Source organism: Serratia sp. ASV30, assembly GCF_016428815.1.
GTDB lineage: Bacteria > Pseudomonadota > Gammaproteobacteria > Enterobacterales > Enterobacteriaceae > Chania > Chania fonticola_C.
Map to the genome: position 1 here is coordinate 1 of NZ_JAELTL010000050.1, position 42126 is coordinate 42126.

Annotated in this window: 37 protein-coding genes and 1 pseudogene; 28 read left to right on the top strand and 10 right to left on the bottom strand. The window is 56.1% G+C overall.

Annotated elements, in window-relative coordinates; genetic code table 11:
- The coding region (panB, locus tag JHD74_RS19385; RefSeq protein WP_199063328.1) for a 3-methyl-2-oxobutanoate hydroxymethyltransferase at positions 1–463 on the bottom strand (463 nt) is incomplete at its 3' end.
- Positions 464–625: 162 nt separating this feature from the next.
- On the opposite strand from panB, the gene qseB reads away from it, so the two are divergent.
- Both qseB and qseC read left to right on the top strand, forming a co-directional pair.
- The gene (qseB, locus tag JHD74_RS19390) at positions 626–1288 is read left to right on the top strand and encodes a quorum sensing response regulator transcription factor QseB (RefSeq protein WP_199063329.1); all 663 of its coding nucleotides are present in this window, start codon (positions 626–628) and stop codon (positions 1286–1288) included.
- Complete coding sequence (gene qseC / locus JHD74_RS19395; RefSeq protein ID WP_199063330.1) at positions 1285–2670, top strand: quorum sensing histidine kinase QseC; 1386 nt, start codon at positions 1285–1287, stop codon at positions 2668–2670. The genes qseB and qseC overlap by 4 nt, the downstream gene beginning before the upstream one ends.
- On the opposite strand, the gene folK is transcribed toward qseC, so the two are convergent.
- The 6 genes from folK to thpR form a co-directional block, all read right to left on the bottom strand.
- Positions 2655–3149: a 2-amino-4-hydroxy-6-hydroxymethyldihydropteridine diphosphokinase gene (gene folK / locus JHD74_RS19400; protein WP_024528318.1), complete on the bottom strand. Its 495-nt coding sequence runs from the start codon at positions 3147–3149 to the stop codon at positions 2655–2657. The genes qseC and folK overlap by 16 nt on opposite strands.
- Positions 3149–4465: a polynucleotide adenylyltransferase PcnB gene (gene pcnB, locus JHD74_RS19405; RefSeq protein ID WP_233169600.1), complete on the bottom strand. Its 1317-nt coding sequence runs from the start codon at positions 4463–4465 to the stop codon at positions 3149–3151. The genes folK and pcnB overlap by 1 nt, the downstream gene beginning before the upstream one ends.
- Before the next feature lie 293 nt (positions 4466–4758).
- Positions 4759–5670: a tRNA glutamyl-Q(34) synthetase GluQRS gene (gene gluQRS, locus JHD74_RS19410; protein ID WP_199063331.1), complete on the bottom strand. Its 912-nt coding sequence runs from the start codon at positions 5668–5670 to the stop codon at positions 4759–4761.
- Positions 5671–5743: 73 nt separating this feature from the next.
- A complete protein-coding gene (gene dksA / locus JHD74_RS19415) occupies positions 5744–6199 on the bottom strand; it encodes an RNA polymerase-binding protein DksA (protein ID WP_021179742.1) in 456 nt (151 codons plus the stop codon).
- 207 nt (positions 6200–6406) lie between these two features.
- Complete coding sequence (gene sfsA, locus JHD74_RS19420) at positions 6407–7114, bottom strand: DNA/RNA nuclease SfsA (protein WP_021806247.1); 708 nt, start codon at positions 7112–7114, stop codon at positions 6407–6409.
- The gene (gene thpR / locus JHD74_RS19425) at positions 7111–7653 is read right to left on the bottom strand and encodes an RNA 2',3'-cyclic phosphodiesterase (protein ID WP_199063332.1); all 543 of its coding nucleotides are present in this window, start codon (positions 7651–7653) and stop codon (positions 7111–7113) included. Before thpR ends, sfsA begins: the two co-directional genes overlap by 4 nt.
- 34 nt (positions 7654–7687) lie before the next feature.
- Between thpR and hrpB the strand changes: the two genes are divergently transcribed.
- From hrpB to JHD74_RS19460, 7 genes are all read left to right on the top strand, one after another.
- Positions 7688–10171, top strand: a complete 2484-nt coding sequence (gene hrpB / locus JHD74_RS19430; RefSeq protein WP_199063333.1) for an ATP-dependent helicase HrpB — start codon at positions 7688–7690, stop codon at positions 10169–10171.
- Between the two features lie 220 nt (positions 10172–10391).
- Complete coding sequence (mrcB, locus tag JHD74_RS19435; protein ID WP_024528312.1) at positions 10392–12893, top strand: bifunctional glycosyl transferase/transpeptidase; 2502 nt, start codon at positions 10392–10394, stop codon at positions 12891–12893.
- Between the two features lie 256 nt (positions 12894–13149).
- A complete protein-coding gene (gene fhuA / locus JHD74_RS19440) occupies positions 13150–15351 on the top strand; it encodes a ferrichrome porin FhuA (protein ID WP_024528311.1) in 2202 nt (733 codons plus the stop codon).
- A gap of 47 nt (positions 15352–15398) precedes the next feature.
- The gene (gene fhuC, locus JHD74_RS19445) at positions 15399–16196 is read left to right on the top strand and encodes a Fe3+-hydroxamate ABC transporter ATP-binding protein FhuC (RefSeq protein ID WP_024484359.1); all 798 of its coding nucleotides are present in this window, start codon (positions 15399–15401) and stop codon (positions 16194–16196) included.
- Entirely contained in the window at positions 16196–17101 is a 906-nt protein-coding gene (gene fhuD, locus JHD74_RS19450; protein ID WP_199063334.1) for a Fe(3+)-hydroxamate ABC transporter substrate-binding protein FhuD, read from the top strand. Before fhuC ends, fhuD begins: the two co-directional genes overlap by 1 nt.
- The gene (gene fhuB / locus JHD74_RS19455; RefSeq protein ID WP_199063335.1) at positions 17098–19086 is read left to right on the top strand and encodes a Fe(3+)-hydroxamate ABC transporter permease FhuB; all 1989 of its coding nucleotides are present in this window, start codon (positions 17098–17100) and stop codon (positions 19084–19086) included. The genes fhuD and fhuB overlap by 4 nt, the downstream gene beginning before the upstream one ends.
- A 302-nt stretch (positions 19087–19388) precedes the next feature.
- Positions 19389–19544 carry a Hok/Gef family protein gene (locus JHD74_RS19460; protein ID WP_080673338.1) on the top strand — a complete coding sequence of 52 codons (156 nt, stop codon included), beginning with the start codon at positions 19389–19391 and terminating at the stop codon, positions 19542–19544.
- A gap of 120 nt (positions 19545–19664) precedes the next feature.
- Here the strand turns inward: JHD74_RS19460 and JHD74_RS19465 are convergent, their stop codons facing one another.
- The 3 genes from JHD74_RS19465 to metK all read right to left on the bottom strand — a co-directional run bounded on the left by JHD74_RS19465 (position 19665) and on the right by metK (position 22286).
- Complete coding sequence (locus JHD74_RS19465; RefSeq protein ID WP_065684517.1) at positions 19665–19862, bottom strand: 4-oxalocrotonate tautomerase family protein; 198 nt, start codon at positions 19860–19862, stop codon at positions 19665–19667.
- 122 nt (positions 19863–19984) lie between these two features.
- Entirely contained in the window at positions 19985–20905 is a 921-nt protein-coding gene (locus JHD74_RS19470) for a LysR family transcriptional regulator (RefSeq protein ID WP_074029661.1), read from the bottom strand.
- 226 nt (positions 20906–21131) lie between these two features.
- Complete coding sequence (gene metK / locus JHD74_RS19475; RefSeq protein WP_199063336.1) at positions 21132–22286, bottom strand: methionine adenosyltransferase; 1155 nt, start codon at positions 22284–22286, stop codon at positions 21132–21134.
- An 895-nt stretch (positions 22287–23181) separates the two neighbouring features.
- On the opposite strand from metK, the gene speA reads away from it, so the two are divergent.
- The 19 genes and pseudogenes from speA to JHD74_RS19570 all read left to right on the top strand — a co-directional run.
- Positions 23182–25158 carry a biosynthetic arginine decarboxylase gene (speA, locus tag JHD74_RS19480; RefSeq protein WP_199063337.1) on the top strand — a complete coding sequence of 659 codons (1977 nt, stop codon included), beginning with the start codon at positions 23182–23184 and terminating at the stop codon, positions 25156–25158.
- A 227-nt stretch (positions 25159–25385) separates the two neighbouring features.
- Positions 25386–25886: a peptide-methionine (R)-S-oxide reductase MsrB gene (msrB, locus tag JHD74_RS19485; protein ID WP_226906451.1), complete on the top strand. Its 501-nt coding sequence runs from the start codon at positions 25386–25388 to the stop codon at positions 25884–25886.
- Positions 25887–25906: 20 nt separating this feature from the next.
- Positions 25907–26629, top strand: a complete 723-nt coding sequence (msrA, locus tag JHD74_RS19490; protein WP_186530193.1) for a peptide-methionine (S)-S-oxide reductase MsrA — start codon at positions 25907–25909, stop codon at positions 26627–26629.
- A gap of 357 nt (positions 26630–26986) precedes the next feature.
- A complete protein-coding gene (locus JHD74_RS19495) occupies positions 26987–28243 on the top strand; it encodes an HlyD family secretion protein (protein ID WP_370592676.1) in 1257 nt (418 codons plus the stop codon).
- A 2-nt stretch (positions 28244–28245) separates the two neighbouring features.
- Positions 28246–30408 carry a peptidase domain-containing ABC transporter gene (locus tag JHD74_RS19500; RefSeq protein ID WP_199063338.1) on the top strand — a complete coding sequence of 721 codons (2163 nt, stop codon included), beginning with the start codon at positions 28246–28248 and terminating at the stop codon, positions 30406–30408.
- A 142-nt stretch (positions 30409–30550) separates the two neighbouring features.
- Positions 30551–31471 carry an agmatinase gene (gene speB, locus JHD74_RS19505; RefSeq protein ID WP_199063339.1) on the top strand — a complete coding sequence of 307 codons (921 nt, stop codon included), beginning with the start codon at positions 30551–30553 and terminating at the stop codon, positions 31469–31471.
- 147 nt (positions 31472–31618) lie between these two features.
- Positions 31619–32491, top strand: coding sequence for a 23S rRNA pseudouridine(2604) synthase RluF (gene rluF, locus JHD74_RS19510; protein ID WP_065684511.1), 873 nt, complete (start codon positions 31619–31621; stop codon positions 32489–32491).
- Positions 32492–32727: 236 nt separating this feature from the next.
- On the top strand, positions 32728–33045 hold the full coding sequence (locus JHD74_RS19515) for a non-heme iron oxygenase ferredoxin subunit (RefSeq protein ID WP_021179759.1): 318 nt from the start codon (positions 32728–32730) through the stop codon (positions 33043–33045).
- A gap of 2 nt (positions 33046–33047) precedes the next feature.
- Positions 33048–33356, top strand: a complete 309-nt coding sequence (locus JHD74_RS19520; RefSeq protein ID WP_024484370.1) for a recombinase-like helix-turn-helix domain-containing protein — start codon at positions 33048–33050, stop codon at positions 33354–33356.
- Positions 33357–33376: 20 nt separating this feature from the next.
- Positions 33377–34420, top strand: a complete 1044-nt coding sequence (locus JHD74_RS19525; RefSeq protein ID WP_024484371.1) for an aromatic ring-hydroxylating dioxygenase subunit alpha — start codon at positions 33377–33379, stop codon at positions 34418–34420.
- The gene (locus tag JHD74_RS19530) at positions 34417–35172 is read left to right on the top strand and encodes an SDR family oxidoreductase (RefSeq protein ID WP_059201723.1); all 756 of its coding nucleotides are present in this window, start codon (positions 34417–34419) and stop codon (positions 35170–35172) included. The genes JHD74_RS19525 and JHD74_RS19530 overlap by 4 nt, the downstream gene beginning before the upstream one ends.
- 37 nt (positions 35173–35209) lie before the next feature.
- Positions 35210–36004, top strand: a complete 795-nt coding sequence (locus JHD74_RS19535; protein ID WP_024528299.1) for an IclR family transcriptional regulator — start codon at positions 35210–35212, stop codon at positions 36002–36004.
- Positions 36005–36142: 138 nt separating this feature from the next.
- Positions 36143–37084 (top strand): VOC family protein, encoded by a 942-nt coding sequence (locus JHD74_RS19540; protein ID WP_021806231.1) that lies wholly within the window; start codon positions 36143–36145, stop codon positions 37082–37084.
- Positions 37081–38292 (top strand): NAD(P)/FAD-dependent oxidoreductase, encoded by a 1212-nt coding sequence (locus JHD74_RS19545; RefSeq protein ID WP_199063340.1) that lies wholly within the window; start codon positions 37081–37083, stop codon positions 38290–38292. The genes JHD74_RS19540 and JHD74_RS19545 overlap by 4 nt, the downstream gene beginning before the upstream one ends.
- Before the next feature lie 24 nt (positions 38293–38316).
- Entirely contained in the window at positions 38317–39579 is a 1263-nt protein-coding gene (locus JHD74_RS19550; protein ID WP_021806229.1) for an MFS transporter, read from the top strand.
- A gap of 20 nt (positions 39580–39599) precedes the next feature.
- Positions 39600–40124: a cupin domain-containing protein gene (locus JHD74_RS19555; RefSeq protein ID WP_021179767.1), complete on the top strand. Its 525-nt coding sequence runs from the start codon at positions 39600–39602 to the stop codon at positions 40122–40124.
- Entirely contained in the window at positions 40124–40942 is an 819-nt protein-coding gene (locus JHD74_RS19560) for an alpha/beta fold hydrolase (RefSeq protein ID WP_199063341.1), read from the top strand. The genes JHD74_RS19555 and JHD74_RS19560 overlap by 1 nt, the downstream gene beginning before the upstream one ends.
- Complete coding sequence (locus JHD74_RS19565; RefSeq protein WP_199063342.1) at positions 40939–41733, top strand: SDR family oxidoreductase; 795 nt, start codon at positions 40939–40941, stop codon at positions 41731–41733. Before JHD74_RS19560 ends, JHD74_RS19565 begins: the two co-directional genes overlap by 4 nt.
- 13 nt (positions 41734–41746) lie before the next feature.
- A pseudogene (locus tag JHD74_RS19570) lies at positions 41747–42126 on the top strand (aspartate dehydrogenase); the annotation flags it as partial.

Genomic DNA, 42126 nt, shown 5'->3' on the forward strand with positions numbered 1-42126 from the left:
GCCCCTGCACCTTGTAGCCGCCAAACACGTTGACGGATTGTGGCGTGAGGCCCAGATGGCCGCAGACGGGGACGGCGCGCTCCGTGAGCATTTTCACCGTTTCGCAGAGCCAACTGCCGCCTTCTATTTTGACCATGTTGGCCCCAGCGCGCATCACCTCGGCCGCGCTTTGGCAGGCTTGCTCTGGCGTGGCGTAACTCATGAAAGGCAGGTCGGCCAACAGCAGGCTGGCTGGTGCCCCACGGCGTACCGCGCGGGTATGGTAAGCCACGTCGGCCACGGTTACCGGCAGCGTTGAGTCATGCCCTTGCAGCGTCATTCCCAGCGAGTCGCCGACCAGCAATACTTTAATACCTTGTTCTTCAAACAGCTGGGCAAAGCTGGCATCGTAGGCGGTAATAGTCGCAAACTTGCGCTGCTCCTGCTTCCACTGGCGTAAATGGCTCAGGGTGGTAGGTTTCATCACAACGTCTCCTGCAGTAACCGCGCGGCCTGGATTTGTAGCACGGTGGTAAAAAGTGCTGTCATTCTACTGTAACCCTTCAGGGGTGGGTAGCTCCGATGCTGATGGTTAAGATGTTCTTAAGAAGCTTATGATGTAATGGTCTGTCCAAAGGGAGAGCGCATGAGAATTCTGTTGATTGAAGACGACAAACTGATCGGTGATGGCATCAAGGCGGGCTTGACCAAGCTGGGGTTTAACCTCGACTGGTTCACCGATGGCATCATCGGAAAGAACGCTCTGGATAGCGCTCCTTATGATGCGGTGATCCTCGATCTCAGCTTGCCGGGGTTGGACGGGTTGGATTTGCTGCGCCAGTGGCGTCAGGCCGGACAGGATGTGCCGGTGCTGATCCTGACAGCGCGTGACGCACTGGAACAGCGTGTCAGCGGCTTGCAAAGCGGAGCCGACGATTACCTGTGCAAGCCTTTTGCCCTGACGGAGGTTGCCGCGCGTTTACAGGCGTTGATCCGTCGCCGCCATGGGCAACTGACGCCCCAACTGGTCCATGGCAACCTGGTGTTTGATGCCGCATCGCGCAGCGTGAGCTGCAACGGTGAACCCGTAACGCTGACCCCACGCGAACTGGCGGTGCTGGAATTGTTTCTGCACAACAAGGGGCGCGTGCTGGCACGGCCGCTGATCCAGGAAAAACTGTATAACTGGGATGATGACGTGAGCAGTAACGCGGTTGAAGTCCATATCCATCATCTGCGGCGCAAGCTGGGTAACGGCTTTATCCGCACCGTACATGGCGTGGGCTACACGCTGGGGGATGAGCCGTGAAGTCATTGAGTTTGCGGTTGCGGCTGATCCTGATCTTCAGCCTGCTGGCATTGCTGACCTGGTGCTCTGCCAGCGTGGTGGCGTGGATGATGACGCGCCACAATATCAACGAAGTGTTCGACACCCAACAGATGTTGTTTGCCAAACGGCTGGCGACTGCCGATCTGGGGGATTTACTGGCTAATCAGCAAGTGCGCAGTCTGCCGAAAACCAAGAAGATGCTGAACCACGGTAAACGCGGAGAGCAGGACGATGATGCGTTGGCGTTCGCCATCTTTTCCCACGATGGACGCATGCTGCTCAATGACGGTGAGAACGGTGAGGATTTTCAGTTTGACGGCGAGCGGCAAGGGTTTGTTGATGGTCTCCGTAAAGGAGATAGCGACAGCTGGCGATTGCTATGGCTCACCAGCCCGGATGGCCGTTACCGTATTGTGGTCGGCCAGGAATGGGATTATCGGCATGATATGGCGTTGGGGTTGGTGATGGGGCAGTTGCTGCCCTGGCTGGTGACGTTGCCGATCCTGATGTTGTTGATTGCCCTGATGGTAGGCCGCGAGCTAAGACCGCTGCGTGAGGTGGCCGCCAGCCTGCGTAAACGAGCCCCAGACGACGCTACGCCGCTGAATGTACACCAGGTACCTAGCGAGGTGCGTCCGCTGGTCGAGGCGCTCAATACGTTGTTTACGCGCATTAATAGCCTGCTGGTGCGTGAGCGTCGGTTTACTTCGGATGCTGCCCATGAGTTGCGTAGCCCGTTGGCCGCATTGAGGGTGCAGACTGAGGTGGTGCAACTGGCGGGAGACGATGTGCCCATGCGTGAACATGCGGTGAACAACCTGACGGTGGGTATCGATCGAGCCACGCGCCTGGTGGAGCAACTGCTCACCTTGTCCCGGCTGGACTCGTTCGCCGATTTGCAGGATCTGGCCTTGGTCGACTGGTGCCAATGGGTACCGATGACCCTGGCGGAGCTGGATCGACAGGCGCATACCTCCGGGATCACACTGCGTTACCAGCAGCAGGGCGAACCCCCTGCATTATCGGGCCAGCCGCTGCTGTTATCGCTGTTGGTACGCAATCTGGTGGACAATGCGGTACGTTACACTCCGGCCGGTGGCACGGTTACGGTCACGCTTAGCCAGCGGCAACTGACGGTGGAGGACGATGGTCCTGGCGTCACGGCTGAGCATCTGGAAAGACTGGGGGAGCGCTTTTATCGCCCACCGGGGCAAGAACAGACGGGAAGCGGGCTGGGCTTGTCTATTGTGCAGCGGATTGCCAGCCTGCATGGGCTACGTGTTAGCTTTGCCAATCGGCAGGAGGGTGGGTTTATCGCAACGATAACCTTGTCTGGGAGCGGTATTCAAGCCTTGGGCTGATGCCACAGCGTCATGCCGTTTTTTGGCACACGTTGCAGGCACTCTGCCAGCGTTTCACCATCTGGGAAGACCAGATCCGGAGCGATATCCGCCAGCGGGTAGAGCATAAATTCACGTTGTTTCAGGCCATAATGGGGCACCGTGAGACGATCGGTGTCGATCACCAGATCGCCGTACAGCATCATATCCAGATCCAGCGTGCGAGGGCCCCAGCGTTCATCTTTGCGCACTCGGCCCTGATTACGTTCTATCGCCTGGGTGTGATCGAGCAGTTGTTCCGGTGGCAACTGGGTATCCAGTGCCACCACCGCGTTGAGATAATCCGGCTGGTTCTGTGGCCCCAGCGGTTTGGTGCGGTACAGCGGCGAACAAGCGATCAGACGGGTGCGTGGAATATGCTCCAACGCCTCCAGCGCGGTATTCACCTGTTGCAAAGGTTGCGCCAGATTGCTACCCAGCGCGATATAAACGCGGATCATTATGCTCCTTCGTTATTTGGAGACCTGCGGCGTGGGCGGCGTTGACGAGCCCGACGCGGTGCCGGATCTTCGCCTAGCGTGCTCAACATGTTTTTCTGGCGGGCCGCGGTGGCCACCTGGAACTCATCCCACCATTCGGCAAGACGCAGCATCTCCGGGTTGTTTTCCACTTCGGCACGCAGTGCCAGCAAATCATACGCCGCACGGAATTTAGGGTGTTCCATCAGCTTGTGCGCACGCTTGCCCTGACGACGGGACAGGCGTAACTGCAGTTGCCAGATGTCACGTACCAGTGTAGTGATTCGTTTGGGGATTGCCAGTGAACGGCACTCTTCGTCCAGCACGTCGTTCATGGCCAGCGCAAAGGCGTCGTAATAGGCCAGGCCGCTTTCCTGCGCCAGTTTCTGTGCGTGCTCCAGCAGTGGGTACCACAGCATGGCGGCAAACAGGAACGCCGGGTTGACGCGCTTGTCGTTTTGCAGGCGGTGATCGGTATTTTTCAATACCTGCTCCAGAATGCGCTCCATCGGCGTGTCGTGATTCGGCGTGAAGTTGCGCGCGATCAATGGGAACAGCGGCTGGAACAGCTGATATTCACACAGCTTCAGGTAGGTCTGGTAACCGTAACCCGTTTGCAGCAGCTTCAGCGCTTCTTCAAACAGACGTGCAGGTGGGATTTCGTGCAGCAGCGAGGCCAGGCGTGGAATAGGCTCGGCGGTTTCTTCGCTGATGGTCATGTCCAACTTGGCGGCAAAGCGCACTGCGCGCAGCATACGCACCGGATCTTCACGGTAGCGGGTTTCCGGATCGCCGATCAGGCGGATCACGCCCTGTTGCAGATCGCGCATGCCACCGACGTAATCACGCAGGGCAAAGTCGGCTACGCCGTAATACAGGCTGTTGATGGTGAAATCGCGGCGCTGGGCATCGTCTTCGATGGTACCGAAGATGTTATCGCGCAGCAGCATGCCGTTCTGGGCCTGCTGGGAGGAGTTCTTGTCAGATTCCTGACTCTGTTCGTGGTGGCCACGGAAGGTGGCGACTTCGATGATTTCCGGCCCGAACATCACGTGCGCCAGCCTGAAACGGCGGCCGACCAGGCGGCAGTTGCGGAACAGTTTACGCACCTGCTCTGGGGTGGCGTTGGTAGTAATGTCGAAATCTTTCGGCTTTCTGCCGAGCAACAGATCGCGTACACCGCCGCCGACCAGATAGGCTTCGTAACCGGACTTATTCAGGCGATACAGCACTTTCAGCGCGTTTTCGCTGATATCTTTGCGCGAGATCGCATGTTGATCGCGGGGGATAACGGTCATTGAGCGCGTTCCCTCTGCGGCTACAAATGGCGGGCGTTTACGCGGCGCTGGACGGCGGGCAGGTGTCTCTCTGCCGCTCTCGGTTGAGCGCGGTGGCGTTGTTGCTAACGGTTCTGCAGGCGCGCTTTCTTCGCGGACTTGGTTTTTATCGCTGGCCGGCGCATCTTCGCGGGTCAACTTGTCATCGCGGATTAGTACCTTACGGCAGAAATTGGCTACTCGGGTAAAAATGGTACACCTCGATAGTGACGGATAAAAATGGCGCTAACAAAAAAATAGCGGCTAATCATAGCTTACCCCAGCTGTTTTGAGAATGCCGTTGTGTTTTCACACTGCGGGATCGCTTGCTGACGTGGCACATTTGCCAACCGCCAATGCTCAACCGCCCAGCTCAATAATAACGGCAGATCAAGATCTTGCCAGTTTTCCGGCAGCGGTTGGTGCAGAAACTTCAGGGCAGCAACCAGTACTGGCCGTGGATCGCCAGTGGGCAGCGCAGGGGCGTGATTTTGCTTTGACAGTTTAATGCCGTTGTTCCCCAGCGCCAGTGGCAAATGCACATAGGCGGGAACCGGTGCCTGTAGTTGCTGATACAGCGCAATCTGGCGCACTGTGGGTTCGATCAGGTCGGCACCGCGGACGATTTCGGTCACGCCTTGAAAATGATCGTCGATCACCACCGCCAGATTGTAGGCAAACAGGCCATCGCGGCGGCGGATGATGAAATCTTCCTGTGCCAGCGCTGGATCGGCCCGAAGCTCGCCCTGCAACCGATCGTGGAAGGCATATACCGGGTTTGATTGACGTAAGCGGATCGCGGCACCCTGCGGGCCAAGCCGTAACTGGCGGCAATGGCCATCATACAAACCGCCGATCTGCTGGATGCGGCTGCGGGTACAGGTGCAGTAATAGCTGAGATCCTGGCGTTTTAGCCAATCAAGGGTCGCACGGTAAGCTTCAGAGCGTTGGGATTGATAGATGACCTGGCCGTCCCAGTGGAGACCATAGTGTTCGAGTGCGGATAAGATACGCCCGGCAGCTCCGGCGACTTCGCGCGGAGGGTCGATATCTTCAATACGTACCAGCCATTGCCCGCGTTGAGCACGAGCCTGGAGGTAGCTTCCCAGAGCGGCAATCAGCGAACCGAAATGCAGATCCCCGGAAGGCGATGGGGCAAAGCGCCCCACATAGTGACTTGCTAGCATATCTGAAGGGATTACTTCCCTTAACTCTGTGCGGCGCGCGTTATTGGCACGCGCCGCAGGAGGTAACAACTGCTTAGCCGGCCATCTGCTTTTCGCGGATTTCGGCCAACGTCTTGCAGTCGATGCACAAATCGGCAGTCGGACGCGCTTCAAGACGACGAATGCCAATCTCCACGCCGCAAGACTCGCAGAAGCCGAAATCATCGTCTTCAACTTTCTTCAGCGTTTTCTCGATCTTTTTGATCAGTTTGCGCTCGCGGTCACGGTTACGCAGTTCGAGGCTGAACTCTTCTTCCTGAGTGGCACGGTCTGCCGGATCGGGGAAGTTAGCTGCCTCTTCTTGCATATGCGACACGGTACGATCGACTTCGTCCCTGAGTTGGTTGCGCCATGCTTCAAGGATGCGCCTGAAATGCGTCAACTGGGCGTCGTTCATGTACTCTTCGCCCGGTTTCTCTTGATACGGCTCCACCCCAGCGATGGCGAGAATGCTCAAGGACGAGGTTTTACGGGTTTGCCCTTCTTGCATATTGCTTCTCCTACATACACACGCACTATACCCTTTAATGCTAGTAGGGTATGTCGAATCCCCAATACGGGGGAAAAACAGGCCGCTATAAATAACAGAAGGGAAGAGGGATGGCAATTATTCCTGTCGCCTGCTTGACAATGGTGTGAAGGAAGGCGTATTTGGCAACGCAATATCCGGTTGTCGATTTATTTGTGCCCGGCACCGCTAGCCAATAAAAAACGGTAACTTAGCGCTTAGCGAGATACCGTCAGGTGATAATTTTGCCCCGTAACAAACAACTTCCACTCCCAACTGCTGAACCTGCGCTAGTAGCACCGCATAATGCTCATCTATATGATTTGCTGGGGTGACCCGATCGATGCCGCTGTGTAACACGGCAAAGAACAGCACCGCCCGCTGCCCTTGTTCAACCACGTTTTGCAACTCACGCAGATGCTTCTGCCCTCTCAGCGTTACGGCATCAGGGAAGTAGCCCTGTTGATGTTGCAATAGTGTGACTGACTTAACTTCAATATAGCAGTCAACCCGGTTTTCTGCCTGTAATAACAAATCGATACGGCTGTTTTCGCCGCCATATTTCACTTCGCCGGTGATTTTACTGTAACCGGATAATTCACTGATTATATTCTGCTCAATGGCTTCACGAACCAGAGTGTTGGCCCGTAGGGTGTTGACGCAGATCCAGTCGCCTGCCTGGGTATGCGTCAGCTCCCAACTGTGGGCATATTTGCGTTTGGCGTTATCCGAAGTAGAGTACCACACGGTATCCCCCGGCGTAGCACAGCCGGTCATGGCGCCGGTGTTGGCGCAGTGCAGGGTAAAGGTTTCGCCTTCAGGGGTGATCACATCGGCCAGAAAACGTTTGTAGCGCTTGATGAGCGTGGCCGGTTTTAGCGGTGGGTCAAAGATCATGATTTATCCTGTGGGCCGAGTGGCCACTGCTCTAATTCGTGATAGCGGGTGCGGCCCTGTTCAAACGACGATTGGTAGAGAGAGAAATGGCTGGCGTTGAACGGCCAACCCGGCGTGCCTGGAGGAATAGCGACCGGTTGGGTTGCTGCCCGCAATAACGTGATATGGGGATGAAATGGCAACGGGCTTTGATAACAGCCGCTGCGGGCCGCTTGCGAACGCAACAACTCCGCCAACTGCAACAGCGCGCGTGGGGGGCGTTTGCTGCCCAACCACACCACTCCGGGGCGCGGCCAGTGGCCAAGATCGTCCAGATTGAGGCTGAAACCCGCTTGTGCGATACGCCCTGCCTGCGTTTTTAGTGCCTGTTCTTTCTGTGCGCTGACCTCGCCGAGAAAGGCCAGCGTCAGATGCAGATTGGCGGCGGCTACCGGGCGGCCATCTTCGGGTTTAAATGCCTCGGCACGCCAGCGGATCACCTGCTGCTGCAAGGCATCGGGTAGCGACAAGGCAAAGAACAGGCGGCGCGAACTGGACATGGAACCCCGGAATATCAATGAAACACGGGGCGTAATGCTACAATGTGCGCCGTCCATTAACTACCCCAGGGAGAGTTTTGTGTCCTCATTGCCCGTCAGCGCGGTTCTTGATGAGCTGCTTGCCGCACTGCAATCTGCCCCGCAGGTGTTGTTGCATGCCCCCACCGGTGCCGGGAAATCCACCTGGCTGCCGTTGCAGATCCTGGCAAAAGCTGGGCTGCCGGGGCGTATCATCATGCTGGAGCCACGGCGGCTGGCGGCAAAAAACGTCGCGTATCGCTTGGCGCAACAGCTGGGTGAAGAACCGGGCCAGACCGTGGGCTATCGCATGCGTGCCGAGAGCAAAAGCGGGCCGCAGACGCGGCTGGAGGTGGTGACCGAAGGCATTCTCACCCGCATGTTGCAGCAGGACGCTGAACTGCAGGGCGTCTCGTTGATTATTCTTGATGAATTCCACGAGCGAAGTTTACAGGGCGATCTGGCTTTAGCCTTGCTGCTGGATGTGCAACAGGGCCTGCGTGACGATCTGAAACTGCTGATTATGTCGGCGACGCTGGATAATGCGCGCTTGTCACAACTGCTGCCGCAAGCGCCGGTGGTGGTGTCAGAAGGACGAAGCTACCCGGTTGAACGGCAGTACCAGCCATTACCTAGTCACCAGCGGTTGGAGGATGGCGTTGCCTCGGCGGTAAAGCGCCTATTGGCTGAGCAATCAGGTTCGCTGTTGTTATTTCTGCCTGGCGTGGCGGAGATTAACCGCGTGCAGGAACGGCTCATTGGCGAGGTGCCAGCGGATACCGATCTCTGTCCGCTGTATGGCGCATTGCCGCTGACACAGCAGCAAAAGGCGATCCAACCGGCGCAGCACGGGCGGCGTAAAGTGGTGTTGGCGACCAATATTGCCGAAACCAGCTTGACCATTGAAGGCATCCGCCTGGTCGTCGACAGCGGGCTGGAGCGAGTAGCGCGTTATGACGTCCGTAATGGCCTGACGCGATTGGTCACCCAGCGCATCAGCCAGGCTTCGATGATCCAGCGCGCCGGGCGTGCCGGGCGCTTGGAACCCGGAATTTGCTGGCATTTGTTTGCCAAAGAGCAGGCGGAGCGCGCTGCGGAACATGCGGAACCGGAGATCCTGCAAAGCGATCTGGCCAGCTTCTGGCTAGAGCTGCTGCAATGGGGCTGTGTGGATGTGGATCAACTTACCTGGCTCGATCGACCACCGTTGGCGGCATTAGCTGCTGCTCGCCGTTTATTACATACCCTGGCAGCTATCGATGACGGCGAGAAGCTCACAGCCATTGGTCGCCAAATGGCCGGGTTGGGGTGCGAACCCAGACTGGCGGCCATGCTGTGTGCCGGTGCCAAGATGGGAGCCGATGGAGTAGCCACGGCGGCGATGTTGGCTGCCCTGCTGGAGGAACCGCCACGCAGCGGGCAGATGGATATCGGCTATTGGCTGAGCCGCCCACAGCCGCATTGGCAGCGCCGGGCAAACCAATTAAGTAAGCGCTTACCGCAAAAAAGCGGACAGATTGACGTTGGTCTGGCCGCCCCTTTGCTGGCGCAGGCATTTGCCGATCGTATCGCCCAACGGCGTGGACAGGATGGCCGCTATCTGTTGGCCAATGGCCTGGGCGCGGCGATGGATCAGGACGAAGCGCTCTCCAGGGCTCCCTGGTTGATTATTCCCAGCCTGCTGCAAGGCCATAACAGCCCGGATGCCCGTATCCTGCTGGCGTTACCGATCGAAATTGATGCGCTGGTGGCTCGGTTGCCTGAGATTGTCAGCAGCCAGACCGCCGTCGAGTGGGATGAAGAAAAGGGCACCCTGCGGGCCTGGAAGCGCCAACAGATAGGCCGCTTAACGCTGCGGGCTCAACCGCTGGCCAAACCGGCGGAAGAGGAACTGCAACAGGCACTGATAAACTGGGTCCGCGCCCAGGGATTGGCCGTGCTTGATTGGGATACCGCTGCCGAACAGTTGCGCCTGCGTTTACACTGTGCCCAGCGTTGGTTGCCAGAGGCCGAGTGGCCGCCAGTGGATGACGAGACGTTGCTCGACTCTCTGGAAAGCTGGTTGCTGCCGTCATTGAGCGGCGTACGCGATCTGCGCGGATTAAAGCAGGTCAATATCGCTGAAGCCTTGGCCCGCCGGTTGAACTGGCAGCAAAAGCAACGGCTGGATAATGCCCTGCCAACTCATTATGCTGTGCCGACCGGCAGTCGTTTACCAATCCGCTACGATGCCGATAAACCGCCGGTATTGGCGGTGCGTTTACAGGAGATGTTTGGTGAACAGCATAGCCCAACGTTGGCTGAGGGTCGCATCCCGGTGGTGCTTGAGTTACTCTCTCCGGCGCATCGGCCATTGCAGATCACCGGCGATCTGGCCGCTTTCTGGCAAGGGGCGTACCGCGAGGTGCAAAAGGAAATGAAGGGGCGCTATCCCAAGCACGTATGGCCAGACGACCCGGCCAATACCGCCCCCACCCGGCGCACCAAGAAATACCAGTAACGAATTCAGATGTTTCTTCTGTTCAGCCAGATGGCTTAGGGACAGATTAAGCGACAAAATAACGGACCCGTCGTCTTTCAAGCTGCAGCGTTGTTACCTGCGCTATCACACCCCAGTCACTTACCCAAAAGTAAGCTCCTGGGGATGCGATAGCTTGTCGCCTGGCTACAGCTTGAAATCCATAGGGTATAGAGTGCTGCAAGCGTGGAGAAGAACCGCAATGGCTGGGGATGACCGCGAGCCCATCGGGCGCAAAGGCAAACAACCAAAACGTAATGTGCCGCGTAAACCGGCGCGTCGTCAGCGTGACGACGATTATGAAGAAGACGAGTATCAGGATGAGTATGACGATGATGAGTACGATGACGACGAAGAGGAACAACGCATGCCGCCCAAGGTAAAAGCGAAGTCGCCGCGTAAAAAGCGCCGTTGGCTCGGCCTGCTGATAAAACTGTTCCTGGTGATTGCGGTGCTGCTGGCGATCTACGGAGTTTATCTGGATTCCCAGATCCGTAGCCGCATCGATGGCAAAGTCTGGCAGCTACCGGCGGCGGTGTATGGCCGCATGGTCAACCTTGAGCCGGGTATGCCTTACAGCAAGAAAGAAATGGTTGCCCTGCTGGAAGGGATGCAATATCGCCAGGTCAGCCGCATGACCCGGCCTGGAGAGTTTACCGTGCAGGCCAACAGCATCGAGATGCTGCGCCGCCCGTTTGATTTCCCGGATGGCAAAGAAGGCCAGATCCACGCTCGCCTCGATTTCCAAAACAATGGCCTGGCGAAAATCGTCAACATGGAAAATCAGCGTAACTTTGGCTTCTTCCGCCTCGATCCGCGCCTGATCACCATGCTGCAATCGCCGAATGGCGAGCAACGCCTGTTTGTGCCGCGCTCTGGTTTCCCTGATCTGCTGGTCGACACGCTAATCGCTACCGAAGACCGCCATTTCTACGAGCATGATGGTATCAGCTTTTACTCCATTGGCCGTGCCGTGGTGGCCAACCTGACAGCCGGGCGTGCGGTGCAGGGTGGCAGTACCTTGACTCAGCAACTGGTAAAAAACCTGTTCCTGACCAACGAACGTTCGCTGTGGCGTAAGGTCAACGAAGCCTACATGGCTTTGCTGGTGGATTACCGTTATAGCAAAGACCGTATTCTGGAGCTTTATCTGAACGAGGTGTATCTCGGCCAGAGCGGTAGCGATCAGATCCGTGGCTTCCCGTTGGCCAGCCTGTACTACTTTGGTCGCCCGGTCGATGAACTGAGTCTGGATCAGCAGGCGCTGCTGGTGGGCATGGTGAAAGGGGCCTCGCTGTATAACCCTTGGCGTAACCCAACGCTGGCGCTGGAGCGTCGTAACCTGGTGCTCAAGCTGTTACAGAACCAGGGGGTGATCGACGCTGAGCTGTACAACATGCTGAGTGCTCGCCCGCTGGGTGTACAACCGAAAGGTGGGGTGATTTCACCGCAGCCTGCGTTTATGCAACTGGTGCGTCAGGAGTTGCAGGCCAAGCTGGGTGACAAGGTTAACGATCTTTCCGGGGTGAAGATCTTCACTACGCTGGATCCGGTTTCACAGGATGCGGCCGAGAAGGCGGTGGAAGACGGTATCCCGGCGCTGCGTGCTGCGCGTCACCTGAACGATCTGGAAGCGGCGATGGTGATTGTCGATCGCTTTACCGGAGAGGTTCGTGCCATGGTGGGCGGTGCCGATCCTCAGTTTGCCGGCTTTAACCGTGCGCTGCAGGCGCGCCGTCTGGTAGGGTCACTGGCCAAGCCACCAACCTATCTGACCGCGCTGTCGGAACCGGATAAGTATCGGCTCAATACCTGGCTGGCCGATCAGCCGCTGTCGATCAAACTGTCTAATGGCAGTTCGTGGCAGCCGAATAACTACGATCGTCAGTTCCGTGGCCGAGTGATGCTGGTGGATGCGTTGGCCAACTCGCTCAACGTGCCAACGGTCAACCTGGGGATGTCGGTGGGGCTGGATCAGATCAGCGCTACCCTGCAAAAACTGGGTATTCCTAAATCGGCGATTACTCCAATGCCTTCCATGTTGCTGGGGGCCATTGGCCTGACGCCGATGGAAGTGGCACAGGAATACCAGACCATCGCCAGCGGGGGTAACCGCGCGCCACTGTCTGCCGTGCGTTCGGTGATTGCGGAAGACGGTACAGTGTTGTATCAGAGCTTCCCGCAGGCGGAACGTATGGTGCCAGCACAGGCGGCTTACCTGACGCTGTACGCTATGCAGCAGGGTGTGGCACGCGGGACGTCCCGTTCGCTGTCGGTCAAGTTCCCTAATTACAACCTGGCCGCTAAAACCGGTACCACTAACGATCTGCGTGACAGCTGGTTTGCCGGTATCGACGGTAAGGAAGTGGCGATTGCCTGGGTAGGGCGTGACAATAACGGCCCGGCCAAGCTGACCGGTGCCAACGGCGCCTTGACGCTGTATCGACGCTATCTGGAAAACCAGACGCCGCTGGTGCTGAAGCTGCAACAACCGGAAGGCATTAGCCAAATGGGTATTGATTCTGCCGGTAACTTTATCTGTAGTGGCAGCAGTTGGCGCACCATCCCGGTTTGGACTGAAAACCCGCAGGGGCTATGCCAGGCAAGCCAGGCCGAGCAGCAACAAACTCAGCAGCAGCAAGCTGGCGAACAGAAAGATGCCGACGGCGTTGCTGGCTGGATAAAAGATATGTTTGGCAAATAAACCACAGCCGTTATGTTAAGCATATTTATCATTTAATTTTACCGCGTTATCAAGCCCGTAGCGTTCTGTTACGGGCTTTCCTTTTTTTGTTGTCGGTTTTATTTCCACTCTGTTAATACGGTTACCGCGCCAATCCCATAGCCTTTTTACGGCCGAAATACGCTTGCAGTTCCGTTAGCCTTCTGCATAAAATGCCGCGCTTATAATAATTATTATCGTTCACATTCGTTATCAAACTACATCAGAGAAACCAGACATGCCGACCAAGCGTCATCCCTCATCACCAGCCAGATCTGGCTTGTTTCCCGTAAGCGTTTTGGCTGCCACGATCGCGGCTACGCTAACCTTGCCTGCGGTTGCTGCTCAGACGACGGCTGCCGCAGATGCCGATACTATTACGGTGGTAGGGGGCGGCAACGGTGGTGCTTCACAGGAAAGCGCCTGGGGCCCAGTTGGCACCATCGTGGCGAAACGCAGCGCGACCGGCACCAAAACGGATACGCCGCTAGTGAAGACCCCTCAATCGGTATCGGTGGTCACGCGTGAACAAATGGACGTTATGCAGCCTTCCTCGGTGAAAGAAGCGTTAGGCTTCACCCCCGGTGTGATGGTGGGCAGCCGCGGCAGCTCCAACGTCTATGATGCGGTTTATATTCGTGGTTTTGGCTCGGTCAACCAGAATATCTATCTGGACGGATTGAAGCTGCAAGGCGACTATTTTAACGAAGCCGTAATCGATCCTTATTTCCTCGAGCGGGCCGAAGTGCTGCGCGGGCCTTCTTCCGTGCTTTACGGTAAAAGCAGCCCGGGTGGGATTATCTCGCTGATCAGCAAGCGCCCAACCACGGAACCGCTGAAAGAAATCCAATTTAAAATGGGTACAGATAACCTGTTCCAGACTGGCTTTGATTTCAGTAATGCATTGGATGATGACGGCAAGTATTCCTTCCGCCTGACCGGGTTGGCCAAAGACGCTGACGCTCAGCAGGAGATGGCCAAGGAAAAACGCTATACCATTGCGCCTTCATTCAGTTGGCAGCCCGATGAGCATACCAACCTGACGCTGTATTCTTACCTGCAAAACGATCCTAACCTCGGCTACTACGGCTGGTTGCCGATGCAGGGAACGGTGGTTAACGCGCCTTATGGCAAGCTGCCAACCAGCTTCAACGAAGGTGAAAAGAGTAACTTCTATTCGCGCCAGACGCGCATGTTTGGTTACAGCTTCTCCCATGATTTCGATGATACCTGGACCGTACGCCAGAACCTGCGTTATATGCAGTTGCATACCAACCAGAACAATATCTATGGCACCGGGGTCAATGCAGACAATACGACCCTCAACCGTAACTATATCGCTTCGGATGAGCGTCTGAATAACTTCAGCGTCGATACCCAGGGCCAGGCCAAGTTTGCTACTGGCCGCGTGGATCATACGTTGCTGGCTGGCGTAGATTTTATGCGCATGAGTAACGATATTCAGGGCGGCTGGGGTGTGGCGAGTCCACTGGATCTAGCCAACCCGCAGTTTGGAAATTATACCAAGGGAGCGTTAAACCCAACCAGTAAGGTCAATGGCCAACGGCAGGTGGGTATTTACCTGCAGGAACAGGCCGAGTGGAACCAGTGGATCCTGACAGCCGGTACGCGTTATGACTGGGCAAAAAGCACCGTTGAGGATCGCACTGAAGCGGCTACGATCCCCTACAGTGAGCAGAAAGACCACCAGTCTACCAATCGCATCGGTCTGAACTATCTGTTCGACAACGGCATCTCGCCATATGTCAGCTACGCACAATCCTTCGAGCCGAACGTGGGCGCAGGTTTTGACGGCAAGGCCTTTGTGCCTTCCAAAGGCGAACAGTATGAAGCTGGTGTGAAGTACATGCCAAAAGATCGCCCTGTCTCAGCCACCATTGCCCTCTATCAACTGACCAAGTCAAATAACCTGGTCACGGATGTTGAGCATGCCGATAAAGGTTGGTTCCAGCAGCAAACCGGGGAGATCCGCTCTCGCGGCGTAGAGTTGGAAGGCAAAGCGGCACTGACGGCTAACGTCAACCTGCTGGCGTCTTATACCTATACCGATGCTGAATACACTGCAGACACCACCAACAAAGGCAATACGCCGGCGATCATTCCTAAGCATATGGCCTCGCTGTGGGGAGATTATACCTTCCACGAAACGGCATTGAGTGGTCTGACGCTGGGCGCGGGTGTGCGTTATACCGGCTCGACCTATGGTGACGAAGCCAACACCTTCAAAGTGCCGGATTACACCGTGTGGAATACCGTGGTCAAGTATGATTTGGCGCGCTTCAACCTGCCAGGTTCTTCCGTAGCGCTTAACGTTAACAATCTGTTTGATAAAGAGTATGTCTCTAGCTGTTTCGCCACCTATGGCTGTTTCTGGGGTGCAGAACGTCAAGTGGTCGCCACGGCAACCTTCAGTTTCTAATCGGCTAATGGGGGCGGCCTTTGGTCGCTCCCTGCCAAGCAGGGCCTATGCAGGATAAACACCTTAATCGCGATGCTACTTTCCAGCTCGACCGCGTGAGCTTTGCCGTGCCAGGGCGGGTGCTGTTACAGCCGCTGTCATTGGCCTTTCCTCAAGGCAAAGTGTGTGGATTGATTGGTCATAATGGCTCCGGCAAATCCACGCTGCTGAAAATCCTTGGTCGTCACCAAAATCCTACCTCTGGCCAGGCATTGCTTAATGGGCAACCGCTGGGCCAATGGGATAGCAAAGCCTTTGCTCGCCAAGTGGCCTATTTGCCGCAGCAATTGCCCGCAGCGGAAGGGATGACGGTGCGCGAACTGGTCGCCATCGGCCGCTACCCGTGGCACGGTGCGTTAGGCCGTTTCAAGGCTGGCGATCGCGAGCTGGTGGAAGAGGCGATCGGATTGGTGGGGCTGAAACCCTTTGCCAACCGCCTGGTAGACAGCCTCTCCGGTGGCGAACGCCAACGGGCCTGGCTGGCGATGATGGTCGCGCAGGATAGCCGTTGTTTGTTGCTGGATGAACCGACCTCGGCGTTGGATATTGCCCATCAGGTTGAAGTGCTGGCGTTGATCCAACGCCTGAGCCATGAACGCGGCCTGACGGTGATTGCAGTGCTGCATGACATCAACATGGCGGCTCGTTATTGCGACCATCTGGTGGCGTTACGCGGCGGCGAAATGATTGCCCAGGGGTCATCGCTCGAACTGATGCAAGGGCCGGTGCTGGAACAGATCTACGGCATCCCGATGGGCATATTGCCGCATCCAAGTGGCGGTGCACCAGTGAGCTTCGTGTATTAATGCCTACCTCTGCCGCTTTTCATCATGACCCGCTGCGCCGGCGTTTATTAACGGCGATGGCATTATCGCCTCTGTTGTTCTCTTTACCGTCGCGTGCGACAGGCTTGCCCGATATCACCCGGATCGCGGCATTGGAGTGGCTACCGGTCGAGCTGCTGATCGCACTGGGCGTGATGCCGCAGGCGGTTGCCGATATCCACAACTACAACCTGTGGGTACAAGATCCTCGGTTGCCGGACTCGGTGATCGACGTCGGTCAACGTACCGAACCCAATCTGGAGCTGTTGCAACAACTCAAACCTTCTCTGATCCTGCTTTCCAAAGGCTATGGCCCTTCGCCACAAAAACTGCAGCCTATCGGCCCGACCATGGAGTTTGGTTTTAACGACGGCAGCGGTAAACCGCTCACCGTGGGCAAAAACTCGTTGCTGCAGCTGGCACAACGGATAGGTCTGGAGGCGCGGGCTACCCAGCATCTGCAACAGTTTGATGCTTTCATGCTGGAGGCGCGTAACCGCCTGGCGGGGTATCGGCAACAGCCGCTGCTGCTGTTTTCTTTGCTCGATCCTCGGCATGTGTTGGTGATTGGCCAGAAGAGCCTGTTTCAGGAAGTGATGGATCAGCTAGGCATCGAGAATGCCTGGCAGGGGGAAACCAACTTTTGGGGGACCTCGGTGGTGGGGATCGAACGCCTGGCGACAATAAAAAATGCGCGAGCGATTTATCTCGATCATGGTAATCAAGCCATGATGGATAAGGTCAGTAAGACGCCGTTGTGGCAGGCCTTGCCATTTATCCGCCAGGGCCAACTGCGGCAGGTGCCAGCGGTGTGGTTCTACGGGGCTACGCTTTCGGCCATGCGTTTTTGCCGCTTGCTGGAGCAGGCGCAGGAGGCTCGCTCATGAGTGCACGCCTGCATATCTTGCCGATAGCGCTGATCCTGTTACTGCTGGCAGCGGCGGGTGGCCTGACGTTCTTCAACCTGCTGCATCAACTGCCGTGGGGGCAGTGGTCGCAGGCTTTGGTACAACCAGACATCGACAATGTCGATCAGATGCTGTTCCACTACAGCCTGTTGCCACGCCTGTCGGTGTCGTTACTGGTGGGAGCAGGGTTGGGATTGGTCGGCGTACTGTTCCAGCAGGTATTACGTAATCCTTTGGCGGAACCTGCCACGCTTGGCGTGGCTGCCGGGGCTCAGCTAGGCTTGACGATTGCCACGTTGTGGATGCTGCCTGGGGGCGAATTGACCCGACAGCTGGCGGCGATGGTCGGTGCCATTGTGGTCGGTGGGCTGGTGTTCGGCGTTGCCTGGGGAAAACGGATGTCGCCTGTGACGTTAATCCTGGCCGGTCTGGTACTTGGGCTGTACTGCGGGGCAGTCAATAGTCTGCTGGCGTTGTTCAATTACGATCAGCTGCAAGGCTTGTTCCTGTGGAGCACCGGTGCACTAAATCAGCAGGATTGGGGGACCGTGCAGTTTATCCTGCCGCGCTTGCTGCTGGTTGCCGTGCTGGCTGCGTTATTGATCCGCCCATTAACGCTGTTAGGGCTGGATGACGGCGTGGCACGTAATCTGGGCCTGGGCCTGGCAATGTCGCGCTTTGCGGCGTTGGCGGTGGCGATTGTGTTCAGCGCCATGTTGGTCAATGCGGTCGGCGTGATCGGTTTTATCGGCCTATTTGCCCCGTTGATGGCCAAGATGCTGGGAGCTCGCCGTCTGGCCCACCGCATGATGTTGGCTCCGCTATTGGGGGCATTGCTGCTGTGGTTGACCGATCAGGTGATGATCTGGCTGACGCTGGTGTGGCGTGAAATCCCGACCGGCGCGGCGACGGCGCTGATTGGTGCGCCGTTGCTGCTTTGGTTGTTACCACGCTTACGCAGCAGCGCAACCCCGCCGCCGATGGATTTGGGCGACAAAGTGCCTGTCGAACGTGGCCGCTTACCGATATGGATCCTGCTGGGGAGCGTTTTACTATTGGCCGGGATTGTGGTGGCGCTGATGTTTGGGCAAAACCCCCACGGCTGGCACTGGAGCGTAGACAGTGAATTACAGGCGCTGATGCCTTGGCGCTGGCCACGAGTGGTTTCAGCCCTGGCGGCCGGGATGATGCTGGCGGTAGCCGGAACGCTGATCCAGAAACTGACCGGTAACCCGATGTCCAGCCCGGAAGTGCTGGGGATCAGTTCCGGCGCGGCTTTCGGCGTGGTGATGATGCTGTTTATCGTCCCTGGTGATGCTTTTATGTGGTTGTTACCCGCCGGGAGTCTGGGGGCGGCGGCTACGCTGTTGATCATCATGATTGCGGCTGGACGTGGCGGATTCTCTACCGAACGCATGCTGTTGGCGGGTATCGCCCTCAGCACCGCCTTTAGTACGACCATTTTCCTGCTGTTGGCCAGTGGCGATCCCCGCATGGGAGGGCTGTTGGTGTGGCTCTCCGGCTCTACCTACTCGGTGGATGCTCCGCAGGCAATACGTACGGCGGCGATTGCTGGCGTGTTGATTGTCTTGGCCCCGCTGTGTAGACGTTGGCTGACAATTCTGCCGTTGGGCGGCGCTACAGCACGTTCCGTAGGGATTGCCCTGACGCCGACCCGGCTGAGCATTTTGCTGCTGGCGGCAACGCTGACGGCGATGGCGACGTTAACCGTCGGGCCGCTGAGTTTTATTGGCCTGATGGCACCGCATATGGCCCGCATGTTGGGATTCCGCCGGGCGCTGCCGCAGATGGTGATTGCTGCACTGCTAGGCGGCCTGCTGATGGTGTTTGCGGACTGGTGTGGCCGAATGGTGATGTTCCCTTACCAAATCCCCGCAGGGCTGCTGGCGACCTTTATTGGCGCGCCGTACTTTGTCTATCTGCTGCGTAAGCAAACTTCGTAGACTATCTTGGGTTACCACCATTGCCACCAAGGGCTCAGCATTGCTGGGCCCTTGGTTTTTCAGGCAGTTGCAAAGCATTGCGTGGCACTGCGCAAAGTTGAAAATTAGGGGTAAAACGGTCGCTGGTCGGGCTGGAGAGGTGAATATACTGCGGATGGGTGCTCTGGATCTTTGTATCTGGAGCCTGAGCGAAAGGTACAAAGAGAAAAGCCCCGAGTCGATAATATCAACCCGAGGCCAACTCTAACGCTCCACAACGTCAGGTTAGCTTCTTACTCGCCGCGAGGCAAGGATAAGGAGGCATGATGCCAAACAGAGGAGATATCGTAAAACTGGTCATTATCTGTACCACGGTTATCTTGTTGGTATGGATAACGCGCAGCAAACTTTGCGAGCTGCGTATTCGATCGGGCAACACGGAGGTTGCGGCCATTTTGGCCTACGAATCCGAACGGTAAGGCAACCCAACGGCGGGGGCCTGCTCCCGCCCGTTGGTTGTAAGCGTGCAGATCTATGAGCGCCCATTCTCTACAAACCAAAACGACGGGCTTCTGGCCCGTCGTTTATAACCGTAACTATCAGCTCAACTTTTTAAGCGTTTCGGAAAAGAGTTCACCGGAAATTGCCCAGTTGTCTGTCGTTACGTCATTGAAAATGACATACACATACTGCGGATCAACTTTTGCGTGTGTGGCGATAGCGTCGGTTACCGCTTTAGCAATTGCAGGTTTAGCGTCGTCACGGCCCTCGAACATCTGAATATTGACTACTGGCATTTTAGAACCCCTACAAGAATGGATGATATGTCAGGTAATCTGACGTTGGAGGGATCCTACTAGGGTAAAGAAAGTGGATAAACTGTCTAAAAGAGCACACAGCGTAGAATAAAAATCTACAATTAGCCGAAGGTTTTTTGTGCGGCTAACGCGATTAATTCATCAATGATAAAGCGTACTCCTGGTAGCAGATGACGGGCTCGAGGCCATATGACATTCAATTCGGTTGGTGAGGGGTTGTATGCTTCAAGTATTGGCACTAATTTACCACTCTGTATATGCGGTCTTAGTAACGCCTCCGGAAATTGAATCACACCGGCTCCGGCGATACAGGCATCTATCATAGCGTCGCCATCACTGATTTGATGAAAAGGTGCGGGTTTAAGTCTGACGTCTTTCCCTTCACCATCCCGAATCAACCAGCTTAAAGGTGCTCCGCCGCGCCAGGCTAAAATACAGCGATGGATACTCAGTTCGGCTAAGGTTTCAGGCGTGCCATAGGCAGAAAGATAGGCTGGCGATGCACAGATAATCAGGTGCTGCTCATTCAGCTTGCGGGCTACAAGGTCGGTGGTATCTTTAACCGCCCCGAAACGAATGGCGAGATCAAAACCTATATCCAGAGGGTCGATGATCCGGTCATTAAAGGTAATGGTCAGTTTCAGGTGGGGATAGCGTTTCGTCATGTCCATCAACACCGGCATCATGACCGAACGGCCAAAGGCAGCAGGAAGATCAATTCTGACTGTGCCTACGGGTTCCGTTAGTTTCGAACGTAACGCCATCTCGGCCATCTGTAATGTCTCTAGCGCACTCTGGCAGCTTGCCAGGTATGCTTCTCCTTCTGTCGTAAGGCTGATTTTCCGCGTGGTTCGATGGAATAGAGGAGTACCGAGGTTATGTTCCAGACGCTGAATGCTTTTTCCAATTGCTGATTTGGACACACCTAGCTGTTCAGCAGCTTGAGTAAAGCTACTTGAATTTGCAGCCGTCACAAAATGGATGATGCTGCTGAAAGATTCAGTAGAAATCACGGTTGGCATGTTATCCATCCGGCTGGAAATTGGAGGGCTACTGTAGCGCAAAGCCGTTATTCGAAACAGCATTGCTCATTTTTCTCCCTCGGATAACATGAAAGTAAATTTACAGTTAACCTTGAGTGGTGCAGTTCAGAAGACTCCGTGAGTTATCGATCCGGTTGACTATGTTTAGTCTACAAACGAAAACGGCGAGCCTCAGGCTCGCCGTTGTTAGGTCTAACGCTCAGGCTTACTTCAAGCCAGCCGCTTCACGCAACTGGGCTGCCTTGTCGGTCGCTTCCCATGGGAAGTGTTCGCGGCCAAAGTGGCCGTAAGCTGCGGTTTCACGGTAGATCGGTTGCAGCAGGTCCATCATCTGGATCAGGCCATATGGGCGCAGATCGAAGAACTCACGCACCAGCAGGGTCAGTTGCTCGGTTGAGATCTTCTCGGTACCGAAGGTTTCCACCATGATGGAAGTCGGTTCCGCTACGCCGATAGCGTAGGACACCTGGATCTCACAACGATCTGCCAGGCCTGCGGCAACGATGTTTTTTGCCACGTAACGCGCCGCATAGGCTGCAGAGCGGTCAACCTTGGAAGGATCCTTGCCGGAGAACGCGCCGCCACCGTGACGGGCCATACCGCCGTAGGTATCAACGATGATTTTACGGCCGGTCAGACCACAGTCACCCATTGGGCCACCGATAACAAAACGGCCGGTTGGGTTGATGTGGTATTTGGTGCCTGCGGTCAGCCACTCGGCTGGCAGTACCGGCTTGATGATCTCTTCCATCACCGCTTCTTGCAGATCTTTCAGCGCGATATCATCGGAATGCTGGGTGGACAGCACCACGGCATCAATACCGACGATTTTGCCATCGTCATACTGGAACGTGACCTGGCTTTTGGCATCTGGGCGCAGCCAAGGCAGGGTGCCATTTTTACGCACTTCGGCTTGGCGTTGAACCAGACGGTGGGCATAAGTGATTGGTGCAGGCATCAACACGTCGGTTTCATTAGAGGCATAACCGAACATCAGGCCCTGATCGCCAGCGCCTTGCTCCAGCGGATCGCTGCGGTCAACACCCTGGTTGATATCCGGTGATTGTTTACCGATGGCGCTCAGTACGGCACAGGAGTTGGCATCAAAGCCCATATCGGAATGAATATAGCCAATCTCGCGCACCGTTTTGCGGGTGATCTCTTCGATATCGACCCAGGCGCTGGTGGTGATCTCGCCGCCAACCAGCACCATGCCGGTTTTCACGTAGGTTTCGCAGGCTACGCGGGCTTTTGGATCCTGATCCAGGATGGCATCAAGAACGGCATCCGAGATCTGATCGGCAATTTTATCCGGATGTCCTTCTGAAACAGATTCGGACGTGAAGAGGTGTTTAGCCATGGTGTTCTTTACCTTGCAAAAGACGGGTTGGAAATTACTGCACAGCGCTGGAGATCCGGGCATCAAAGCGAAGGGTCTTCCGCTGATGGCGAGATGCATCCTGCAACGCCCCTCAGGCAAAGCCGTTAAGCAGTTTATCAGTTAATCGGTATAGATGGATTAACATCTGGACGTCTATTTTAGGTCAGCCTTTAGCCGGATTGCCAGTAATTTTTTGCCCTAACGCTCTTTTGGGCAAACCGCTTGCCGCCATTTTCATCGCTTGAAACAGTTTCTGGCGAATTTTCATTTTGCATTTTGCCCGGGGGTCCGGTATAAACTGCGCGCGCGGTTCATTTGGTGCACAGCGTGTTGCAGAAAATTGAAACTTTCTGTAAACCCCGGCAACGCCGCGCCATGATCTACCGTAGGTACCCACTAATGGGGCCGCCGCTTCATTGAACGTTCACGTTCTTATACTATATAGAGGCTTTGTCGTTCATCGCGAGCGGCATGCGTGGAGGTGGTTGGATTAATGATCCGTTGTCTACTGGTTGTTGGTTCTCAACAGCAGTGCCGTTCTGGCGCGCATTCTTGTGCTATTTCCCGTCTTGTCTCTACACCATCTACCCGATGTTATACGCATCTGGGCGCTACTCAGGATTCTCGGGCCGGTTAACGGCTGTCTGAAGCACTGAACAAGGGTAGCCTGCAGCTCTCCTGTGGGATGATTCTTTACCCGATTCACGAGGTTTGAACAGGGTGTCTTACAATAAATCTATTGGGTATAAACCGATCGCTGACCACGAACGGCAGGTGAATTCACTGCTAAAATGGGGTGTTTCCGGGTTGTTCTCGCGGGTTGTAGCTGCGATAGTGGCTGACTATATCGTCAGTATGCAAGGTGAGGCGAGTAATGTCTGAAGATATGCCGATCCAACGCCCGTCAGTAGCGGGTGATAATTTATCTTTACGCTCCATGCAGGAGGTTGCCATGAATGATCGTAATGCCAGCAAGATGCTGCGCACTTATAACGTCGCCTACTGGGGCAACAATTACTTTGGCGTCAATGAGCTGGGCCACATCAGCGTGTGCCCGGACCCAGACGTCCCGCATGCGCGCGTCGATCTCGCCGAGTTGGTGAAAGAGCGCCAAAAAGATGGCCAGCGCCTGCCTGCCTTGTTCTGCTTCCCGCAGATCTTGCAGCATCGCCTGCGTTCCATTAACGCCGCGTTCAAACGTGCACGTGAATCCTTCGGCTATGAAGGTGGCTACTTCCTGGTTTACCCGATCAAGGTTAACCAGCATCGCCGCGTGATTGAATCACTGGTCAACTCCGGTGAACCACTGGGGCTGGAAGCGGGTTCCAAGGCGGAACTGATGGCGGTACTGGCCCATGCCGGTATGACCCGCTCGGTGATCGTCTGTAACGGCTACAAAGACCGTGAATATGTTCGTCTGGCGCTGATCGGTGAAAAGCTGGGGCACAAAGTGTACCTGGTGATCGAGAAGATGTCGGAAATCCAGATGGTGCTGGAAGAGGCTGAACGCCTGAATGTGATCCCACGCCTTGGCGTACGTGCCCGCCTGGCCTCACAAGGGGCAGGTAAGTGGCAGTCGAGCGGTGGCGAAAAATCCAAGTTCGGTCTGGCAGCCATTCAGGTATTGAAGCTGGTGGAAACCCTGCGTGAAGCGGGCCGCCTGGATAGCCTGCAACTGCTGCATTTCCACCTGGGTTCTCAGTTGGCCAACATTCGCGATATCGCCACTGGCGTTCGTGAGTCTGCGCGTTTCTATGTAGAGCTGCATAAGCTGGGCGTAAACATTCAATGTTTCGACGTGGGTGGCGGTTTGGGTGTGGATTATGAAGGCACCCGTTCGCAGTCCGACTGTTCGGTCAACTACGGCCTGAATGAATATGCCAACAACGTGATTTGGGGGATCGGTGATGCCTGTAATGAGCATGGCCTGCCGCATCCAACGGTGATCACCGAGTCTGGCCGTGCCGTAACCGCCCACCATACGGTGCTGGTTTCCAACGTTATTGGCGTTGAGCGCAACGAATTCTGTGAGCCGGTTCCTCCGGTTGAAGATGCACCTCGCGCGCTGGAAAGCATGTGGGAAACCTGGCAGGAAATGAACGAGCCGGAGAACCGTCGTTCGTTGCGTGAATGGCTGCACGATAGCCAGATGGATCTGCACGATGTGCATACCCAATATGCTCATGGCATGTTGGATCTGACCAAGCGTGCCTATGCTGAGCAGCTGTATCTGAACATCTGCAACAAGATCCAGCAACAGCTCGATCCAAGCAATCGAGCGCACCGGCCAATCATTGACGAATTGCAGGAGCGGATGGCGGACAAGTTCTACGTCAACTTCTCACTGTTCCAGTCGATGCCGGATGCCTGGGGTATCGACCAACTGTTCCCGGTCTTGCCGTTGGAAGGCTTGGACAAGCCGCCGGAAGGCCGTGCGGTATTGCTGGATATCACCTGTGACTCCGATGGCACCATCGATCACTATATTGATGGTGACGGCGTAGCCACCACCATGCCGATGCCTCCGTACGATCCGGAAAACCCACCTCTGCTTGGGTTCTTCATGGTTGGTGCCTATCAGGAAATCCTGGGCAATATGCACAACCTGTTTGGCGATACGGCTTCGGTGGATGTGTTTGTATTCCCTGATGGCAGCGTAGAAACCGAACTGTCTGATGAAGGCGATAGCGTAGCCGACATGCTGGAATACGTGCAGCTCGATCCGATCGCGCTGTTGGCGAAATTCCGCGATCAGGTGAAAGAAACCGATCTTGACGCGGAGTTGCAGGCGCAATTTGTCGAAGAGTTTGAGGCCGGTCTGTATGGCTATACTTATTTAGAAGATGAGTAAGCTATTCCGATAGTCTGACATACTTCCTATCCAGGGGCGCGGCAGAGGCTGCGCCCCTTCATTTTTCCCTCTTAGCCCGTACCCCGCCAAATTAGAAATTCCATTTAAACTTTCAACGTCTTAATACCGTGTTCTCAGTTATCACAAATTTGTGAACTCTCCGTGAGGATTTGGTCACGACTTTCTCTGTAGTTTGTCATTGTCGGTGAATAGCACCAGAGGTAACGATGATGATCAACAGACGGTATTTTATTCTGGGTGGTGGAGCACTCTCTGTGGCCTATGCCGTAGGCCTGCTGCCTGCACTTTTCTCTCGTTCGGCGATGGCGGAGTCGTTTGCCGTCAACTATACGGCAGAACAATGGCGGCAACGGCTTTCAGCCAGCCAATATGCTGTTTTGCGCGAGGAAGGTACGGAACCTCCTTACAGCAGCCCGCTTAACGATGAGCACCGCGATGGTCAGTTTGCCTGTGCGGGTTGCCAGCAGGCGCTATTTTCTTCCCACACCAAGTTTGACAGCCATACCGGCTGGCCCAGTTTCTGGCAACCCCTCGAACAGGCGGTGGCGACGCGTAAGGATCGAACGCTGGGCATGGTCCGCGAAGAGGTGCATTGCAGCCGCTGCGGCGGGCATTTGGGGCACGTATTTGACGATGGCCCACAACCCACCGGTTTGCGCTACTGCATGAATGGCATCGCCATGCTGTTCACGCCAAGCTCGGCCTAACCAGAATAGTGAGGAATAACATGAGAAACGTAGACAAAACGCTGCCATCGTTAGGTAAATACGGCATATGGGGCGCGATATTGGTTGCTGCCGGGTTCTGTTTGCAAAGCGTTGCCTGGCCACTGGGGGATGCTGAGGCGGCGGTAGCGATCCCTGCGCCGGTAAAAGACGAAGCGCCGACGACATCGCGTACGGAAACCGCGATCTTTGCCGGCGGTTGTTTCTGGGGCGTGCAGGGGGTTTTCCAGCACGTTAAAGGCGTGACCAATGCCATATCCGGTTATACCGGAGGTGCGGCACAAACGGCTAATTATGAGGCCGTCAGCGGAGGGGATACCGGCCATGCGGAGTCAGTGCAGGTCACCTTTGATCCACAGCAGATTTCCTATGGGCAACTGCTGCAAATCTATTTTTCGGTAGCACACAACCCAACCGAGCTCGATCGCCAGGGGCCGGACAGCGGCACACAATACCGCTCAGCCGTTTTCCCTCTGACGGAATCACAACAGCAGGTTGCCAAGGCTTATATTGCACAGCTGGATGCCAGTAAGCGCTTTGCCAAACCACTGGTGACCCGCATTGAGGAAAATGGTCATTTTTATCCTGCCGAGGCTTACCATCAAAACTATCTCACGCTTAACCCGGATCAACCCTATATCGTGGTGAATGACTTGCCAAAGGTAAAACAGCTACAGCAGCTGTTCCCAACGCAATATCGTGCAGATCCGGTGCTGGTTAATTAATAAGAGTCTTTGCTGTAATATATTAGGCAGTGGAGTTTTGCCAATAGCCCCAAGCCATCTCCTCGGAGATGGCTTTTACTTATTTATTTTACGTTATCAATCAATTAATAATAATTGACGGTATTGTTGAGTTATTCTGTTTATTTTGGTAATTTCTTTGTTAAAGAAAACCTCTGTTCGAAAATTAAGTAAATAACAGTCTGTCACCTTTAATTAAATAACTAATACTCAAGTGTCGATTGGTAATCATCGCTATTAACTTCATTTACAGGGAACGGTAATATTTATGGTTAATAATAGATTGCCAGAACAACATTATATCGCCGTTAAGACGATTAAATTGGCTGATCCAATCACGTGACGCGTCTCTACCGCCAGGCCTATTTTGCCGCCCAGGCCACGCGAGCCGAAGGGGGGATTTTGATTTCCCCCAGCCCTAACATGACGCTTTATGCCTGTGCCAGTATGCTCTTGGTGGCTGCATTAATCGCTTTTTTAATCGGTGGTGAATATACCCGTAAAGCCCGACTGGAAGGTGTCGTGATGCCTTCAACCGGAGTAGTCAAAGTGGTTGCGCGTACGCAAGGACGGGTTGAAGCATTGCTGATTAACGAAGGCGATGAGGTTGCAGCAGGCCAATTACTCTATCGGCTAAGTGGTGAACGCTATGACGGCAAGGGTTTGGCCACCTTGGCGACGCTAAAAAACTCCCTGGTGCAGCAGTATCAGATGTTGGTGCAGCAACAGCATCAGGAAGTTGCCGCCAATAACATGCAAATACAGGGATTACGGCAGCGGGTTGACCAATTGAAAGAGGAATTGCGCAGCGCCGATGAGGCACTGAAACTGACGTTGCGCCAGGCGGCATTAACCCGCTCGATGATGGAGCGTTATCAACGTTTGGTGCGGCAGAAGTATGTCTCCGAGCTTGAGTATCAGCAAAAGCAAATCGAACTGGCGGCCGCGGAAGGTTATGTCGAAAACCAGCGGCAGGTACAACAGCGCCTGAAGCGTGAGTTGACCTCGGTTGAAACGGATCAGGGGAGTTTGTTGCAGCAGGGGCAAAGCCGCCGGGTGGAGCTGGACCGGTTATTACAAGGGATCCGGCAGCAACAGATAGAGCTGCAATCGCAGGAGGAAAGCACGCTGGTTGCCCCGGTGGCAGGGCGTGTTGCTGCGGTGTTGGTCAAGGCGGGGCAAACGGTCAACCAAAATGAGCCGCTGTTAACGCTGGTGCCACTGGCGGCCCAAATGCAGATTGAACTGTATGCGCCGAGCAAGTCCGTTGGGTTTATCAAGCCTCATCAGCGGGTTGGCTTGCGGTTCGCGGCCTATCCCTATGAAAAATTTGGCGTGCAGTATGGCACGACGCGGGAGGTGACCCGCATCAGCCTCAGCCCGACAGATGTCATGCCACATAACCCGGTGGTGTGGAAAGAAAATGAGGGGCATTACCGGGTGATTGTCGTGCCGGATAAACCCAGCGTGACCGTGTATGGCCGCCAGGAATTACTGCGCACCGGGATGGTGGTGGCCGCAGATATCGAGCTGGACAAGCGGCGGCTGTACGAATGGCTGCTGGAACCGTTATGGAGCCTGCAAGGAAAAATATAGCCATGGAATGGACTGAGCATTTGCACCTGAATTTGCATTGGCGCCGCCGCTTGCCGTTGATCCGTCAAACCGAGTCGGCGGAATGTGGGGTGGCCTGTCTGGCGATGGTCGCCGGTTGGCACGGTTACCGTATTGACCTCCCCAGCCTGCGTGCAAGATTCAGTGTTTCGACGCAGGGCATGACTTTCGTGCATTTGATGGAATGTGCTCAGATCCTGAAATTGACAGGTCGTGCGGTACGTTTAGAGCTGGAGGAGCTTAGCCAACTGACCGTACCCTGCATTTTACACTGGGATCTCAACCACTTTGTGGTGCTTAAACGGGTACGTGGCAACGAGATCGAACTGCACGATCCGGCACGCGGGGCGGTTAACATGTCGTTGGTACAGGCTAACCGTCATTTTACCGGTGTCGCGTTGGAACTGACGCCAACCCATGACTTTGAGCCGCGTGACGAACGCAAGAAAGTGCGGCTAACGGAATTGGTTGGCAAGACGGTAGGGTTGAAGGCTGCGCTGGCGCGCATTTTCTGCTTTGCCCTGGCGTTGGAAGTCTTGGCCTTGCTGAGCCCGTTGATCAATCAGATCGTGATCGATGAAGTCCTGGTGGCGCTGGATGATAGCCTGTTGGTGCTGATTGTCATTGCCATGCTGCTGATGAGTGCGACCCAGACGTTGATTGGCCTGGCCCGGCAATGGGCGACCATTACCATGGCGGTCAATTTCAATATGCAGTGGACGGCCAACGTGTTCCATCACCTGCTGCGTTTGCCGATCGACTGGTTTGAAAAGCGTGACATTGGTAACGTCAGCGCCAAGTTTGATGCGGTCGATACCATTCAGGATACGCTCACCACCAGCATCCTTGAGGCGATGCTGGACGTATTGCTGGTGGTCGGTACCTTGGGCATGATGTTGCTCTACAGCGTGTCGTTATCCATGCTGGCGCTAGGCGCAGCGCTGATTTATGGCTTATTACGCGTGTTATGGTTTCGCACCCTGCGCCGGGCGGCAGAGGACAGTTGGACGGCGGGCACTCTGGAATCAAGCCACTTTCTGGAAACGCTGCATGGCATGCTCAGCCTGCGGGTTAACGGAGCGTTGACCCAGCGGGAATCAGCTTGGCGTAACCTGAATATCGCCAGGCGCAATAGCCAACTGCGTGAGCATAAACTGGCTATCGGCTACGACATCATTAACCAGATCATTGGTAGCCTGGTGGGGGCGGCGGTGCTGTGGTTTGGTGCCAATGCGGTGCTGTCGGGTTCGTTCTCGATCGGCATGCTGGTGGCGTATATGTCATTTCAAGGGCGTTTTTCCGCCAGCATCAATGGCCTGATCGATAAGGCATTTGCCTGGCGAATGCTGGATGTCTATAACGAACGGCTGGCAGATATTGTGCTGACCCAGAAGGAGGGCGGTGCTCAGGCGGCAGAATCTCTTACCGTAGCTTTCCCCAAGCAGAGAGAGGATCGTCCAGTTGTGGAACTGGAAAATATCACCTTCCGCTACGGCCAGGGAGGTAACGATATCTTGGCAGGAGCGGCGTTGCGAATCATGCCTGGAGAGGTGGTGGCGCTGGTAGGGCGCTCTGGCTGCGGGAAAACCACCCTGGCGAAGATCCTGCTGGGGCTTTACCCGCCAATTGCTGGGCGGTTGCAGGTGTTTGGCATCGATCATCATCATGCGGGCTATCGGCAGGTTCGCCAAATGATCGGCGCGGTGATGCAAGAGGATCGGCTATTCCGTGGGGCAATACTCGACAACATCACCTTTTTCTCTCAACACAGCGATCTGGATTGGGCGCAACACTGTGCTCAACTGGCGCAGTTGCATGAGGATATCATCGCGTTACCGATGGGCTACCAGACGTTGATTGGGGAAATGGGTAATTCGCTGTCGGGGGGCCAAAAGCAGCGCCTGCTGTTGGCTCGGGCATTATATAAACGCCCACGGTTACTGATCCTGGATGAGGCAACCAGCCATCTTGATGTCACCAATGAAATCCTGATCGGCAGCACTTTGCGCAACCTGGGCTTAACCATCCTGCTGATTGCTCACCGGCCCGAGACGATAGCCTCTGCCGATCGCGTAGTCGAACTCGATGCTGGCAGGTTGGTTGTTCCTTCTTGTGCATCTGCTGACAACGGGCACCTTGAAGAGTGAGCCAATTGCGGCGATAATCTACCCATTGAAACAGACATCGAATAAATCCCTTTCTCGTCGGGCTAACGACGCGGGAGGGATTTTTTTTTGCTACCGCCCAAGCGTCCGGCTACGGGCGAACCGTTGAAAAATGAGGGTAAATATGAGTACCTTAGGCCATCAGCCCGATAATTCCTTAGTGTCCAACGCCTTTGGTTTCCTGCGCTTTCCGCTGAACTTTATGCCTTACGATAGCGATGCAGAGTGGGTGATCACCGGTGTTTCTTTTGATATGGCTACCTCCGGCCGCGCCGGTGGGCGTCATGGCCCTGCGGCGATCCGCCAGGTTTCTACCAATCTGGCATGGGAAGGGGCGCGCTGGCCGTGGAACTTTGATCTGCGCGATCGTCTGAACGTGGTCGACTGTGGTGACGTAGTATTCAACTTTGGTGATGCCCAGGATATGAGCGACAAGCTGCAGGCGCACGCAGAAAAACTGCTGGCAGCTGGCAAACGCATGCTCTCTTTCGGCGGCGACCACTTCGTGACGCTGCCGCTGCTGCGCGCGCATGCCAAGTATTTTGGTAAAATGGCGCTGGTGCATTTCGATGCCCATACCGACACCTATGCCAACGGCAGCAAGTTTGACCACGGCACCATGTTCTTCCATGCGCCGAACGAAGGCCTGATCGATCCAAATCACTCCGTGCAAATCGGTATCCGTACCGAGTTCGATCGTGACAACGGCTTCACCGTACTGGATGCTGCGCAGGTTAACGATCGTGGCGTGGACGATCTGCTGGCGCAGATCAAACAGATCGTTGGCGATATGCCGGTTTATCTGACCTTCGATATCGACTGCCTGGATCCGGCTTTCGCACCTGGCACCGGCACCCCGGTGATCGGCGGCCTGACCTCCGATCGCGCCTTGAAACTGGTGCGTGGTATGCAATCGCTGAACATTGTCGGTATGGATGTGGTAGAAGTAGCTCCGGCTTACGACCAGTCTGAGATCACCGCACTGGCAGCGGCAACGCTGGGCCTGGAAATGTTGTATCTGCAAGCGGCCAAAAAGCAGGGCTAAATCAGTTTGCTGAATGGGTAGGGGTCGCACATAGTCGACCGTAGGGGCGCGGTATGCTGCGCCCGCTTGGCAGCGGCCCTTACCCGTCAACTCATCATGAAAATATTGCCGTGAAGATAAAGTGTATTTCGCGTTTACGGAGGAACCGTGCTGACTAAACCATCTATACGCCTCAACAAATATATTAGCGAGAGCGGCATCTGCTCGCGTCGCGATGCCGATCGTTACATCGAACAGGGCAATGTTTTTATCAACGGTAAGCGCGTAGCGCTCGGCGATCGGGTATTCGCTGGCGACGTGGTCAAGGTTAACGGGCAGCTTATTGAACCCCGTAACGAAGACAATCTGATTTTTATTGCGCTGAACAAGCCGGTGGGTATCGTCAGCACCACCGAAGACGGTGAGAAAGACAATATTGTCGATTTCGTCAACCACAGCACCCGTGTCTTCCCGATCGGGCGGTTGGATAAAGATTCGCAGGGGCTGATCTTCCTCACCAACCACGGCGATCTGGTGAACAAGATCCTGCGTGCCGGTAACGACCACGAGAAGGAATATCTGGTCACGGTCAACAAACCGGTAACCGACGATTTTATTCGTGGTTTGGGTGCCGGAGTGCCGATGCTGGGCACGGTGACCAAAAAATGCAAGGTGAAGAAAGAAGCGCCCTTTGTGTTCCGTATCGTGCTGGTACAGGGGCTTAACCGCCAGATCCGCCGTATGTGTGAGCATTTCGGTTATGAAGTGACCAAGCTGGAGCGCACCCGCATCATGAACGTCGGCCTGTCTGGGCTACCGTTAGGGGAATGGCGCGATTTGACGGATGACGAACTGGTTGAGCTGTTTAAATTGATTGAAGACTCGTCTTCAGAGGCTAAACCCGCGAAGAAAGCGGCCAAGCCCAAGCCTGCGGTAAAAAAACCGGCGAGTGGCGGGCAGAAAACCGCGGATAAAGCGGGCAGTCACGCACCGGCGCGTAAGCGTTTTGCTCAGCCGGGGCGCAAAAAGAAAGGGCGCTAAGTCGGCGCTCTCTGCTAATTAAACGGCCTCAGTCTTGATGACTGGGGCCGTTTTGCTTTGTTTTCACCCCCGCTGCATTTTTTCGTGATCCACCCCGCAGTTGTAACTTTAAAATAACCAATCATTAACATTCTTCCCTTTGCCGGCTTGACGAAAGATTCGCCATATCTATAGTGACTGTATTAAATAAGAAACTGAGTTTCATATATGAAACAATCAGATAGAGGACAGAAGCAATGAGCTGGAAGAACGTGTGCGAAGTGTCTCAAGTTAAAGAAGATTTTCCTTTCTCCGCCAACATTGAGGGAAAAGAGGTCGGCGTCTATTTGATCGACGGTCAATATTACGCGCTGGAAGACGTTTGCCCGCATGCCTATGCCTTGCTCAGCCAAGGGTTTGTCGATGACGGAAAAGTGGAGTGTCCACTGCACGAAGCGGTGTTCGATGTGCGTAGCGGCCAATGCCTGCGCGAACCCGGTGGCCGAGATCTGCAAACCTACCCTACCCGGGTGATCGACAATCAAATCCAAATCACCTTTATCGCGGAGGAATAAGCATGCAGCACATTACCGATTTCAACCCTTGGCTGCCGGATACCCAACAGGTGATCCCGGCGCGTGAGGGCGGCAACGGCCAAATCCACCAACCCGGCCAGTTTCAGAATGTGATCTGGCAAACCCGGGCACGCGTGCCAGACGGGTTTGAAACCTCACTGGTAGCCGCGCTGGAAGAGATCTTCGAGCAAGGGGCGGAGGAGCTGGAGCAGATCGTCAGTGCGCTCAATCAGCGTCGTCTGTTCGATCGCAGTGGTCAGCCATGGAATGAAGCCACGTTCCGCGAATTCCTACACGTCAACGGTTTCTGAGCCGCACAGGGAGAAGGACAATGACAGCAAACACAACATCCTCCGCGCAGACGGTACAAGACTATCTGGATCAGGGCCTGCGCGGTATGTGGTACCCGGTATTGGCCAGTTGGGAAGTGGGTAACAACCCGGTGGGCATCACCCGTCTTGAACAACAGATCGTGGTGTGGCGCGATAAACAAGGGGCGATCCACGCACTGGAAGATCGTTGCCCGCATCGTGGCGCTCGCCTGTCGATGGGCTGGAACCTTGGCGATCGCATTGCCTGCTGGTATCACGGCGTTGAAGTTGGTGGCGATGGCGAGGTTAAAGATGTGCCAGCGGTAGACCGCTGCCCGTTGGTAGGGCAAAAATGCCTGAAATCCTACCCGGCGAAAGAGGCTTACGGCGCGGTGTTCCTCTATTTCGGCGTCACTGCCGATGAACAGCCTGCCGAACTGAGCTTCCCGCAAGAGCTGGCGGATGAGGCCAACTACAGCAACTTCCTGTGTACCGCCAGCTGGGACTGCAACTATCAATACGCATTGGAAAACGTGATGGATCCGATGCATGGCACCTACCTGCACTCCTCATCGCATTCGATGGCGGAAGGGGATCGCAAGGCCGATATGGCGCTGGAACCCACCGACAGCGGTTTCATCTTTAAAAAGAACGGCCAGATTGGCGTGAACTTCGACTGGGTCGAATTTGGTAGCAGCGGTGCCTATTGGATGCGCCTGTCGATCCCTTATAAAAAGCGTTTTGGGCCAGGCGGCCACTTCTGGATCATCGGCATGGTGGTGCCGGAAGATAAGGATCACTGCCGGGTATTCTTCTGGCGTATCCGCAAAGTGAAAGACTGGCAGCGTGACGCATGGCGCTTTATGTACCGCAACCGTCTGGAAGAACTGCACTGGGACGTACTGGAGCAGGATCGCATCGTGCTGGAGAACATGGCACCGAACGCGCGTGGTCGTGAATACCTGTATCAGCATGACGTGGGCCTCTCCCGCCTGCGCCGTATGATGCAGAAAGAGGCACAAAAGCAACTGGCAACGCTTAGCGAGCTGGAGGCGGCACAGTGAGCGGCTTGCTGGCAGGGAAACGTATCGTAGTCACCGGAGCGGCGCGTGGGCTGGGGCGCAGCTTCGCCGCTGCGGTGGCTCAGGCCGGGGCCAGCGTGGTGATGTGCGATATCCTGGCGGAAGAGTTGCAGGACAGCGCCGCCAGCCTGCGTGAGCAGGGGGCACAGGTTGAAGCTCAGGTTATCGATCTGGCTTCACCGCAATCCATCACTGCGGCATTCAGTGCGATTGCCAAGGGCGGCGCGATCGACGGGTTGGTGAACAACGCTGCGATGGCAACCGGTGTCGGTGGCAAGACCATGATGGAATACGACATTGAACTGTGGGACAAGGTCATGCAGGTCAACGTGCGGGGGACCTGGTTGGTGAGCCAGGCGGCGGTGCCATTATTGGCCCAAACGCCGCATGCCAAAATCGTCAACGTTGCCTCTGATACCGCCTTGTGGGGGGCGCCGAAACTGATGGCCTATGTGGCGAGCAAAGGGGCGATCATCTCGATGACCCGCTCCATGGCGCGTGAGCTGGGGCCGCAGGGCATCTGCGTCAACGCCATTGCTCCGGGTCTGACGCGCGTTGAAGCCACTGAGTATGTCCCTGCCGAGCGGCATCAGCTGTACGAGCAAGGCCGGGCACTGGCAGGCGCACAGCATCCGGACGATGTGACCGGTAGCGTGCTCTATCTGCTGTCGCCGCTGGCGGATTTTGTCACCGGCCAACTGATACCGGTCAACGGTGGTTTCGTGTTTAACTGACCGCCTGACGGACAGGCAAACATTTTAGGAGCAGCACATGGCAGACGATCAAGCGTGTAAATATCTGATCCCGGGGCTGGATCGCGGGTTACAACTGCTGCTGGCCTTCGGCGAGCAGCATAAGGAAATGACCTTTGCAGAATTACATCGCCTGGTCGATATGCCAAAGGCAACCGCCTACCGCGTGGTGCAAACGTTGGAGCATCTGGGTTTTTTGGAGCGCAACCCGCGCACCAACACCTTTGCGTTGGGGATCAAAGTGCTGCGTCTGGGCTTTGAATATATCGCCTCATTGGACGTGGCCCAGGCTGGCCAACCGGTGATCGAGCAGCTGCGCGATCGCAGCCAATGCAGCAGCCATCTGGCGATCCGCGATGGACATGACGTGATCTATATCGCCCGCGTCAGCGCGGCTGGTTCGCAGATCAATCAGGTCAGCGTCGGCACCCGTTTACCGGCGCACCGCACCTCGCTTGGCCGGATGCTGCTGACCAGCACCAGTCGGGAAGAGTTTGAACGTCTATACCCACATGACGCCTTGCCCGATGCGGCGCCGGGGACTCCTGCCAATCGCGAAGCGCTGTGGCAGATGGTGCAGCAGGATAAGGCCCGTGGCTATGTGATTGGCGAATCTTTCTACCGCCACGGCATTTCCTCGATCGTCTATCCGATCTTTAACCGTGAACAGCGGGTGGAAGCGGTGGTCAGCATTATGGTGCCGTCCGATGAGATCCCAAAGGCGGATCGTGAGCGGTTGCGTATGGAAGTCCGGGATGCCGCAGTGAAAATATCGGGCCTGTTAGGCGCGCCACCGCAGGCTAACGTCGGCTAACCGGCCAAACGCTTTGTTATCTGGGCGACGCTATTCGCCCACTACCAATCACTCAGGCAGGGATAAGACTCATGAGCTTCATGGGCCGGGGTCGAACATGCCTGAAAAACGCATTCAGCGAGAACGTGAGGCACAATAATGAGCATAACCGGAATCGAAAAGCTGGAATTTGGCGTCGAAGATCTGCCAACGTGCGAAAAATTCATGCAAGACTTCGGTCTGCAACCGACGCTACAGCATTGGGGCGAACCGCGCCGTGAATTTACCACGCTGAGCGGGGCTAGCGTGGTGCTGTATCCGCAAGACAGCGAGGTCTTACCGGCCGCGTTTGAGGCGGGTTCAACCCTGCGCCGCATGACCTGGGCAGTTGAAAGCCCTGCGGCGCTGGCTGCGTTGCAGCCCCTGTTGGCGCAGATGCCTGGTTTCCGCCACGTTGGCGAAGAACTGGAATGCCGCGATCCCAACGGTATGACGCTGCGTTTTGCCGTTACGGCGCAGCAACCGGTGGAGCTGCCCGTTTCGCCCATCAACCAATGGGGCGATGTACGCCGCATCGACCAGCCAAGCCCGGTTTATGCCAAAGCCGAGCCGGTCAATATTGGCCACGTAGTGTTCTTCGTTGAGGATTTGGCTGCTACCGAGCGCTTCTACTGCGATCTGCTCGGTTTCCAGGTTTCCGACCGCTATATCGACCGCGCCGTCTTCCTGCGCACCCAGGCACGCGGTGGCCATCACAACCTGTTCCTGCTGAAACTGCCTAACCGCCCACGGGGCCTGAACCACGTCGCCTTCACCGTACGCGATATCCATGAGGTGATCGGCGGTGGCATCGCGATGAATAAAGAGCAGTGGAGCACCTTTATTGGCCCAGGCCGCCATCCGATCTCCTCGGCCTATTTTTGGTACGTCAACAGCCCGACCGGCGGTGCCTTTGAGTATTACACCAATGATGACTACCTGACGGAAAACTGGCAGCCGCGTGAGCTGGAGCATTCGCTGGTGTCGTTTACCGAATGGGCGGTCGAAGGCGGTATCGATCACGATACCCGCCGCCAACATAAGAAGCCGGGGGCGGTATGAGCCAACCAACCCGTGCAGGCATTGTCATTATCGGCGGCGGTCAAGCTGGTGGTTGGGCGGCGAAAACGCTGCGCGATCGCGGCTACAACGGCAGGCTGTCAGTGATCAGTGACGAGCCTTATGATTTTTACGAACGCCCACCGCTCTCCAAGGCGGCGCTGTTGGATGGTAGTGCGCCACTCAGCCGCCTGTTCAGTGAAGAAGTGGTGGCCGGGATGAATATCGATTGGCATCGTCCGCTACGTGCCGAAGCCATCGACGGACAGCAGCAAATCGTCACGCTCAGCGACGGCAGCCAACTGCAGTTCGATCAACTGCTGATTGCGACCGGTGGCCGACCACGCCTGCCGGATGCCAGCTGGGCCAAGCACCCGCGAGTAATGACCCTACGTTCCTGGGATGATGCGGCACGCCTGCGCCAGGGCCTGCAACAATGCCAAAAGCTGGCGATTGTGGGGGGTGGCTGGATTGGGCTGGAGATTGCCGCCTCGGCCCGCAAGCTGGGCGTTGACGTGACGGTGTTTGAGCGCCAACCCGCGTTGTGTATGCGCAGCGTAGGGGCCAGCGTTTCCCAGGCGTTGTTGGAACTGCATCAACAGCAAGGCGTCACCGTGCATTGCGACTGCGGCGAGATCACGCTTGAAGATCGCGATGGTGAAGCCTGGATTGGCAGTGCCAGCAGTGCCGCGCAGCCCTTCGACCTGGTGGTTGTCGGTATCGGTGTTGAGTTGAATCTGGAACTGGCCCACAGCGCCGGGCTGAAGCTTGAAGGCGGGATCGTCGTAGATGGACAAGGGCGTACCAGCCATCCGGCCATTTTTGCCGCAGGCGATGTTGCGCGCCATCCAACCCTCGGCCTGTGTCTGCAATCCTGGGCCTACGCACAGAATCAGGCGATTAGCACCGCTTGCGCCATGTTGGATGCGTTTGCCGCACCTTACGATGATGTTGCCTGGCTGTGGTCGGATCAATACGACGCCAATATCCAAATCCTGGGCGTTCCTACCGGCGGCGTTCACCAGATAGTGCGCCGCACGCCGCAGTCACAACTGTTCTTCACCCTGAATGCCGACCGGCAACTGGTGCAACTGGTCGCGTTTAACGATGCACGCACCATCAAGCTGGGTAAACGCTGGCTGGCCAGCGGCCGGGTACTGGATCCGCAGCAACTGGCGGATGTGGAATTTTCTCTGATGGCGTTGAAATAACGCCCGACCCAAAGGGAGCGTTTTATGACTACGCAAGATATCGACGCCCGCAGCGGTCGGGTGGGGGATGCTGTTGCCGAAAATTCGCCAACCAGCGTCCGTTGGTCGGTGCCGGCAGCCCTGTTTGCCTGCGTGTTACTGGCATTTTTCGACAAGATCAGCATTGCCGCGCTGTTTTCTGACCACGAGTTTCAGCAGGCGATGGGCATCGGCTTTGATCCCACCCGGCTCGGGCTGCTGATGAGTGCCTTTTTGTTCTCCTACGGCTTCTCTTCGATGCTGTTGAGCGGCATTGGCGATCGGCTCAATCCGGTCAAAGTGCTGATTGGCATGATGGTGACCTGGGGCGTACTGATGGTGCTGATGGGGATGACGCGCTCTTATCACACCATGATGACGCTGCGTATCCTGCTGGGTATCGCCGAAGGGCCGTTGTTGCCAATGGCCTATGCCATCGTACGCCAGGCTTTTCCGCAGCGCCTCCAGGCGCGTGCCACCATGCTGTGGCTGCTGGGGACTCCGATCGGCGCGGCACTGGGCTTCCCGGTCACGCTGTTTATTCTCAGCCGCTTTAACTGGGAAACCACCTTCTTCTTTATGGCGTTTCTGACCGTGCCGGTGATGTTGCTGGTGCTGTTTGGCATGCGTCACCTGAACGTGGCACGCCCGGCGGCCAGCACCACCAGTAAACCGGCCGTTGCCGAACGCAAGCAACTGCGCCGCGAACTGTTCAGCACGCCACATTTCTGGATGATTTGCCTGTTTAACATCGCATTTCTCACCTACCTGTGGGGTATGAATGGCTGGCTGCCGAGCTATCTGATCGAAGGCAAAGGCATTCATCTGGAGCACGCCGGATACCTGTCGTCACTGCCGTTTATTGCCATGTTGCTTGGCGAGGTGGTGGGGGCCTGGCTGTCGGACAAGATGGATCGCCGAGCGTTGGCCTGTTTCATCTCGCTGTGCGGTGCAGGGATCGGTTTAGGTGTCGTTCTGTATATGCAGGGCACCTACAGCGTGATCGCCGCCATGTCCTTCAGCACCTTTATGTGGGGAGCCGGCGCGCCAAACATCTTCGCGCTGTTGGCCAAGGCCACCAGCAGCCGGGTGAGCGCTACCGCTGGTGGGGTATTTAACGGATTGGGTAATTTTGCCGGCGCATTGGCACCGGTGCTGATGGGGGCACTGATCGCCGCCACCGGCAATATGGATAACGGTTTGCTGTTCCTGGTGGTGATGGCCTTTGTCGGCTGCGCCATTCTGCTGCCGTTACTGAATAAGTATTGATGCAACGAAGGAGAGACAACATGTCCCAGGTTGAGAATAAAGCCGGCATCAAGCCGCAGGATCTGACAATGGAAAAGTGGGTGGAATCGCGTATCGCCCGTTTTGAAGGCCGTAAATATGACTGGAACGCACTGAAGTTCCAGGCCGACTACGATCCGAAATACCGCCGGGCGCAGATGCGCTATATCGGCACCGGTGCCACCGGCGTAGTCAGCGACACCAACACCATTCCGGCGGGGAACTTTACCTTCTCCACCATGGTGCTGCCGTCAAAATGTGAGGGGCCATTACACCTGCATGACGACGTTGAAGAAGTGTTCTTTATGCTCAAAGGCAAGATCACACTGATGATCCAGGACGGTGAAGAGTATTACGAAACCATCCTGAAAGAGCGCGATCTGATTTCTGTTCCGGCGGGGGTTTATCGCGGCCTGTTCAATCACGGTGAAGAAGAAGCTCTGATGTGCGTGATGCTCGGTACTGCCAAGCCGGAAACCCCGACTTACCCGGCCGATCACCCGTTGTCGAAAGTGAAGCGTAACTGATGAACAGCTTACCGGAACGCCAGCAGGCGGATTGTGGAGGCCAGCGGCTAAGTTGGCGCGAAGCCGGGCATGGCCGGGCAGTTGTGCTGCTGCATGGCATCAGTTCCGGTTCTGCTTCGTGGGTGAAGCAGTTCAGCGATCGCGCCCTGACGGACGGGCACCGCCTGATTGCCTGGGATGCTCCGGGTTATGGCGGTAGCGCAGCGTTGGCACAGACAGAGCCAGATGCTGCTGCTTATGCCAACGCGCTGGCGGCGTTGATCGCCGAGTTGCAGTTACAACAGCCGTTGATTGTGGGGCATTCGCTCGGTGCGTTGATCGGCAGTGCCTTTGCCGCTGCCAACCCGGATGGGCTGAGAGGGCTGGTACTGGCCGATCCGGCTCAGGGCTATGCCACAGCGCCGCTGGAAAAACGCCAGCAGGTATATGGCCAACGCAAACAGATGATCGAAACGCTTGGCCCACAGGGTTACGGCGAACAGCGTGCGGCGGCATTGCTACGTGAAGATGCGGATCCGCAGGACATTGCCTGGGTACGCAGCGGCATGCAGCAACTTAATCCGGCCGGTTTTCTCAGCGCCGCTTGGATGTTGGCCAATGATGATATCAACCACTACCTGCTGCGCTATCGCGGCCCGTTACAGGTGTGGTGTGGCAGTGTCGATCGCATCACTCCACCAGAGGGCGCCGCAACGTTGGCGCAACAGCAGGATGCGACGATGCGTCTGATTGATGCGGCGGGGCATGCCAGCTATCTCGATGCGCCAGCGCTGTTTAACCGCTATTTGCAGGACTTTACGGGGGCAATCCAACCATGAATTTTCAGATTGAGCGGCGAGTGGCGGTGGTCACCGGAGGATCCTCGGGGATCGGTTTTGAGACGCTGCGTTTACTGCTGGCCGAAGGGGCGAAGGTGGCCTTCTGTGGCCGCAATCAGGACAAACTGGCCAGCGCCGAGGCCAGCCTGCGTGAAGCGTTCCCGCAGGCGGAGATCCTGGCGTTACGCTGCGACGTGCTCGACGCCGAGCAGGTTGCCAAGTTTGCCGAGCAGGTCAGCACGCATTTTGGCTCAGTGGATATGTTGATCAACAACGCCGGGCAGGGGTTTGTGGCGCATTTCGATCAGACGCCGCGCGAGGCCTGGTTACATGAGGCAGAGCTGAAGCTGTTCGGGGTGATCAACCCGGTGCAGGCCTTTTTACCGGCGCTGGAGCGCTCGGATATCGCCTCCATTACCTGCGTTAACTCACTGCTGGCCCTGCAGCCGGAAGAACACATGATTGCCACCTCGGCAGCCCGTGCCGCGTTGCTCAATATGACGCTGACCTTATCCAAAGAGCTGGTGAGCAAAGGAGTCCGCGTCAATTCCATCCTGCTGGGGATGGTGGAGTCGGGCCAATGGCGGCGGCGTTTCGCCGAACGCCAGGATCAACAACAAAGCTGGGAACAGTGGACGGCGGCGATTGCCGAGCGGCGTGGCATCCCGATGGGGCGTTTGGGTAAACCGCAGGAACCGGCACGGGCGCTGCTGTTTTTAGCCTCCCCCATGTCCTCCTTTACCACCGGCGCGGCGCTGGACGTTTCCGGCGGCTTCAATCGCCATCTCTGACGGGACTGAAAAGATGAAGAAGATCATGATGATTGGCTATGGCGCGATGGCAAAAGAGGTGCTGGCGCGCCTGCCGGAGGGCGTGGCAGTCGGTTGGATCGTGGCACGGGAAGCGCATCATGCCGAGATCGACGCCGCATTTGCCGGGCAGGTGCAGGCTTTGACCCATCCTGACCAGTGTACCGGGCAACCTGACTTGGTGCTGGAGTGTGCTAGCCAGCAGGCGGTCGCCGAGTTTGGTGAGGCCATCGTTAAACGTGGCTGGCGGCTGGCAGTGATCTCTACTGGCGCCCTGGCAGATGCCGCATTGCAGCAGCGTTTGCAGCAGTCCTGCGCACGTTACCACGGGCGGCTGATCGTGCTGTCTGGTGCGGTGGCGGGTATGGATGGCCT

What these genes read in the sequence shown, in the direction of transcription:
- qseB (WP_199063329.1), top strand. Translation starts at nt 626, where the DNA reads ATGAGAATTCTGTTGATTGAAGACGACAAACTGATCGGTGATGGCATC.
- folK (WP_024528318.1), bottom strand. Translation starts at nt 3,149, where the DNA reads ATGATCCGCGTTTATATCGCGCTGGGTAGCAATCTGGCGCAACCTTTG.
- pcnB (WP_233169600.1), bottom strand. Translation starts at nt 4,465, where the DNA reads ATGACCGTTATCCCCCGCGATCAACATGCGATCTCGCGCAAAGATATC.
- gluQRS (WP_199063331.1), bottom strand. Translation starts at nt 5,670, where the DNA reads ATGCTAGCAAGTCACTATGTGGGGCGCTTTGCCCCATCGCCTTCCGGG.
- dksA (WP_021179742.1), bottom strand. Translation starts at nt 6,199, where the DNA reads ATGCAAGAAGGGCAAACCCGTAAAACCTCGTCCTTGAGCATTCTCGCC.
- sfsA (WP_021806247.1), bottom strand. Translation starts at nt 7,114, where the DNA reads ATGATCTTTGACCCACCGCTAAAACCGGCCACGCTCATCAAGCGCTAC.
- thpR (WP_199063332.1), bottom strand. Translation starts at nt 7,653, where the DNA reads ATGTCCAGTTCGCGCCGCCTGTTCTTTGCCTTGTCGCTACCCGATGCC.
- hrpB (WP_199063333.1), top strand. Translation starts at nt 7,688, where the DNA reads ATGCTACAATGTGCGCCGTCCATTAACTACCCCAGGGAGAGTTTTGTG.
- mrcB (WP_024528312.1), top strand. Translation starts at nt 10,392, where the DNA reads ATGGCTGGGGATGACCGCGAGCCCATCGGGCGCAAAGGCAAACAACCA.
- fhuA (WP_024528311.1), top strand. Translation starts at nt 13,150, where the DNA reads ATGCCGACCAAGCGTCATCCCTCATCACCAGCCAGATCTGGCTTGTTT.
- fhuC (WP_024484359.1), top strand. Translation starts at nt 15,399, where the DNA reads ATGCAGGATAAACACCTTAATCGCGATGCTACTTTCCAGCTCGACCGC.
- fhuD (WP_199063334.1), top strand. Translation starts at nt 16,196, where the DNA reads ATGCCTACCTCTGCCGCTTTTCATCATGACCCGCTGCGCCGGCGTTTA.
- fhuB (WP_199063335.1), top strand. Translation starts at nt 17,098, where the DNA reads ATGAGTGCACGCCTGCATATCTTGCCGATAGCGCTGATCCTGTTACTG.
- JHD74_RS19460 (WP_080673338.1), top strand. Translation starts at nt 19,389, where the DNA reads ATGATGCCAAACAGAGGAGATATCGTAAAACTGGTCATTATCTGTACC.
- JHD74_RS19465 (WP_065684517.1), bottom strand. Translation starts at nt 19,862, where the DNA reads ATGCCAGTAGTCAATATTCAGATGTTCGAGGGCCGTGACGACGCTAAA.
- JHD74_RS19470 (WP_074029661.1), bottom strand. Translation starts at nt 20,905, where the DNA reads ATGCCAACCGTGATTTCTACTGAATCTTTCAGCAGCATCATCCATTTT.
- metK (WP_199063336.1), bottom strand. Translation starts at nt 22,286, where the DNA reads ATGGCTAAACACCTCTTCACGTCCGAATCTGTTTCAGAAGGACATCCG.
- speA (WP_199063337.1), top strand. Translation starts at nt 23,182, where the DNA reads ATGTCTGAAGATATGCCGATCCAACGCCCGTCAGTAGCGGGTGATAAT.
- msrB (WP_226906451.1), top strand. Translation starts at nt 25,386, where the DNA reads ATGATGATCAACAGACGGTATTTTATTCTGGGTGGTGGAGCACTCTCT.
- msrA (WP_186530193.1), top strand. Translation starts at nt 25,907, where the DNA reads ATGAGAAACGTAGACAAAACGCTGCCATCGTTAGGTAAATACGGCATA.
- JHD74_RS19500 (WP_199063338.1), top strand. Translation starts at nt 28,246, where the DNA reads ATGGAATGGACTGAGCATTTGCACCTGAATTTGCATTGGCGCCGCCGC.
- speB (WP_199063339.1), top strand. Translation starts at nt 30,551, where the DNA reads ATGAGTACCTTAGGCCATCAGCCCGATAATTCCTTAGTGTCCAACGCC.
- JHD74_RS19515 (WP_021179759.1), top strand. Translation starts at nt 32,728, where the DNA reads ATGAGCTGGAAGAACGTGTGCGAAGTGTCTCAAGTTAAAGAAGATTTT.
- JHD74_RS19520 (WP_024484370.1), top strand. Translation starts at nt 33,048, where the DNA reads ATGCAGCACATTACCGATTTCAACCCTTGGCTGCCGGATACCCAACAG.
- JHD74_RS19525 (WP_024484371.1), top strand. Translation starts at nt 33,377, where the DNA reads ATGACAGCAAACACAACATCCTCCGCGCAGACGGTACAAGACTATCTG.
- JHD74_RS19535 (WP_024528299.1), top strand. Translation starts at nt 35,210, where the DNA reads ATGGCAGACGATCAAGCGTGTAAATATCTGATCCCGGGGCTGGATCGC.
- JHD74_RS19540 (WP_021806231.1), top strand. Translation starts at nt 36,143, where the DNA reads ATGAGCATAACCGGAATCGAAAAGCTGGAATTTGGCGTCGAAGATCTG.
- JHD74_RS19545 (WP_199063340.1), top strand. Translation starts at nt 37,081, where the DNA reads ATGAGCCAACCAACCCGTGCAGGCATTGTCATTATCGGCGGCGGTCAA.
- JHD74_RS19550 (WP_021806229.1), top strand. Translation starts at nt 38,317, where the DNA reads ATGACTACGCAAGATATCGACGCCCGCAGCGGTCGGGTGGGGGATGCT.
- JHD74_RS19555 (WP_021179767.1), top strand. Translation starts at nt 39,600, where the DNA reads ATGTCCCAGGTTGAGAATAAAGCCGGCATCAAGCCGCAGGATCTGACA.
- JHD74_RS19560 (WP_199063341.1), top strand. Translation starts at nt 40,124, where the DNA reads ATGAACAGCTTACCGGAACGCCAGCAGGCGGATTGTGGAGGCCAGCGG.
- JHD74_RS19565 (WP_199063342.1), top strand. Translation starts at nt 40,939, where the DNA reads ATGAATTTTCAGATTGAGCGGCGAGTGGCGGTGGTCACCGGAGGATCC.